This is a genomic window from Methylobacterium sp. J-070, from assembly GCF_022829385.1.
Taxonomy (GTDB): Bacteria; Pseudomonadota; Alphaproteobacteria; order Rhizobiales; family Beijerinckiaceae; genus Methylobacterium.
In genome coordinates this window covers 1-54,826 of record NZ_JAKSXX010000147.1, presented here as the reverse complement: position 1 = coordinate 54,826, position 54,826 = coordinate 1, and the positions used below count along the sequence as shown (strand labels likewise).

The window sequence follows — 54,826 nt, the reverse complement described above, 5'->3', positions numbered from 1 at the left end:
AGGCCACGAGCCGCCACGCCTGCGGCACCGCCAGGATCGCCCCGACGGATTCGGGTTCCAGGATCGACACCCAGCCGACGCCGAGGCCCCGCGCCCGGGCCGCCAGCCAGAGGCACTGCACGGCCCCGACGACCGAGTAGGCCAGGGTCTCCGGCATGCTGGCCCGCCCGAGGCCGAGCCCGGTCTCGGTCGCCCCGTCGCAGAAGGCCGCGAGATGGACCGGGGCCTCCTTCAGGCCGGCGAGCTTGAGGGTCCGGTACTGCGCGGCGCGCTCCGCATCGTAGCCGGCGGCCGCGGCGGCGTTGCAGCGGGCGAAGCTCTCCGCGACGGCGGCCCGCCGTCCGGGATCCGACACGCGCACGAAGCGCCAGGGCCGGCTGTTGCCGACCGAGGGCGCCCGGTGGGCCGCCGCCAGGCAGGCCTGCAGGCTCGCCTCGTCGACCGGGTCGGGCCGGAAGCGGCGCACGTCCCGGCGCCACGCGAACAGCGTGTCGAGGTCCTGCACGAAGGCGTCGTCGAATGCGGGCGGGCCCATGATGCCGCTGGCATACCCGTTTCCGGACCCGGACCGGAAACAGAAAAAAGGCCGCCCGATAAGGGCGGCCTGAAGTCTTGGGTCTCGAAACCTCGGAGTGCCGGTTCCTGGGATCCCGAACGACGGCCGATGGCTGGGGAGCTGGGTATCGGGCGCCGCCCGGACAGAGCCCGGCGAGGTTCAGCGGGTGTTGTGCCATCGCAACGCGGCTCCGAAAAGGCGCGATTGGGGCGGAAGCGTGATTTTTGTCGCTTGGGCGTGTCTCAAGCGCCACGGGGCCCGGCCCGGGCAGCCCTTGCGGTCCGCCGCGGCGAAGCCCATCATCCGGCAAAGCATCGATGCACGGGAGCGGTGATGACCGAACGGACGGGCGCCGGGCCGAGGCCCGACGAGATGGCGGAGCGCGTCATCCCCTTCCCGGCCCGCGCGGACCCTCCGCAGGTCGCCTTCAACCGGGACGAGCTGCGTACGATCTTCAACCTCTATGGCCGACAGGTCGCCGCGGGCGAGTGGCGCGACTACGCCCTCGATTTCCGCCGGGACAAGGCCGTGTTCTCGATCTACCGCCGGGCCTCCGAGATGCCGCTGTACCGGATCGAGAAGGACCCGAGGCTCGCCCGCCGGCAGGGCGCCTACGCGGTGATCGCCGCCAGCGGCCAGATCCTGAAGCGCGGCACCGAGCTGGTCCGCGTGATCGCGGTGCTGGAGCCGGCGCCCCGGATCGTCTGACGGCCGCGCGGACCGTCAGCCCAGGTCCAGGGAGCGGAGGGTCGCGGCGATCCCGGTTCGGAGTTCCGCCGGGAGGGGCCGGATCGGCCGCGGCGGCTCGGCCCGGCACAGGCCGAGTTCCTCGGCCAGCGCGTAGACGACCCGCAGGCTGGAATGGGCCCGGAACAGCGCCCAGAGGGGTTCGAGCGCCGCGTTCAGTGCCCGCGCCCGGGCCGTATCGCCCGCCTCCACGGCCCGGACGATCGCCAGGCAGGCCCGGGGGAACAGGCCCGCCGCCACGCTGTACCACGCCGCGCCGCCGGCGATCAGCGCCTCGGTGACGTTCCAGTCGCCGCTGAAGCCGACGGGAAACGCCGCCGGGACGGCCGCCCGGAGCGCCGCGACGCCGGCCGCCGCGGCGGCGGGCTCCGGCGCCGGGCACTTGGCGGCCACGATCCCGGGCAGGCGGGCGATCCGCCCGATCAATTCGGGCGAGAAGCGGAAATGCGTGGTGGCGGGATTGTCGTAGAGGACCAGCGGCAGGCCCCCCTCCGCCGCCACGGCCTCGAAATGCGCCTCGACCTCGGCGTCGGTGAGCGGCGTGTACGAGACGGGGGCCAGGAGGCCGGCATCGGCCCCGGCGGACCGGGCATCCTGCGCCAGCCGGACCGCATCGTCGGTCCGCAGCGCGCCGACGCCGACCAGGAGGGGAACCCGTCCGCCCAACGTCTCGGCGGCGATCGCCACGGCCCGGCGCCGCTCGGCCCGGCTCAGATACGCGTAGGTCCCCGTGCTGCCGAGCAGGCCGACCGAGTCGACGCCGGCCGCCGCCAGGGGCTCAAGCAGCCGGCGGAGGGCATCGGCGTCGACGCGGCCCTCGGCGTCGCTCGGGGTGATCGGGAAGGCGGAGAGGCCGGAGAGCTTCAGCATGGCGCCAGCGTAGCCCATGCGGCGCGTCCGAACAGGCAAAAAGAAGCCCCGGCGGTCGCCCGCCGGGGCTTCTTGGTGTCGGTCGTGTCAGTCGTCCCGGCCTAGCGGCGGTCGCCGATCAGGCTCAGGAGGAACTGGAACATGTTGATGAAGTCGAGGTAGAGCGTCAGGGCGCCGTTCACCGACATCTTGGCCGCCATCTCGCCGTCGAAGCCGCCGTAGAGATACATCTCCTTCAGCTTCTGCGTGTCGTAGGCCGTGAGGCCCGCGAAGATCAGCACGCCCAGCACCGAGATGGCGAACTGGAGGGCCGACGAGGCGAAGAAGATGTTCACCAGCGACGCCAGGATGATGCCGATCAGGCCCATCATCAGGAACGAGCCCATGCCCGAGAGGCTGCGCCGGGTGGTGTAGCCCCAGAGGCTGAGCGAGCCGAAGGCCGCCGCCGTGATGAAGAACACCTGGACCACGCTGCCCCCGGTGAAGACCAGGAGGAGCGAGGACATCGAGGCGCCCATCACCGCCGCGAAGGCCCAGAACATCGTCCGGGCCGAGGAGGCCGACATCCGGTCCATCCTCATCGAGAAGACGAAGATGAACGCCAGCGGGGCGAGCATCAGCACCCACTTCAGCGGGCTCGTGTAGAGCAGCTGACCGAAGGGGGTCAGGACCGGGCGCGTGCCCTGGTAGGCCGCGACCGACGCCATGTTCAGGCCGAGCGCGACGAGACCGGAGATGCCGAGCCCGACGACCATGTTGTTGTAGACGCCGAGCATGAAGGCCCGCAGGCCCTGGTCGACCTCGACCTGGGTGCCGGCGTAGCCGGAGGGCTGCTGGGCGCCGTACCGGAAGGGAGAGTTCTCGAATGCCATGGGAGTGTCCTTGCGGAGCTCTCTCAGCGTGGTGTTTCGGGCGAGGCCCACGCAGGACCTCTGGCGCCGGACTGGCGCCTCGGTGCGGAATATGTTGCGCTGGCGCCGCCAGCACAAGTCCCCGGCCACGGTTGCCGCGCGGGTTTCGTGGGTCCGAAGGATGTATTTTTGTCCATAAAGTCGGGGATTAAAATGGATTTCCTGCCGCCCGCCGGGCCGTTCCACTGACGGTTGCCCGGATGCGGCCGATTCAGGGGCCCCGGGCAAAGTCTTAACGGCTTCCTTATGCCACGCGCGGACACGCGATCTTCGTCGTTGCCGCCGGAACGACCGGTCCGACCGCGCCCGGACCCGCTCCGCGGCACGCCCGGATCGCGCGGCCCGACGTGACCAAGCCCGATCCCGCGCCGGCGGTCGGGATCCGGGCGGGACCTCCGCTCAGATCTGCCGCAGATACGGCGCCGGCTTCTGCCCCAGGATCCGCCAGGTGCCGGCGAGCCCGATCAGGATCGCCAGCGCCACAGCGGCGGCCGCCGCCGCCAGTGCGCCCGACAGGTCGAGGCGGAAATCGAGGTGCATGACCTTCGCGACGATCACCCAGCCGGCGAGCGATCCGGCCGCGAGGCCGAACAACGCGGTGGCGAGCCCCAGGGCGGCGTACTCGATGGCGTAGGCCGAGAGCAGGCGCGCGCGGCTCGCGCCCAGCACCTTGAGCACGACGGCGTCGTAGAGCCGGGCCCGGTGACCGGCCGCGATGGCGCCGGCCAGCACGAACAGGCTCGCCAGGACCGCCACGGCGCTCGCCCCGCGGATCGCCAGGACCAGCCGGCCGACGAGGTCGCCGATCGCGTCGAGGGCGTCCTTGACCCGCACGGCGCTCACCGACGGGAAGGTCTTGGCGACGTCGCGCAGGATGTGGTTCTCGGCCGCCGCGTCGGTCCCGCCCGGGAGCGTCAGCGTGGCGAGGTCGGAATGCGGCGCCCCCCGGAAGGTGCCGGGCGAGAACACCATCACGAAGTTGATGCCGAGGTTGCGCCATTCCACCCGGCGCAGGTTGAAGATCGTCGCCGTGAGGTCGCGCCCGAGCACGTTGACGGTCACGCTGTCGCCGAGCTTCAGCCCGAGCTGGCGGGCGAGGTCGGCCTCGAAGGAGACCAGGGGCTTGGCGCCCTGCTCGGGGCTCCACCACGCGCCCTCGGTGAGGCTCGAGCCCTCCGGCACCGTGTCGGCGTAGGTGATGCCGCGGTCCCCGTCGAGGACCCAGGCGGCGTCCTCCGGGGGGCGGATCTTGCTCGCCGGCACGCCGTTCAGGGCGACGATCCGGCCGCGCATCATCGGCACGTCCTCGATCTTCCCGTTCGGGGCCGCGCGGGCCAGGAACTCCCGGAAGGCGCCCGCGTCCCGGGCCGGGACGTCGAGGAAGAACAGGTTCGGCGCCCGGGCCGGCAGGGTCGCGCTGATCGTGCGGCGCACGTTGGCGTCGATCAGGCTGAGGGTGACGAGGAGGGTCACCCCGAGACCCAGCGACAGGACGATGGCGGGCGTCAGCGCCCCCGGCCGGTGAAGGTTGGCGAGCGCCATCCGCGGCGCCGGCCAGCGCGGATGCGGGAGCCGGCGGGCGAGGGCCATCAGGCCGAGCGCCACCCCGTGCAGCAGGCCGAAGGCGAGGGCCGCGGCCACGATGAAGATCAGCGCCACCCGCCGGTCGAAGGCGGTCGCCACCGACAGGCCGACCAGGGCCGCGAGGCTGGAGGCCAGCCAGATCCGGTAGCGCCAGCGCGGGCTGACCCGGGCGGGATCGACGGTGTCGCGGAACAGGCCCGAGACCGGCACGTCGTGGGCGCGGCCGAGCGGCGTGATCGCGAACGCGAAGGCGGTGATCAGCCCGTAGGCGGCGGCGAGGGCCAATTCCCCGGGGGCGAGGGTCGGGTTCAGGGGCAGCGGCAGGTCGGCGGAGAACAGCGCGTCGAGGATGAACGGCAGGCTCGCCCCGACGACGAGCCCGATCAGCGTGCCGAGGCCGGCGATCAGCATCACCTGCGTCAGGTACAGGGCGACCACCTGCGAGCCCGGGGCGCCGACGCTCTTGAGCGTCGCGATCGAGGGCCGCTTGCGCTCCACGAAGGCGTGGACGGCGTTGCCGACGCCGACGCCGCCGACGATCAGCGCGGTGAGCCCCACCAGGGTGAGGAACTGCGTGAACCGCTCGATGCTCTTGGCGAAGCGCGGGTCGGCGTTGCTGCGCGAGCGGATCTCCCAGCCGGCCTCCGGGGTCGCGGCGCGGATCCGACCTTGCGCGGCGTCGAGGTCCGTATCCGGCGTCCCGGGGGGCAGGACGATCCGGTAGCTCCAGCGGTTGAGGCTTCCGGGCTGGACGAGGCCGGTGGCGCGCAGGCTCGGTTCCGAGATCATCAGCCGCGGCCCGAAGCCGATGCCGCCGGCGATCTTGTCGGGTTCGGACACCAGGGTGCCGCGGATCGCCACCTGGTGCCCGGCCAGCGAGATGCGGTCGCCGACCTTGACGGCGAGGCGGGTGAGGAGCGCCGGCTCGGCCAGCGCCCCCGGCGTGCCGTCGCGCTCCGCCAGCAGGTCGGCGAGCGGGCCCGGCGGGTCGGTGACGAGCGCCCCGGCGGCCGGGTAGGTGGCGGGATCGACGGCCTTCAGCTCGACGAGGGCCGCATCGCCGCCCGGTGCCGCCGCCATGGCCCGCAGGGACGCGACCACGTCGAGCCGCCCTTCCCGCGCCAGGGCCTGGCGCTCCGCGTCGGTCGCCTCGCGGTTGATCAGGTTGTAGGCGAGGTCGCCCCCGAGGATCCGCCGCCCCTCCCGGCCGAGACCGTCGGAGAGCGAGCGCGAGATCGACGCGACGCCGGCGATCGCCGTGACGCCCAGCGCGATGCAGGCGAGGAACACCCCGAATCCGGAGAGCCCGGCGCGCAGCTCGCGCAACGCCAAGCGCAGGGTGAGCGGGACGCGGCGGGGCGCCGGGTCGGGGCGGGTGATCGTGCCGTGCATGGCGTTAAACCGAACCGAGATGCCGCGCTTTCCCTCCCCCCTCTGCGGGGGAGGGTGGCCCCTGCGTCAGCAGGGGTCGGGAGAGGGGAGCGCGGTTTCCGAATGAGGCGTGAGCTTCAGGAAGGCTACAGCCTCTTCCTGCACCGCCGCTCCCCTCTCCCGATCCCCACCGGGGGCCACCCTCCCCCGCAGAGGGGGGACGGAACGCGCACAGAGCGCCGCGCTTGAATGCCCTCATCACGCCGCCACCGCCTCCTCGATCCGCCCCGAGCGCAGCCGCACGGTGCGGTCGCACAGGCGGGCGAGGCCGTTGTCGTGAGTGACCAGCACCAGCGTGGCGCCGCGGTCGCGCTTCAGCCGGAACAGGAGGTCGACGATCTGGCGGCCGGTGGCCTCGTCGAGGTTGCCGGTGGGCTCGTCGGCCACCAGGATCGCCGGGTCGGGGGCGACCGCCCGGGCGATGGCGACGCGCTGCTGCTCGCCGCCCGAGAGCTGCGCCGGGTAATGGTGCAGCCGGTGCCCGAGGCCGACCGCCTCCAGCTCGGTCCGGGCCCGCTCCTGGGCGCCGGGCCGGTCGGCGAGTTCCAGAGGCAGCGCCACGTTCTCCAGCGCCGTCATGGTCGGCACGAGGTGGAAGGCCTGGAACACGATGCCGATGCGCCGGCCCCGGAACCGGGCGAGGGCGTCCTCGTCGAGGCGGGCGAGTTCGGTGTCCTCGACCACCACCCCGCCGGAATCCGGCCGCTCCAGTCCGGCCATCACCATGAGCAGCGTCGACTTGCCCGAGCCGGACGGGCCGACGAGGCCCACCGCCTCGCCGCGGGCGACGCCGAGGGAGATGCCGCGCAGGACATGGACCCGGGCGGCGCCGCGGCCGAGGCTGAGATCGATGTCGGACAGCGCGATCGCCGGCTCGCGCAGCACCTTGCCGTGGCTCATCGAGCGGCCGATCTGTGGGCGATGACGAGCATGGCGCGCGAGGTCCTGTCTTGGCTACGAGCTTGGCGACGAGCGAGGTCGCACCGTTGGCTGCACGATCCGCGGCCCGGGCTGCGGTTGCACCGCGATATGGGTCCCGCATTGGGGCCGCGCCATGACGAAGCCGGTGTGCGGTGGCGCACGGCCCTGTTTGCCGCAGCGCTCGCCGTTCTGGCCCTCCCCGCGATGACGGCCCCCGTGACAAAGGCGCAGGCCGCCCCGGGCGGCCCGGTCAAGCTCGTCGCCCTCGGCGACAGCCTGACCGCGGGCTATCGCCTGCCCGCCGACGCCGCCTTCCCGACCGTGCTGGAGCGGCTGCTCCGGGCCCGGGGCGACGACGTGTCGGTCGCCAATGCCGGCGTCTCCGGCGACACAGCCACCGGCGGCCTCGACCGGGTCGACTGGTCGGTGCCGGACGGGACCGCCGGGGTGATCCTCGAACTCGGTGCCAACGACATGCTGCGCGGCACCGATCCGGCGGTGACCGAGGGGGCACTCTCGGCGATCATCGAGCGGCTGAAGGCGCGGGGCATCCCGGTCCTGCTCGCCGGCATGCAGGCTCCGCCCAATCTCGGCCCCGACTACAAGGCGCGGTTCGACGCGATCTTTCCCGCGCTCGCCAAGCGCTACGGCCTGACGGTGTACCCGTTCTTCCTGGACGGGATCATCGGCGACCGGGCGCAGCACCTCGACGACGGGATCCACCCGAACCGTCAGGGGGTCGAGACGATCGCGGCCCGCATCCTGCCGACGGTGCAGGGCTTCCTGGACCGGATCCGCCAGGCGCCGGTGCGCTGATGCCGCGCCTGTTCACCGGGCTCGCCGTGCCGCCGGCGATCGCCGACGCGCTGAAGGCCTACCAGGGCGGCCTGCCGGGCGCCCGCTGGATCGAGCCCGGCGACTTCCACGTGACCCTGCGATTCATCGGCGACGTCGAGGCGGCGACGGCCGACGACGTGGTCGAGGCGCTGTCCGAGATGCGGCCGCGCCCTGCCCTGACGGTGACGCTCACCGGCCTCGGCCTCTTCGGCGGCGACAAGCCCCGGGCGCTCTACGCGGCGGTGAGTCCGGAGCCGGGCCTGACCGATCTCCAGGCCGAGCAGGAGCGGCTGGTCCGCCGGGCCGGCGTGGAGCCGGAGCGGCGCAAGTTCACCCCGCACGTGACCCTGGCCCGCCTGCGGCGCGGCGCGACGCCGGAGGCGGCCGCGATGTACCTGTCGCAGGCGCCGGTCTTCGCGCCGCTGACGTTCACAGTGGACCGGGTGACGCTGTTCTCGGCGCGGAACTCCACCGGGGGCGGGCCGTACGTGGCGGAGGCGGCGTTTCCGTTCGCTTAGGTGGCAAGGTCCGTATCTGCCGCGCGCCCTCCCTCCCCCGCAGAGGGGGGGGAGCGCCGCGGGGCCGGTGCGGCCTATCCTCGGATCGACCTACAACCGCCGCAGCGCCACGCTCTCGATCCGGTGGCTCGCGCCCTTGGTGAGGATCAGGCTCGCCCGCTGGCGCGTGGGCAAAATATTCTCGCGCAGGTTCGGCAGGTTGATCGTGGTCCAGAGCCGGTCGGCGGTGTCCAGCGCCTCGGCCTCGGGGATCCCGGCATATTTCCGGAAGTAGGAACGCGGGTCCCGGAACGCGGTCTGGCGCAGCTTCATGAAGCGGGTGACGTACCAGCGGTGCAGATCGTCCTCGTGGCCGTCGAGATAGATCGAGAAGTCGAAGAAGTCGGAGACGAACGGGATCGCGGTCCCGTCCCGGGGCAGGCGGGCGGGCTGGAGCACGTTCAGCCCCTCGACGATCAGGATGTCGGGGCTCTCCACCACCCGCTCCTCCCCGGGCACCCGGTCGTAGACGAGGTGCGAATAGAGCGGCGCGGTCACGCGCTTGTGGCCGGCCTTCACGTCGTGGAGGAAGCGCAGCAGGGCGGCGGTGTCGTAGCTCTCGGGAAAGCCCTTGCGCTCCATCAGGCCGTTGGCGGCGAGGTCGGCGTTCGGCAGCAGGAACCCGTCGGTGGTGACGAGATCGACCTTCGGGGTGTTGGGCCAGCGCGCCAGCAGGGCGGTCAGGATGCGCGCGGTCGTCGACTTGCCCACCGCCACGGAGCCGGCCAGCCCGATAATGTAGGGCGCCTTGGTCTCGCGCTCGGCGAGCAGGAAGCGCTGCGTCGCCTTGAACAGGCCCTGCGTCGCCGCGACGTAGAGCGCCAGGAGGCGCGACAGCGGCAGATAGATCGCCTCCACCTCCTCCACCGAGATCGGGTCGTTGATCGATTGCAGCCGCTCCAGATCCTCCTGCTTGAGGGTGAGCGGCGTGTCGGCGCGGAGCTGCGCCCACTCATCGCGGCTGAAGCGGCGATAGGGCGAGAGCCTGTCCGACGCTTCGAGGATCGCCTCGACCGAGCCCGGCAGCGCGGCCGCGTTCACGCGTGGCGCCTCGCCGCCTTCTCGGCGATCCCGCTCTGTGCGGTCCGGCGCTCCAGCTCGGCCATCACGGCGTCGAGTTCGACCCCGCCGGCCCGGAGCAGCACGACGAGGTGGTAGAGTACGTCCGCGGCCTCGTTCATCAGGCCGGTCTTGTCGCCCTGCACGGCCGCGATGGCCGCCTCCACCGCCTCCTCGCCGAGCTTCTTGGCCGCCTTGGCGGGCCCCTCCGACAGGAGCTTGGCGGTGTAGGAGGTGGCGGGGTCGGTCCCGGCGCGGCTCGCCACGAGGGCTGCGAGGTCGGCGAGCGTGTAGGCGGTCATGAAGCGATCTGCATGTTGGGCTAGCCTCGCCGCAGGGTTGAGGCCGGATTTCGGCAGGAAACTGCGCTACGGCCGGCCCGCGGGCAAGCGGAGCAGGTGAAGGCCGACCGGCTTTGTTCGCCGAAGCCGATCCGAGGACGCCGACCTTTTCCCGGGCGCATGGAGCGCCAGCGGAATGCGACCCGGGATCCAGCGCAAGACATCGCGAAGCGTCCATACGGAGCCGCTTGCGCGGCGCTCTGCGTGCTGGGTCCCGGATCACCTTCCACTGCGTTCCAGGTGTCCGGGAAAGGAACGCGTCTCATCGCCCGCCGAATCGAGCCGCCTCACTCGTTCGGCAGGTGCCGGGCGAGCGCCTCCAGCACCGCCATCCGCACGGCGACGCCCATCTCGACCTGCTCGCGGATCAGCGACTGCGCGCCGTCGGCGATCTCGGAGGAGATCTCGACGCCGCGGTTCATCGGGCCCGGATGCATCACCAGGGCGTCGGGCTTGGCCAGCGCCAGCTTCTCGGCGTCGAGGCCGAAATAGCGGAAATACTCCTTCACCGAGGGCACGAACGAGCCGTTCATGCGCTCGCGCTGGAGCCGCAGCATCATGACGATGTCGCAGCCGACGAGGCCCTTGCGCATGTCCGTGAAGGTCTCGACGCCGAAGCGCGCGATCCCGGCGGGCAGCAGGGTCGAGGGCGCGATCAGGCGGACCCGGGCGCCCATCGCCTGCAGCAGGATGATGTTCGAGCGCGCCACCCGCGAGTGCAGGACGTCCCCGCAGATCGCCACCTGGAGGCCCTCGATCCGGCCCTTGTTGCGGCGGATCGTGAGCGCGTCGAGCAGCGCCTGGGTCGGGTGCTCGTGCGCCCCGTCGCCGGCGTTGATCACCGCGCAATCGACCTTGCGGGCGAGCAGATGCACGGCGCCCGCCGATTCGTGGCGGACCACGATGATGTCGGGCCGCATGGCGTTGAGCGTCGCGGCGGTGTCGATCAGGGTCTCGCCCTTCTTCACCGAGGACGAGGCCACCGACATATTCATCACGTCGGCGCCGAGGCGCTTGCCGGCCAGCTCGAACGACGATTGCGTCCGGGTCGAGGGCTCGAAGAACAGGTTGATCTGGGTGCGGCCGCGCAGGGTCGTGCGCTTCTTCTCCACCTGCCGGGAGATGTCGACGGCGGCATCGGCGGCGTCGAGCAGGACCTCGATGTCGGGCCGGGTGAGGCCCTCGATGCCGAGGAGATGCCGGTGCGGGAAGGCCGGGGGCGCGGGCGTCGTCATGATGAGGCCCGGGTGTAGGTGCGGCGCGCCCGGCGGGCAAGGCCGTGATGATGATACATCGACATCGGAGGGAGACGAGCGACCGGAACCGCCGCCCTCCCTCCCCCCCTCTGCGGGGGAGGGAGGGCGCATGGGGGGGCGTTGCTCTCATACTGCAATGTGTCGATCCGGTCGCCCAGCAAGGCAGGAAGCCGCCTGCGGCGTTTTTTTCCCGTGGATGGTAACCGGCGTGGCCCGCGCCACGTATCCGACCGAACGGCTGGGACTCGGACATGTCCCGGCCCCGCGACGCCTGACCGGGATCCCGATACGTGGCCGCCTCCCCTGCCCTCGAAGCCCCCGAGACCGTCGACCGCCAGGGGCGCCGCTGGTTCTACCGCCACCCGCTGGTGATCCGGCTGGCGCACTGGATCAACGCCGCGGTGCTGCTCGTGCTGCTGATGAGCGGCCTGCAGATCTTCAACGCCCACCCGGCCCTCTACTGGGGGGCGGTCTCGACCTTCGACAATCCGGCGCTCGCCATCACCAGCGAGCAGGGCCCCGGCGGCGCGAACCGCGGCGTGGTGACGGTCGGCGCGCACAGCTTCGACACCACGGGGATCCTGGGCCTGTCGCGCGACAGCGGCGCCGAGGTGGAGCGGGCCTTCCCCTCCTGGGCGACCCTGCCGTCCGACCAGGACCTCGCCACCGGACGGCGCTGGCACTTCCTGTTCGCGTGGCTCCTGGTGATCAACGGCGCGGTCTATCTGGCGTACGGGCTGTTCAGCGGCCAATTGCGCCGCCGCCTGATCCCGGACGGCGACCAGATCCGCGACTTCGGCGGTTCCGTGAAGGAGCACCTGCGCCTGCGCTTCCCCGAGGGCACGGAGGCCAAGCGCTACAACGTCATCCAGAAGCTGACCTACCTCGTCCTGGTCCTGGGCCTCCTGCCCGCGATGGTGCTGGCCGGGCTCGCCATGTCGCCGGGGATGGATGCCGCCTGGCCCTGGCTCACCGATCTGTTCGGCGGCCGGCAATCGGCGCGCAGCGTCCACTTCATCGCCGCCGGCCTGATCGTGCTGTTCGTGGTGGTCCACGTGCTGCTCGTGATCGTCTCCGGGCTCGTCAACAACATGCGCGGCATGATCACCGGCTGGTTCAGCCTCGGCCGTGACCGGGAGACCGCGCGATGATCCTCCAGCGCCGCAAGCTCCTCACCGCCGGCGCCGGCCTGGTGGGCACCGCCCTGCTCGGCGGCTGCGACCGGTTCGCCGGGACCGACACGGGTCAGCGCACCCTCAAGGTCGGGGAGGACGCGAACCTGTACGTCCAGCGCCTGCTGATGTCGCCCGCGACGCTGGCCCGGGAATTCCCGGCCGCGATGATCTCCCCCTGGTTCAAGCCGAACGGCACCATCGACCCGCCGGACCGCGCGTTTCGCGCCCTCGCGGCGAACAGGTTCGCGGATTTCAAGCTGGTGGTCGACGGTCTGGTGCAGACGCCGCTGTCGCTGAGCCTCGCGGACCTGCGCGCCCTGCCCGCGCGCAGCCAGATCACCCGCCACGACTGCGTCGAGGGCTGGAGCTGCATCGGCCAATGGTCCGGCGTGCCGCTGTCCGAGTTGCTGAAGCGGGCCAAGTTGAAGCCGCAGGCGCGCTACGCGGTGTTCCACTGCGCCGACACGCTGGAATATGCCGGCGGCGGCCTCGAAGGCGGCGACGGCGCGTCCCTGTGGCGTCCCGGCCATCCGGGCGCGGTGCGCGATGCCTACGTCCAGCTCGCCGCCGCCGACGATTGGGGCGGCGCGCCGACCAAGAGCGACGCCCCGAAGGACGATTGGGGCCAGGGCGCCCCCGACGCAACGGAGCCCGCCGATGCCCCGGCCAAGGATGGGCGGACGCCGATCCGCTATTACGAGAGCATCGACCTCTACGACGCGGCCAACCCGCAGACGATCCTGGCCTACGACCTCAACGGCAAGCCGCTGCCGGTCTCCAACGGGGCGCCGCTGCGCCTGCGGGTGGAGCGCCAGCTCGGCTACAAGCAGGCCAAGTACGTGATGCGGGTGGAGCTGGTGGAGTCGCTCAAGGGCCTCGGCCAGGGCAGCGGCGGCTACTGGGAGGATCGCGGCTACGAGTGGTACGCCGGGATCTGAGTTCTCATCGGGAACTGCGACGCGCGACTCTCCTTCCCCCCTCTGTGGGGGAGGGTGGCCCCCGAAGGGGGGCGGGAGAGGAGAGCGACGGTGCAGGATTGAACGCCGGCCTGCATGACGGTCGCGCTCTTTTCTGAAGCCGGGTTCCCCTCGCCCGACCCCTGCTGACGCACGCGCTCTCCCTCCCCCGCAGAGGGGGGAGGGAGAGCGCGTGCGATGTCTGGATTGCGAGTGCGTCGACCGGCCGGTGATCCCGAACCCAACGTGCGAATCCGCAAGCACCACCAGGGTCCGCCTGCGCTTGGCAGGATCGTAAATGACCGCCCGCGCGCACCGATCATATAAGCCGTGCGCGGGGCTTACGACGAGGCCCTCGGGCGAGGCTTGCGCGGATCCGCCATTTGACAACCCGCTGCCCGTGACCCACTTGTCCCCGGCGCGCGGCCCCGGCCCGACGGCGGGCTTCAGTCCCACGCGAATCTCGAACAGAATTCGTCCGTCGCGCCAGGCTCCGTCGAGGGGCAGAGGTCTGAATGAAAGTCGTCGTCGTCGAGTCGCCGGCCAAAGCCAAGACGATCAATAAGTATCTCGGCCGCGACTATGAAGTCATCGCCTCCTTCGGGCATATCCGCGACCTGCCGGCCAAGGACGGCTCGGTCGATCCCGAGCAGGATTTCCACATGGTCTGGGAGCTGGCCGACCGGGGCGCCAGCCGCGTCAGCGAGATCGTCAAGGCGGTCAAGGGTGCCGACAAGCTGATCCTGGCGACCGACCCCGACCGCGAGGGCGAGGCGATCTCCTGGCACGTCCTGGAGGCGCTGAACGCCCGCAAGGCGCTCAAGGGCATCCCGGTGGAGCGCGTCACCTTCAACGCCATCACCAAGGCCTCGGTCGAGGCGGCGATGCGCAAGCCGCGCGAGATCGACCAGGCGCTGGTCGACGCCTACCTGGCGCGCCGGGCGCTGGACTACCTCGTGGGCTTCAACCTCTCGCCGGTCCTGTGGCGCAAGCTGCCGGGCGCCCGCTCGGCCGGCCGCGTGCAGTCGGTGGCCCTGCGGCTCGTGGTCGAGCGCGAGATGGAGATCGAGCGGTTCAAGCCGCGCGAGTACTGGACGATCATCGCGACGCTGACCACCGCCGACGGCGCGACCTTCGAGGCCCGCCTCGTCGGCGCCGACGGCAAGCGGATCCAGCGCCTCGACGTCGGTACCGGCGACGACGCAGCCGCGTTCAAGCGCGACCTCGAACTCGCGACCTTCCAGGTGGCGAGCGTGGAGGCGAAGCCCGCCAAGCGCCATCCGCAGCCGCCCTTCACCACCTCGACCCTGCAGCAGGAGGCCTCGCGCAAGCTCGGGATGGCGCCGGCCCAGACCATGCGGGTCGCCCAGCGTCTCTACGAGGGCGTCGATACCGGCGGCGAGACGGTCGGCATCATCACCTACATGCGGACCGACGGCGTCGACATGGCGCCGGAGGCGATCCAGGACGCCCGCCGGGTGATCGGCAAGGAGTTCGGCGACCGCTACGTGCCGGACGTGCCGCGCAAGTACAGCGTCAAGGCCAAGAACGCCCAGGAGGCCCACGAGGCGGTGCGGCCGACCGACATGGGCCGCCTGCCCAAGATGGTCGCGCGTTACCTGGAGCCGGAGCAGGCCAAGCTCTACGACCTGATCTGGACCCGCACCATGGCGAGCCAGATGGAATCGGCCGAGCTGGAGCGCACCACCGTGGAGGTCACCGCGCGGGTCGGCCCCCGCCAGATCGACCTGCGCGCCACCGGCCAGGTGGTGAAGTTCGACGGCTTCCTGGCCCTCTACCAGGAGGGCAAGGACGACGAGGAGGACGAGGAGAGCCGCCGCCTGCCGCCCATGAAGGCCGGCGACCCGCTGACCCGCGAGCGCATCGCCTCGACCCAGCATTTCACCGAGCCGCCGCCGCGCTACTCCGAGGCGAGCCTCGTGAAGCGCATGGAGGAACTCGGCATCGGCCGGCCCTCGACCTACGCGGCGGTCCTCCAGACCCTGCGGGATCGCGAGTACGTCAAGATCGAGAAGAAGCGGCTGCAGCCGGAGGACAAGGGGCGCCTCGTCACGGGCTTCCTGGAGAGCTTCTTCCGGCGCTACGTCGAGTACGACTTCACCGCCGACCTGGAGGAGCAGCTCGACCGGGTCTCCAACGCCGAGATCGACTGGCGGGCGGTGCTGCGCGACTTCTGGCGCGATTTCTCGGCCGCCATCGGCGAGACCAAGGAGCTGCGCGTCACCGACGTGCTGGAGGCGCTCAATGGCCTCCTCGGCCCGCACATCTTCCCCGACAAGGGCGACGGCTCGAACCCGCGCACCTGCCCGACCTGCGGCGCCGGCCAGCTCTCGCTGAAGCTCGGCAAGTTCGGCGCCTTCATCGGCTGCTCGAACTACCCGGAGTGCAAGTACACCCGCCAGCTCTCGGCCTCGGGGGTGGACGGCGACGGCGACGGTTCGTCGGCCGAGGGCGGGCAGCCGGGCGTCCGGGTGCTGGGCAACGATCCCGCCACCGGCCTGCCGGTGACGATCCGCGACGGCCGCTTCGGGCCCTTCGTCCAGCTCGGCGAGGCCTCGACCGAGAAGGGCGCCGAGAAGCCGAAGCGCTCCTCCCTGCCGAAGGGCCTCTCGCCCTCCGAAGTCGGCCTGGACAAGGCGCTGGCCCTGCTGGCCCTGCCCCGGGAGGTGGCGCGCCATCCCGAGACCGGCGAGCCGATCCTGGCCAGTCTCGGCCGCTTCGGCCCCTACGTGCAGCACGGGAAGACCTACGCCAATCTCGGCAAGGACGACGACGTGCTGGAGATCGGGGCCAACCGCGCCATCGACCTGATCGTCGCCAAGGAGCAGGGGGGCGGGCGCGGCCGTCCGGCCGCCGATCCGGGCCGGCCGCTCGGCAAAGATGCGGCGAGCGGGCGCGACCTCGTGGTCAAGGCCGGCAAGTACGGCCCCTACGTCAGCGACGGCGAGGTCAACGCCACCCTGCCGAAGACGATGAGCGCCGACGCGCTCACGCTGGACGAGGCGATCGCCCTGGTGAACGCCAAGCGCGCCTCGGGCGGCGGCAAGCCGGTCAAGCGGGGTGGGACGCGCAAGACCGGCGCCAAGACCGGTGCCAAGACCTCGGCACGGGCAGCGACCGGCGACAAGCCGGCGGCCAAGAAGACCGCCGCGAAGAAGCCGGCCGCCAAGAAGGCGCCGGTGAAGAAGTCGCGTACGGGCTGAGGGACGCGCAGGAGCGGAGGGGCGTGGATGATCCGAACCGCGGCCCTCACCTGACGTGACCGTCAGCGGGCCGCGAGGGCGGGCGCCACGGATTGCAAGGGCTTCCTAACGCCTCCTGCGAGGCTGCCGCTCCGCTCAGGCACCTCAGAATGAGGGTGTGACTTGGAGATTGTGCCGGCCCCGCGACGGCGTGCGCAACCCGTCGTTGCGAAGATAGGACGCGCTGAGCAGATCCTGTCTGGCTCAGACCAGGTAGGTGATGGTCGCCGCCACTGCGGTCGCGAAGGTCGCCAGCGCGATCGTCGTGGCGTTCACCAGGGCGCGGGTCTGGGGGAGGCCGACCGCCTCGTCCTCGAACCCGAAGGCGGCGCCGGCGGCGTGCTCGAACCGGATCAGGGTGAGGCGGCGCGCCTCGATTGCGGCGTCACTCATCGACTGCAACTCCCCGGACAGCGGCTCCGTGACCACGGTCAAGTCACATCTCCCTCGATAACGTCCATCCGCCCGCGCCGTTCCGGTGGAGAACTGCCGAGATTGGACGGACAGCCCGCGGGAAAGCTTTAACCCTTTGTTGTGCAACGTCGTGATGACGGACGGCGCGGCCGTCCCGGACGGCGGCTCCGCGCCGGCCCTCGCTCGCGGCGGCGCAACATGCGATGATGTGGCCCCATCGCCCGCAGGCGAAGGGCTTTGATGTTTCTGTTTTGTTCCGCTACCATGCGGGGATGAAGGCGCATGCTCCGAAATCCCAGACCCGTCCTCTCCAGAACCGTCTGCGCGAGCCGGAGCCGAGCGACGCCCCCCGCGCGCGGAGGCCGCGCGTGAGCGATCCGGCGCGCGACCTGTTCGGGCCGGGTAGCAAGGGGCCCGCCGCCCGGCCGCCCGAGGCGCGGCGGCGCTTGGCCGCCTCGACCTCCGTGCCGACCCTCGCGGCGGCCGAGCCCGAGGCCGGCTACACCGCGTCCGACATCGAGGTGCTGGAGGGTCTGGAGCCGGTCCGGCGCCGGCCCGGCATGTATATCGGCGGCACCGACGAGCGGGCGCTGCACCACCTCTTCGCCGAGGTGATCGACAATTCCATGGACGAGGCGGTGGCCGGCCACGCCAGCTTCATCGAGGTGGAGCTGGAGGAATCCGGCTCCCTGGTGATCACCGACAACGGCCGCGGCATCCCGGTGGACCCGCATCCGAAATTCCCAGGCAAGTCGGCGCTCGAGGTCATCATGACCACGCTGCACGCCGGAGGTAAGTTCGACTCGAAGGTCTACGAGACCTCCGGCGGCCTGCACGGCGTCGGCATCTCGGTGGTGAACGCGCTCTCCGACGTGCTGGAGGTCGAGGTCGCCCGCAACCAGACCCTCTATCGCCAGACGTTCTCGCGCGGTCACGCGCAGGGGGCGCTGGAGCTGGTCGGGCGGGTGCAGAACCGGCGCGGGACGCGGGTGCGCTTCCACCCCGATGCCGAGATCTTCGGCTCGCTGAAGTTCGACCCGCGCCGCCTGTTCAAGATGGCGCGCTCGAAGGCCTACCTGTTCGGCGGCGTCGAGATCCGCTGGCGCTGCGCCCCCGCCCTCCTCGAGGGGCTGGAGGGCGTGCCGGCCGAGGCCGTGCACCGCTTCCCCGACGGGTTGCGCGACTACCTCGCCCGGGACATCGACGGCAAGGAGCTGGTCACCGAGGCGATGTTCACCGGCAAGATCACCAAGCCGGGCTCCCACGGGTCGCTGGAATGGGCGGTGGCCTGGATGGTCGCCGACGACGGGGTCTCGCATTCCTACTGCAACACGATCCCGACGCCGGAGGGCGGCACCCACGAGGCCGGCCTGCGCGTCGCCCTGCTGCGGGGCCTGCGCGAGCATGCCGAGCGGGTGAACCAGGCCAAGCGCATGACGGCGGTGACCACCGACGACGTCATGGCCACCTGCGCGTCGATGCTGTCGGTGTTCATCCGCGAGCCCGAGTTCCAGGGCCAGACCAAGGACAAGCTCGCCACCGTGGAGGCGCAGCGCATCGTCGAGACGGCGGTGCGGGACGCCTTCGACCACTGGCTCGCCGCCTCCCCGGCGCAGGCCAACAAGCTGCTCGACTGGGTGATCGACCGGGCCGAGGAGCGCCTGCGCCGCCGCCAGGAGAAGGAGGTCGCCCGCAAGAGCGCGACCCGGAAGCTGCGCCTGCCCGGCAAGCTCGCCGATTGCTCGGCGGCCGGCACCGCGGGCTCGGAGATCTTCATCGTCGAGGGCGACTCGGCCGGCGGCTCGGCCAAGCAGGCCCGCGACCGGGCGACCCAGGCGATCCTCCCCTTGCGCGGCAAGATCCTCAACGTCGCCTCGGCGTCGCGCGACAAGCTCGGCGCCAACCAGCTGATCTCGGACCTGACGCTGGCGCTCGGCTGCGGCACCGGCGCGGCCTTCCGCGAGACGGACTTGCGCTACGACAAGGTGATCATCATGACGGACGCCGACGTCGACGGCGCCCACATCGCCTCGCTGCTGATCACCTTCTTCTACCGGCAGATGCCGAAGCTGATCGACCGCGGCCACCTCTACCTGGCGATCCCGCCGCTCTACCGGCTGCAGCAGGGCTCGAAGGTGGCCTATGCCCGGGACGATGCCGACCGGGAGCGCATCACCAAGACGGTGTTCAAGGGCGGCAAGGTCGAGATCGGGCGGTTCAAGGGCCTGGGCGAGATGATGCCGGCCCAGCTCAAGGAGACCACCATGGACCCGAAGAAGCGCACGCTCCTGCGCGTCGCGGTCCTGGACGAGGCCCGGGAGTCCACCGGCGACACGGTCGAGCGCCTGATGGGCAACAAGCCCGAGGCCCGCTTCGCCTTCATCAGCGAGCGCGCGGCCTTCGCCGAGGGGGCGGACCTGGATATCTGAGGGCGGTCGCGGTCCCCGGGACGGCGGTCAGCGCCCGGGGATCGCCTTCGCCGGGTCGAAGGGCTGAGCCGCCGCCACCGTGTCCCGGCTCAGGGTGAGGATCGCCGAGAAGCGGCTCCCCCCCGGCCGCAGGACCAGCGCGCCGGGATCCACCGCGATGCGCTTGCTGCCCAGTCCGAGAAATCCGCCGACATCGATCACCACCGCCTTGAACGTCCCGCCGTCGGTGATCAGGAGATCGTCGATCTTGCCGACGCTCTCGCCGGCGGCGTTGCGCACCTCCACGCCGATCATCGTCGTGGCGAGGAACGCGGCCGGCTTGAGCCCCTGACGCTTGGCGGCATCCTCGGCGCTCGCGGCCTCCATCATCCGGCCGGCGCTGCTGCCGTCCGTCGCGGTGCCCGGTCCGGTTCCGGGCAGCACCGTGTTGTTGCCGATCACGGTGGCGTCCTGCGCGCCGACTGGCGTGCCGGAGAGGCCGAAGACCGCCAGCGCGAGAGGGAGGATTGGGCTGCGCACGGCTGATCGCTCCGGAGCGCCCGCTCGCGATGCGGCGCCGCCGGGCCAATCGTCTGATGCCGGCCCGGTTCCGGACCCGCATGTCGCACCCGCGCCGGCCGTGGTCCGGACACGCGAACGAGCCCGGACACGCGAAAGGGCCCGACCATGCGGCCGGGCCCTTCCCATGCATGGAGCCGGCGGTGCCGGCTCCGATGTCCGGTCTCAGTACGAGCCGAACTTGTAGTTGACGCCGGCGCGGACGACCGCGAACTCGGTGTTGGCGGCGGCGCCGTTCAGGTAGGCGGTGCCGTTCGGGGCCAGGATCGTCGGGTAGAACACGCCGCTGGCGGCGTTCTTCTGACGGTCGAGGTTCACGTACAGGCCTTCGACCTTCAGCGTCACGGCCGAGGACTTGAAGAAGTTCAGGAACGAGTCGGTGGGCAGGGCGTACTCGATGCCGCCGCCGACGGCGTAGCCGGTGCGGAAGCTGTCGCGGAAGCGGTTGCCGGCGAAGTTCTGGTCGTCCTGGCCCGAGCCGTAGGCGAAGCCGCCGGTGCCGTACACGAGGGTGCGGTCGAAGGCGTAGCCGAGGCGGCCGCGCACGGTGCCGAAGTAGTCGAGGCCGTTGCCGCTGGTGGCCACGTAGGCGCGCGGCGGCGAGAAGGCGTAGCCCGGGGCGCCGACGCCCGTGTAGTTCTGCGTGCCGTTGGCGCGGCGGGCGAAGTCGACGTACTGCGCGTCAGCCTCGAAACCGACCACGAAGCCCGAGCCCGGCGTGAACTGATAGTTATAGCCGATCTGGGCGCCGCCGGTGAAACCGTCGTTGTTGTTGCGGTTGTTGACGCTGATGACGGCGTTGGTATCGGGCGAGTTGACCACCGAGCCGTACGGCAGGGCGTAGTTGGTGGTGTTGCGGCTGTTGGCATCGAAGCCGTAGCCGGCGTTCACACCGAAGTAGAAGCCGGTCCAGGTGAAGACGGGAACCGGCGTGAACACTGGCGGCGGAGCGGCGCGGCGGGGAAGATCGGCCGCGGATGCTGTGACGGTCATGCCCGCAAGAACGGTCGACGCAAGGAGAAGCTTCTTCATGATTCCAAAGGTCCTGGTTAGCTTGAGCCGGCAGCCTTCTAGGCGCTCTCGATCGGCGGGTCTGTCGCTTTCCTGCAACAAGCACCGTCAGACTAGCGGTTTCCCGTCAACGAAAGATGAAGACTAATGAGACGTATCCCCGAGCTCCCGGCACAATCGGCGCGGGGCAATCCGAGTCTATGGCCGAGAAACCGGGAAGACTAGCCGGAGGGCAAGGCCACGATGCTGTGGCGGCCGCCGGTGAGACCCGGGAGATCATCCCGCGCACCGCGGAGGTGCCGCGCGGGTGGTCGTTATATTCTGGCACAACTGAGGGTGGGGCATTCGCGCCGCCGTAAGGTGGCGGTTAACCCTGTTCCCCGAAGGTCCGGCGTCGAGGGCCGGCTTGTGGCTCGGCCGAGAGACCTGCCATGCACAGAGGCGACGACCGGGGCGTCAGGCCCTTCGGCAGGCGCCGGCCCCCGGACGGCCAGGCCGGACCGCATGCCGCTGCCGCGAGCCCGGACCGGGCCGCCCCCGCCCGGGTGGCGGGGCCCCTCCCCTGGGCGCTGCGGATGGCGGGGTTCGTCGGGCTCCTGGCCGTGATCGCCGCCCTCCAGCTCGCGCGGTTGAGCCAGCCCGACGAGGGCGCCGTCCGGCTGGCCCTCGACGCGCCGCGGGCGCCGGTCGATCCCGAAACGACCGGTGCGATCGCCGCCGACGCCGCCCGGGCCGCGCGTCTGAACCCCTGCCTGGTCCCCGCGGCCGACGCCGTGAGGCCCTGACCGGCCGCGATCGCCTGTGCGCGATGGCGCGCCGATGGGCATTGTGAGATTGACAAGCCGCGCCAAGCCCCTAACTGACAGGGACCATGCGCCCTGCGGCCCCGGGAGATTCCCGCGCGAGCCTTCCCCAGCCGTTGCCGCGACGGTGTCCATCGCGCCGGCTCGGCGCGCAACGGTTCCTGAACGCAGATGCCTTTTACCGACCTGGGACTGAGCGAAAAAGTCCTGAACGCCGTCGAGACGGCGGGTTACACCGAACCGACGCCGATCCAGGCCGAGGCCATTCCCCATGTCCTGGCACGCCGCGACGTCCTCGGCATCGCCCAGACCGGCACCGGCAAGACCGCGGCGTTCACGCTGCCGATGCTGACGCTCCTGGAGAATGGCCGGGCCCGCGCCCGGATGCCGCGGACGCTGATCCTCGAGCCGACCCGCGAGCTGGCGGCCCAGGTGGTCGAGAACTTCGACCGCTACGGCACCAACCACAAGCTCAACGTCGCGCTGATCATCGGCGGCGTCTCCTTCGCCGAGCAGGACGCCAAGCTCATGCGCGGCACCGACGTGCTGATCGCCACGCCGGGCCGCCTCCTCGACCATTTCGAGCGCGGCAAGCTGCTGCTCACCGGGGTCGAGCTGCTGGTGATCGACGAGGCCGACCGCATGCTCGACATGGGGTTCATTCCCGATATCGAGCGCATCGTGAAGATGGTGCCGTTCACCCGGCAGACCCTGTTCTTCTCCGCCACCATGCCGCCGGAGATCGAGCGGCTGGCGGACATGTTCCTGCACAACCCGCAGCGGGTCGAGGTGGCCCGGCCCGCCTCCACCGCCGCGACGATCACGCAGCGCCTCGTCGCCACCGGCGCCGAGGGGCAGGCCAAGCGCGAGCGCCTGCGCGACCTGATCCGCGGCGAGGCCGCGCTGAAGAACGGGATCATCTTCTGCAACCGCAAGCGCGACGTCGCCCTGCTGCAGAAGTCGCTGGTCAGCCACGGCTTCGACGCGGCGGCCCTCCACGGCGACATGGATCAGCGCGCGCGCACGACCGCCCTGGACGCCTTCCGCAACGGCGAGACCGCGCTCCTCGTCGCCAGCGACGTCGCGGCCCGCGGCCTCGACATCCCGGCGGTCAGCCACGTCTTCAACTTCGACGTGCCGCATCATCCGGAAGACTACGTCCACCGGATCGGCCGCACCGGCCGCGCCGGCCGGTCGGGCACGGCCTACACGCTGGCCTCCTCCGAGGATTCCCGATCCATCGGCGCGATCGAGTCGCTCATCGGGCAGCCGATCCCCTGGTTCGACGGCGACCTGTCGACGGTGGCCGCGTCCTCGGCCGAGACCGGCACCCGGCATCGCGGCCGCTCCGGCGACACCCGCCGCGGCGCGCGTCCGGCCAGGGCGTCGGGCAAGCCCGCGGACCGGGCCCCGGACCGTCCGGCCGCGGACAGCGCAACGGCCGAGACCGGGGCCGCAGAGATGCGGGCCACCGGCGAGGCGGCGGGCCGCTCCCGGTCGCGCGGCGGGCGCAGTGGTGCCGCGACCCCGCGGACCGAGGCACGTCCGGCGCCGCGCAACGAGGGGCGGTCGGGGCCGCGCCCCGAGGGCGGCCGCGAGGAACGCGGGCGCCGGCCCGAGCCGGACGGCGACACGCCCGTCGGCCTCGGCTCGCACGTTCCGGCCTTCCTGCTTCGTCCAGTTTCGGCAAAGAAAGAGAAGTAACAGGCGTCTCTACGGCTTAACTGTCCGGCTACTTCCCTGCCCTAGATTGATTTCCGGGCCGCGGCGTTTCGAAGCGTCGGCGACTTGAGGCGGCGGGACAGGGATGAGCCACGAGATTCCTTCGGATCGTGATCGCAGCTTCGCCCTGGCGAAGCGCACCCACGACCTGATCCGCGATTACGGTCCCTGCGCGACGCCGCGCGCCTACGCCGTCTGGTACGCCTACGCGTCGGGGGAATCCCCGCTGCTCGGCGACGCGGTGAAGCGCCTGACCACGCAGAACGGCCGCCTGACCGAGCTGGATATCGACGACCTGCACGAGACCTATCTGGACGGGCGGCGGCTGGCGAATGCCGCCGACGATGTCGGCCGGATGATCCTGACCGAGATCGCGGCGGTGACCGAGATCCTCGACCTGTCCCTCGGCTCCACCGCCCAGTACGGCGAATCCCTGCGCGGGCTCGCCCTCGACCTCGCGCAGGGTCCCCCGAGCCGGGCGCGGCTGGGCGAGATCCTGTCGACGCTGGTCTCCACCACCCGCGAGGTGGCGGTGAACAACCGGGTCCTGGAAGCGCGGATGCGCGACACCCGCGGCGAGATCGAGACCCTGCGCGAGACCCTCGAGGCGACCCGGCTCGAGAGCCTCACCGACACCCTGACCGGCCTGTCGAACCGCAAGCAGTTCGAGGAGACCCTGAAGGCGACGGTCGAGGCGGCGCGTCTGCGTCCGAGCCCGATGAGCCTGATCATCCTCGACATCGACTTCTTCAAGCGCTTCAACGACCTGTACGGCCACCTGACGGGCGATCAGGTCCTGCGGCTCGTGGCAATCGTCATGCGCGAGAGCGCGGGCAAGCAGGCCCAGCTCGCCCGGTTCGGCGGCGAGGAATTCGGCATCGTGCTGCCCGGGGTGGACCGCGCCGGGGCCCGGCAGCTGGCCGAGACCGTCCGGGCCAGCGTGATGGGGCGCGAGCTGATCAAGCGCTCCACCGGCGAGTCGCTCGGCAAGATCACGGTCTCGCTGGGCGTGGCGGTGCTGCGCCAGGGCGACACGCCGGCCTCGCTGATGGAGCGGGCCGACCTGTGCATGTTCGCCGCCAAGCGCGCGGGCCGCAACCGCGCCGTGGACGACGCGGCCGAGTCCCTGTCGCAGGTGGCCTGAGCGGCGTCGGGATCAGGCCCGGGCCGGCATCCGGTCCTCGGAGACCGGCGTGATCGCCACCGACTCGCCGCAGCCGCAGGCCGAGGTCTGGTTCGGGTTGTTGAACACGAACTGGGACGCCAGCTTGTTGGTGGTGAAGTCCATCTCGGTGCCGAGCAGGAACAGCACCGCCTTTGGATCGACGAACACCCGCACGCCGCGATCCTCGACCACGTCCTCGCCGGGTTTGGCGCCTTCCGCGTATTCCATCGTGTACGACATGCCCGCGCAGCCGCCGTTGCGGACGCCGACCCGCAGGCCGGCGATCGGCCGGTCGGCATCCGCCATGATCGCCTTGATCCGGTCGGCGGCCCGATCGGTCAGCGAGAGAACCTTGAACCCAGTCGACATCGTCACCCTCCCGCCCAACCGGGTTCAAGGCCCGGGGACGCGCATTCTGACAGACACAAGATAAGCATCCGTCGGCGGCGGGTCCACCGCGCCCGGGTCACACCGGCCGGTCATTCCGCGCGTCAGGCCGCCTCGCCGACGAGCCGGGCGAAACTCGCCAGGTCGACGTTGCCGCCGCTGATCACCACGCCGACGCGCTTGTCCCGGACATCCACGAGCCCGTTGAGCACCGCCGCCGCCGCGAGGCAGCCGGTCGGCTCGACCACGATCTTCATCCGGCTGGCGAAGAACCGCATGGTCTCCACGAGCTGGGCGTCCGTGACCGTGACGATGTCGGCGACGTGCCGGCGGATGAGCGCGAAGGTGAGGTCGCCGAGGGCGGTCGATTGCGCCCCGTCGGCGAGGGTGCGGGGCACCGGGATCGTCACGATCCGGCCCTCGCGGAACGAGCGCTGCCCGTCGTTGCCGGCCTCCGGCTCGACGCCGATCACCCGGCAGCCCGGCGACAGCTCGGCCGCGGCGAGGGCGCAGCCGGCGAGCTGTCCGCCGCCGCCCAGGCAGGCGACCAGCACGTCGAGCGGCCCCGCCGTCTCGATCAGCTCCTGAGCCAGCGTGCCCTGCCCGGCGATGACGTCGGGATGATTGAACGGCGGGATCAGCGTCAGGCCCCGCGGCCCCGCGATCTCCCGGCCGAGGGCCTCCCGGTCCTGGGTGTAGCGATCGTACAGGACCACCTCGGCGCCGTAGCCCCGGGTGCCCTCGATCTTCGCCGCGGGGGCGTCCGCCGGCATGATGATCGTGGCGGCGGTGCCGAGGAGCCGGCTCGCCAGGGCGATGGCCTGGGCATGGTTGCCCGACGAGAAGGTGATCACCCCGCGGGCGCGCTCCGCTTCGGACAAAGCGCTGATCGCGTTGTAGGCCCCGCGGAACTTGAAGGCGCCGGCCCGCTGCAGGTTCTCGGCCTTGAAGAATAGCCGCGCGCCGGTCATCGCGTCCGCGGTGCGCGAGGTCAGGACCGGTGTGCGGTGCGCCACCCCGGCGATGCGCTCCGCGGCGCATGCCACGTCGGCGAAGGTGGGAAGGCCGCCGGCCGCTGCGTCGTGTTCGCCCTGCATCGAATCCCGTCCCGCTCGCGCTCCGTGTCGCGGCGATTCATACGGGCGATCGGCCGCGCGCGCATCCCGGTCCGCTGCACGGCCGCAAGCGGAGCCATTCGCCGGCTCAATGCTTATCCCTGCGGGAACAATCTTGGCAGCAGGGCTGGGGGGCGGCTTCGGCATGCGGATGGGATCGGATCTTTTTCGGCGCGCGGGACCGGCCGGGGGCGGCGCGTCGTGAGCGCCTGGATCCGCGAGCGTCCCCTGGGGGACGGCGCCACCGAAGTCACGTTCCGCGGCCGCGGGTTGGCCCTGCGCTCCGGCGCGCGGCTGATCCTCTTGGTGTGCCCGCTCTGCTCGCAGCGGAATGCCAAGCGGGGGGCCGAGCGGGGGATCTGTGAATGGTGCGCGTATGTGCCGGCGCTGGAGGAGGCGGAGCCGGTGGAGGTGGGGCGCGGATAAGTCCTATTGTCGTCGAGCCCGAGACTTGGCGTCGACGACCACAGGACCCAGGTCCGCCTACGTATGGATCACCTTCCCATACGCATCCAGCACGCTCTCGTGCATCATCTCGCTGAGCGTCGGGTGCGGAAACACCGTGTGCATCAGCTCCTCCTCGGTGCTCTCCAGGTTCATCGCCACCACGTAGCCCTGGATCAGCTCGGTCACCTCGGCGCCGACCATGTGGGCGCCGAGCAGCTGGCCGGTCTTGGCGTCGAACACGGTCTTGATCAGCCCGTCCGGCTCGCCGAGCGCGATCGCCTTGCCGTTGCCCGCGAAGGGGAAGCGGCCGACCTTCACGGAAAACCCCTGCTCCTTGGCCTTGGCCTCGGTCAGCCCGACGCTGGCGATCTGCGGCTGGCAGTAGGTGCAGCCCGGGATCTTGGCCTTGTCCATCGGGTGGGTGTGCAGGCCCTTGATCGTCTCGATGCAGATGACGCCCTCGTGCTCGGCCTTGTGGGCGAGCATCGGCGGGCCCGCGACGTCGCCGATGGCGTAAAGGCCGGGCACGTTGGTGCGGCCGAGCCCGTCCGTCACCACGATCCCGCGGTCGATCTTAACCCCGAGCTTTTCCAGGCCGATCCCCTCGATGTTGCCGACCACGCCCACCGCCGAGATCAGCTTCTCCGCCGTGATGGTCTGTGACTTTCCGTCGCCGCCCTCGATGGTCGCCGTGACCGAGTCGGCACCCTTCTCGACCTTGGTCACCTTGGCGCCCGTGAGGATCTTGATGCCCTGCTTCTCGAAGCGCTTGCGGGCGAGGCCTGCGATCTCGGCATCCTCCACCGGCAGGATCTGCGGCAGCAGCTCGACCACGGTCACCTCGGCGCCCATGGTCCGGTAGAACGAGGCGAACTCGATGCCGATGGCGCCCGAGCCCATCACCAGCAGGCTCTTGGGCATCGTCTCGGGGACCATGGCCTCGTAGTAGGTCCAGATCAGCTTCTTGTCGGGCTCGATGCCGGGGATCGCCCGGGGCCGGGCGCCGGTCGCCACGATGATGTGCTTGGCGCTGTAGGTGCCGGCGCCCTTGGCGCCCTTCGGCGGCTCGGCGCGCTTGGTCTCCGTGACGGTGACCTGGCCGGGCTGGTTGCCCTTGGCGACGCTGTCGACCGCGGCCTCGCCCCAGATCACGTCGACCTTGTTCTTCTTGAGCAGCATGCCGACGCCGCCGTTGAGCCGGCCCGAGACCCCGCGCGAGCGCTTCACGATCGCGGCCGTGTCGAACCCGACCTTCTCGGCGGTCAGGCCGTAATCGCCGGCGTGCTGGAAGTAGTGGTAGATCTCGGCCGAGCGGAGCAGGGCCTTGGTGGGGATGCAGCCCCAGTTCAGGCAGATGCCGCCCAGGTGCTCGCGGTCGACCACCGCGGTCTTGAAGCCGAGCTGCGCCGCCCGGATCGCCGTGACGTAGCCGCCGGGCCCGGCGCCGATAATGAGGACGTCGTAGGTGTCGGACATCGTGTCTCAGCTCTCCGCTGTGTGGCGCGCGCCCGCACCGTCGTTGACGCGGCGATCAGGACGAGGTCTCCAGCGCGCCTAGCCGCTGCTCCATGGCCTTGATCGTCTTCTTGATCGTCTGGAGATCCGCCTTCGCCTGCGTGCCGAGGCCGGTCTCGTAGGCGACGTAGATCTCCAGTTCTTCGAGCTTCTCGGTATGACCCGTCAGGGTCGTCCTGATCGCTGCGACATCGCGCTTCACCTCGGCGATGTCGCTCTGCATCCGTTGAAGGACCGGCAGAACCAGATCGGTAACTTCGGACACGCGACTCTCCTTTGATCGCTCAGGCGATCATAGCAGAGTCGCCCCTCACACCAGCATGCCCATCGGGTTCTCGATCAGCCCCTTGAAGGCCGAGACCAGCTCCGCGCCGAGCGCCCCGTCGAGCACCCGGTGGTCGCACGACAGGGTGGCGGTCATCACCTGGACCACCGCCGGTGCCCCGTCCTTCACGACGACGCGCTTCTCGCCCGCGCCCACCGCCAGGATGCTCGATTGCGGCGGGTTGATCACCGCCGTGAAGTGCTTGATCCCGAACATGCCGAGGTTCGACACCGAGGTGACGCCGCCCTGGTATTCCTCCGGCTTCAGCTTCTTCGCCCGGGCGCGCGCCGCGAAATCCTTCATCTCGTTGGAGATGGTCGAGAGCGTCTTCTCGTTCGCCCTGCGGATCACCGGGGTGAACAGCCCGCCGTCGATCGCCACCGCGACCCCGACCTCGGCGTTCTTGAAGCGCAGGATCCGGTCCTCGGCCCAGACCGCGTTGGCGGCCGGGACCCGGGTAAGCGCGAGGCCCATCGCCTTGATGACGAAGTCGTTCACCGAGAGCTTGAAGGCCGGCTTGCCGTCCTTGTCCTTGCCGGCGGCGCCGTTCAGCGTCTCGCGCAGCTTCATCAGGGCGTCGAGCTCGCAATCCACCGTGAGGTAGAAGTGCGGGGCCACCTGCATCGCCTCGGTGAGGCGCTTGGCGATGGTCTTGCGCATGCCGTCGAGGGGCACTTCCTCGTAGGAATCCTTGGCGAAGAAGCCCCGGACCTGATCGACCGTGAGGCCGGCCGGCGCGCCGGCCGCGGGGGCGGCCTTCGGGGCGGCCGCCTTCGGCGCCTCGGCGGCGGCCTGCGGCGCGGGCGCCCTGGTGGCGCCGGAGGCCTTCGCGGCCTGGACGTCGCGGGCGATGATGCGGCCGTGCGGCCCGCTGCCCTGGACGGCGCCGAGCTCGACGCCCTCCTGCTTGGCGATTCGCCGGGCGAGCGGCGAGGCGAAGACCCGTCCGCCGGATCCGGCCGCGCCCGCCTGCGGGGCGCCGCTCGGCTGCGCGCCCTCCGGCGCGGCGTTGACCCGCTCGTACGACATGTGGCCGCCGCCGGGCGTGGTGTTCTGGTCGGCCGCCGAGGCGTCGGCCTTGGGCTCAGGCTTGGATTCGGCCGCCCCGTTGGAGGCCGCCTTCGGCGCGCCGCCGGCCTGGACGCTCGACGGGTCCTCGCCCTCGCCCGCGATGATGGCGATCAGGTCGTTGACCGGCACGTCCGCGGTGCCCTCGGGGACGAGGATCTTGGCGAGGACGCCCTCGTCGATGGCCTCGACCTCCATGGTGGCCTTGTCGGTCTCGATCTCGGCCAGCACGTCGCCGGACTTGATCGGATCGCCCTCCTTCTTCAGCCACTTGGCGAGGTTGCCCTTCTCCATGGTGGGCGAGAGCGCGGGCATCAGCACGTTGATCGGCATGGCATCAGGTCTCGGGCAAGGCCGGGGCGGCCGGATCGTCGAAGGGGAACAGGTCGTCGAGGGGAAACGGGACGGCGTCGAAGGGCGGCAGCGCCACGGTCTCGCCGCGCTGGATCGTGGCGAGGAGGACCCAGCGCCCGTCCGCGAGGGCGAAACCTTCGAGCACGCCCGCGGCCGGATCGAGCAGCCAGAGGTGACCGATCAAGGCTTCCGCGTAGATGCGGCGCTTCGGACCCCGGTCGAGGCGGGTGGTGGAGGGCGAGAGGATCTCGCAGACCCAGTCCGGCGGGGTCGTGATGAAGGCGTCCTCGGGTTCGGTCGGCATCCGCGCGCGGCGCCAACCCGCGAGATCCGGCACGACCACGTCGGGGCCGAGATGAAGCTCCGGTTCGATCATGAAGATCCAGCCTCCGGGACCGCCACGCCCATAGCGGAACGGGGTGCCCAGCACGGAGGATAGGTCGGACGCCGCCATCGCGTGCCGGGGCCGCGGCCGCGGATGCGTCTCCAGCACTCCGTCGATGATCTCGGCGACGAGATGCTCCGGGACCGCTTCCAGATCCGCGTAGGTCGCCTGCCGGACGGCCGCCTCAGCCATGGTCGGACACCATCGCTAGTTGAGGCCGCCGGGGTCGAGCCCCTCGGCCTCCCATCCGGCGCGGATGCGCTCCACCGCCTCCTCCTCCGACATGTCGGTCTCCAGCGCGTAGGCGCGGGCGGCCTGCCGGGCGAGGTCGGCCAGGAGCCGGCCCCAGGTCGCCGGATCGTCGAAGGAGCGGCGGAGCGCGACGCTCACGGCGCCGTCCACCACCGCGGCGCGCAGCACCTCGACGCCGCCCTGTTCCTGGGCGTCGGGCGGGATGGCGAGTTCGGCGAAATCGTTGCTCATGGCGCGCCGGCTGTTCCTTGGCCCCTGCCGGGGCGGCGACGGGATGGCGTGTCCCGCCCGCGGCCCGTCACTTGTAGCAGACGCTCTTGGCGGCCTCGACGACCTCCGCCACCGTGGGGAGGGCGAGCTTCTCGAGGTTGGCCGCGTAGGGCATCGGCACGTCCTTGCCGGTGATGCGCAGGACCGGGGCGTCGAGGTAGTCGAAGGCGTCGACCATCAGGCGGGCCACGATCTCGGCGCCGATGCCGGATTGCGGGAACCCCTCCTCCACGGTGATGCAGCGGCCGGTCTTCTTCACCGACCGGACCACCGTCTCGGAATCCATCGGGCGGATCGTGCGCAGGTCGATGACCTCCGCCTCGATCCCCTGCTCGGCCAGCGCCTGGGCGGCCTTGAGCGCGTAGGTCATGCCGATCGCGAAGGACACGATGGTCACGTCGCTGCCGGTGCGGTGGACCTTCGCCTTGCCGATCGGCAGCACGAAGTCGTCGAGCTGCGGCACCGGGAAGGACTGGCCGTAGAGGATTTCGTTCTCGAGAAAGATCACCGGGTTCGGGTCGCGGATCGCGGCCTTGAGCAGGCCCTTGGCGTCCGAGGCCGTGTAGGGGGCGATCACCTTGAGGCCGGGCACGTTGGAGTACCAGGCGGCGTAGTCGTGGCTGTGCTGGGCGCCGACCCGGGCGGCCGCGCCGTTGGGGCCGCGGAACACGATCGGGCAGCCGAGCTGGCCGCCGGACATGTACAGGGTCTTGGCCGCGGAGTTGATGATGTGGTCGATCGCCTGCATGGCGAAGTTGAAGGTCATGAACTCCACGATCGGCTTCAGCCCGGCGAGCGCCGCGCCGACGCCGATGCCGGCGAAGCCGTGCTCGGTGATCGGGGTGTCGACCACCCGCTTGGCGCCGAATTCCTGCAGCAGGTTCTGGGTGATCTTGTAGGCGCCCTGGTACTCGGCGACCTCCTCGCCCATGACGAAGACGTCGCCGTCGCGGCGCATCTCCTCGGCCATGGCGTCGCGCAGGGCCTCGCGCACCGTGGTGGTCACCATCGGCGTGTCGGCCGGGAACTCCGCCATCACCGGCTCGTCGGCCTTGCTGGTGATGACGGCCGGCGCCGCGGGCGCCTTCGGCGCGTCGTCGCCGGATTTCGCGGCGGGCGCGGCCTTGTCGGCCAGGCCCTCGGCCTGCATGTCGGGGGTCGGGGCCGGATGGCCGCCGGTCCCGTTGGGTTTCGCGCCGCCGCCCGCCTGGACGCTCGACGGATCCTCGCCCTCGCCGGCGATGATGGCGATCGGCGTGTTGACCGCCACGCCCTCGGTGCCCTCCGCGATCAGGATCTTGGCGAGGACGCCCTCGTCGATGGCCTCGACCTCCATGGTGGCCTTGTCGGTCTCGATCTCGGCCAGCACGTCGCCGGACTTGATCGGATCGCCTTCCTTCTTCAGCCACTTGGCGAGCTTGCCCTCCTCCATGGTGGGCGAGAGGGCGGGCATCAGGATGTCGGTCGCCATGCTCAGCTCTGCGGTCGTCTTTTCGTGAAGGGGGCGGCCAGCGGTCGCGTCCGCACGCTCAGGCGTGCGCGTCCAGCAGGATGTCGGTCCAGAGCTCGGCGGGATCCGGCTCGGGATCGTTGGTGGCGAACTCGGCCGAGGCGTTCACGGTCTCGCGGACCTTCGCGTCCGTCGCCTTGAGATCCGCCTCCGGCACCCCGTGCAGCTCGAGCAGGCGCTTGCGCACCATCTCGATCGGGTCGTGCTCGTCGCGCATCTTCGAGACCTCGTCCTTCGTCCGGTACTTGGCGGGATCGGACATCGAGTGGCCGCGATAGCGGTAGGTCTGCATCTCCAGGATGTAGGGGCCCTGGCCGCTGCGGGCGTGCTCGATCGCCCGCGAAGCGGCCTCGCGCACGGTGCGCACGTCCATGCCGTCGACCTGCTCGCCGGGGATGCCGAAGGAGAGGCCGCGCTTCGAGAAGTCCGTCTGCGCCGAGGCCCGGGCCACGGAGGTGCCCATGGCGTAGCGGTTGTTCTCGATCACGTAGACGACCGGCAGCTTCCAGAGCGCGGCCATGTTGAAGCTCTCGTAGACCTGGCCCTGGTTGGCGGCGCCGTCGCCCATGTAGGTCAGGCTGACCTTGCCGTTCTCCCGGTAATGGTCGGCGAAGGCGAGGCCGGTGCCGAGCGAGACCTGCGCGCCGACGATGCCGTGGCCGCCGAAGAACTGCTTCTCGCGGGAGAACATGTGCATCGAGCCGCCCTTGCCGCGGCTGTAGCCGCCGCGGCGGCCGGTCAGCTCGGCCATGACGCCCTTCGGGTCCATGCCGCAGGCCAGCATGTGGCCGTGGTCGCGGTAGCCGGTGATGACCTGGTCGCCGTCGACCGAGGCCATCTGCATGCCGATCACCACGGCCTCCTGGCCGATATAGAGGTGGCAGAAGCCGCCGATCAGGCCCATGCCGTAGAGCTGGCCGGCCTTCTCCTCGAAGCGCCGGATCAGCAGCATCTCGTGGTAGGCGTGGAGGTCCTCCTCCCGGGTGAATTGCGGCATGTTCGGCGCAGGCTTGTGCGCCTCGGCGGCCTGCGGGCTCTCCGCCGGCGATTGCGAGGACGAAGCGTCCTTGGCAGGCCCCTTGCCAGGATCCTTGGCGGCGTCCATCGGCGCACTCCCCGTGATTCCACGCGACTTCGTCGGGGTGTAGGACAGCGTCGGATGGAAAGCGAGGGCCGCCGCTCTGACAGGCGGGCGCTCTTGTCAGAGGATCTTCGCGGCGCAGGCCTTGCGGGACTGGGGAATACTGCGCCCCGCCGGTCAGGGCGTGATGATGACCACGTCGTTGGCGTGGACGCGGCCGAGGACGATCCGCGCGCGCTCCTCCAGCAGGTCGCGGTCGATCTGATCGCTCTTGAGCAGGGCGACGCGGTGCTCCCAGGTGGCGCGCTCCGCCTTCACGGCGGCGAGTTCCTGGTTGAGGCCGTAGGCGCGGATCTTCAGCGCCTTCTTGGCTTCGAGGCCGCGGTTGCCGCTCTCGGCCTGCCACACGAAGTAGCCGACGACGAGGGCCGACAGGGTCCAGAGACCCAGCGGCAAAACGACCATTCTGACCCGGCGGCGCACGACCATGGCGCGAGCCTCGCGCGGAAAGGTTAACGGAGCTATGCACAATCCTCGGGTAACGGTCTCCGCGGGCCGTGACCGCTCCGGGGCTGATCGAGGCGGCGGACCAGAGCAGATGGACATGACGGAGCTCGCGCGCTGGATCGCCGGGCACGCCACCGCGACGGACGACCACGACACCCTGCTGGCGCGGTTCTGCGAGGGGCTGGCCGGCGCGGGCGTGCCCCTGTGGCGGGTCAGCGTCATGACCCCGGCCATCGATCCGACGATGCGCGGCGTCAGCTTGAGCTGGCACGCCGGCGAGGGACTCTCCTTCGTGGCCAATCCCCACGGGGCCGAGCAGGAATCCGGCTGGCGCCTCAGCCCGATCTACGCGCTCTTAGAGCGGAACGAGACCTTCGGGCGCTGGCGCCTCGACGCGCCGGGATCGGAGCCGGACTTCCCGATCCTGCGGGACCTGCGGGCCGAGGGCGGTTCCGACTACGCGGTCCACATCGTCGGCTTCGCGCCGGGCACCGCCCTGCGCGGCGTCGCGATCTCGTTCTGCAGCCGCGCCCCCGCGGGCTTCGCCGACGCGCATCTCGCGGCGATCGCCGAGATCCTGCCGTTCCTGACCCTGGCGGTGGCCAAGATCGGTCTGACCAACACCCTGCGCGAGGTCTCGGCCACCTATCTCGGCCGCTCCACCGCCGAGCGGGTCCTCGACGGGCAGATCCTGCGCGGCGAGGGGCGGGCCGTCCCGGCCGCGATCCTGCTCACGGACCTGCGCGGCTTCACGGCCCTGTCCGACCGGGCCGATTCAGCCGACATGGTCACGTGGCTCAACGAGCATTTCGACGCGCTCGGCGACCCGGTGGCGCGGCACGGCGGCGAGATCCTGAAGTTCCTCGGGGATGGGTTCCTGGCGATCTTCCCGGTTGCGGATGCCGGGGCCCTGCCCTGCCCGGTCTGCGGCAGCGCCCTCGACGCCGCCGCGGAGGCGCTCGCGGCCAACGTCGCCCTCAATGCGCGCCGCCGCGCGGCGGGGCTGCCGGAACTCGCCGCGGACTGCGTCGTCCATTTCGGCACGGTGGTGTACGGCAATGTCGGGACCGGGCGGCGCCTCGATTTCACGATCATCGGCCGGGCGGTGAACGAGGCGAGCCGGATCGAGAGCCAGTGCGAGGCGCTGGGCCACGCGCTCCTGGTGTCGGATTCCTTCGCCGAGCGCTGCGCCCGGACCCTGGAGCCGGTGGGGGTCGTGGAACTGCGCGGCCTGGCGCGGCCGATGCGGATCTGGACGCTGCCGCCGGGGTGAACGCCCCGGCCGGCGGCCGGGATCCCCCGCCCCGCCTAGCGCGCGGTGCGGAACACCTGAAGGTCGAGGTCGCGCACCTTCTTGCGCAGCGTGTTCCGGTTGACCCCGAGGAGTTCGGCGGCGCGGATCTGGTTGCCGCGGGTGGCGGCGAGAGCCGCGCCGATCAGCGGACCCTCGATCTCCCGCAGGATCCGGTGATACAGGCCGGGGGGCGGGAGCGTGTCCCGGTAGCCCGAGAAGTAGTCCGAGAGGTGGCGCTCCACCGCGCTGGACAGGCTCTCCGAGTCGCCCCCGGCCTTGCGGGCCGCGCCGTTGCCCGTGCCGGAGGCCGGGGTGGCGAGGGGCAGCGTATCGAGCTCGGCCTCGATCACCGGGCCGGTGATGGTCTCCTGCGGGTAGAGGGCGGCGAGCCGCCGGACGAGGTTCTCCAGCTCGCGGACGTTGCCGGGCCAGCGGTAGCGCTTGAGCCGCTCCATGGCGTCGCCGTCGAGCGATTTCCGCGTGAGCCCCTCGCGCTCGACCAGCACGAAGAAGTGGCGCACCAGGTCGGGCACGTCCTCGGAGCGCTCCCGCAGCGCCGGCAGCCGCAGCGGCACGACGTTCAGTCGGAAGAACAGATCCTCGCGGAAGATGCCCTGCTGGATCGAGACCCGCAGGTCCTTGTTGGTGGCGGCGATGATGCGGACGTTGGTGCGGATCGGGACGCGGCCGCCCACGGTGGTGTACTCGCCCTGCTGGAGCACTCGCAGCAGCCTCGTCTGCGCCTCCATGGGCATGTCGCCGATCTCGTCGAGGAACAGCGTGCCGCCCTCGGCCTGCTCGAACCGGCCGGCCGAGCGCTGGAGGGCGCCCGTGAAGGCGCCCTTCTCGTGGCCGAACAGCTCGGACTCGATCAGGTCCCGCGGGATCGCCGCCATGTTGACCGGCACGAACGGGCCGGTGCGGCGGCGGCCGTAATCGTGCAGCGCCCGCGCCACCAGCTCCTTGCCGGTCCCGGATTCGCCGGTGATCATCACGGTGAGGTCGGTGGGCATCAGCCGGGCGAGTGCCCGATAGATCTCCTGCATGGCGGGCGAGCGCCCGACCAGCGGGATGTCTTCGTTCTCCGGCGGGCCGCCGGGCGCGGGCGCCCCGCGGGGACGCGAGAGCGCGCGGCCCACGATGGCGATCAGCTCCTTCAGGTCGAAGGGTTTCGGCAGGTACTCGTAGGCGCCCCGCTCGGAGGCGCGGATCGCCGTCATGAAGGTGTTCTGCGCGCTCATCACGATGATCGGCAGCTCCGGCCGCACCCGCTTGATGCGCGGCAGGAGGTCGAACACGTTCTCGTCGGGCATCACCACGTCGGTGATGACCAGATCGCCCTCCCCCTGCGCGACCCAGCGCCAGAGGGTCGCGCAATTGCCCGTCGAGCGGACCTCGTAGCCCGCCCGCGACAGCGCTTGGTTCAGCACGGTGCGGATGGCGGCGTCGTCGTCGGCGACGATGATGTGGCCGTTCGGCATGACTCTCTACTCAGACCTCCGACGGGGGCCGGACTCGGTGGCGGACTTCACGGATCGACCGCCGATTCGCGTCCGTCGCGGGCGCTCGACATCGGCAGAAGGATACGGAACGTCGTGCGGCGGGGGGCGGGATCGCACTCGACGATCCCTCCGTGATCGCCGACGATCTTGGCGACCAATGCAAGACCGAGGCCGGACCCCTGCGCCTTGGTGGTGACGAACGGGTCGAACAGGTCCTGCAGCAGGTCCGCCGAGATGCCGGGGCCGTTGTCGCGGATCGCGACCTCGATCGGCAGGCTGACCCGCTCGCGGGAGCCCGGGACCTGCAGGCGCAGGCCGGTCCGGAAGGCGGTCGACAGGGTGATCTCGCCCTCGACCGCGTCCGGGCCGATCGCCTCGGCGGCGTTCTTCACGAGGTTCAGGATCACCTGGATCAGCTGGTCGCGGCTGCCGAGCACCGGCGGCAGGGACGGGTCGTAGGTCTCGACGAAGCGGATGTGCCGGGCGAAGCCCGACTGCGCCGAGCGCTTCACCTGATCGAGCACCCCGTGGACGTTGACGGCGCCGCGCTCGGCCGGGCGCTCGTCGCCGAACAGCTCCATGCGCTCGACGATGCGCACGATCCGGTCGGATTCGTCGCAGATCAGGCGGGTGAGCAGCCGGTCCTCCTCGGCGCCGGTGCTCTCCAGGAGCTGCGCGGCGCCGCGGATTCCGGCGAGCGGGTTCTTGATCTCGTGGGCCAGCATGGCGCCGAGCGCCACCATGGAGCGGGCGGCGCCGCGATGGGTCAGCTGCCGGTTCATCTTGTCGGCGATGGTGCGCTCCTGCAACATCATCACCACGGCGTCGCCGTCGTCGCCGAGCGGGGTCGCGAAGACGTCGACGCTGCGCTCCAGACCGAGGCGCGGCTGGGTCAGCTCGACCCGGTACTCGCTGACGCTGGCGCGGCGGCGGCGCACCTCGGCGACCAGCGCGATGATCGGCGAGGCGAACGGGATGATGTCGCGCAGGCGCCGGCGCTGCATCAGGCGGGCGGAATAGTCGAAGAACGCCTCCGCGGCATGGTTGCAGTGGAGGATGCGCTCGTCGCCGCCGATCGTCAGGACCGGCAGCGGCAGGGCGTTGAGCACGGCCTCGGCGGCCGTGTCGCGCCGGCTGCCCGGCTCCGGGGGGACGGGTTCGTCGCTCACGCGGCCTCCCGGACCGTGGCCGCCGGGCCCGCGAAGGCGCGGTCCAGCAGGGCCAGCGCGGTCTCCGGATCGGTGGTCGTCAGGAGCGCCGCCCGCTCGGCGGGGTCCAGCGCCCCGCCGGTCTCGGCATAGGCGGCGAGGTGCTTGCGCGCATGGCGCACGCCCATGTCGCGGCCGTAGAGCGACAGGAGGCCGGCGTAGTGCTCCGCCGCCAGGGCGGCCTGCGCGGCCCGCGGTGGGTCCGCCGCCGGTCGGCCGGCGAGCGATGCGGCGATCTGTCCGACCCGCCAGGGGCGGCCGGTGGCGGCACGCCCGATCATGACGCCGGCGGCCCCCGACGCCGCCAGGCAGGCCCGCGCGCCGGCGAGGTCGGATACGTCGCCGTTGGCGATCACCGGGATCGACACCGCCGCCACGACGGCGCGGATCGCCGCCCAATCGGCGTCGCCCTTGTAGAATTGCTGCCGGGTCCGCCCGTGGACCGTGACGGCGTTGAGCCCGAGCCCCTCGGCGCGGGCGGCGAGGTCGGCGGCGTTGCGGCTCGCGTCGTCCCAGCCCAGGCGCATCTTGACCGTCACCGGCACGGTGACGGCCCCGCGCACGGCGGCGAGCAGGCGCGTCGCGTGGTCGAGGTCGCGCATCAGCGCCGAGCCCGAGGCGATCCCCGTCACGATCTTGGCCGGGCAGCCCATGTTCACGTCGATCACGTGGGCGCCCCCGGCCTCCGCGAGGCGGGCCGCCTCCGCCATCGGCCCGGCCTCGCAGCCGGCGAGCTGGACCACGTGGAGGTCGATGCCTGCGCCCTCCGCGCGCAGGGTCGCCTCGCCGGAACCCCGGGCGAACTCCCGCGCCGCCACCATCTCGGACACCACCGCGTCCGCGCCGCAGCGGCGGGCGATCCGGCGCATGTGCAGGTCGGTGACGCCCGACAGCGGTGCCAGCAGGCAGAGCGGCGCGGGTGGTACCGATCCCTCGGCCATCCGTCCCCGGCGCAGCGCGCTCAAATAATGATCAGTCGTCATTCTGCACAACAATGAGGCATGGCCGGTCCGCTGGCAAGCGGGGCCGCGCGTTGATTTCGGCCCCTCCCCCGCTTAAACGACGGGCACCCTCAACGGCAGGGTCCGGGCGGCACCGCTGGCCTGCGCGCCCGCCGCCCCGCTCCTCCGGACGCCACGAGTTCCTTGCCCATGTCCGCCACCGGCACGCCAGCCACCGGACCCGCCCCCGCGGGATCCGGCGTCGCCGCCGTGGTCGTGGCGGCCGGCCGTGGGATCCGCATCGGCGGCGGCACGCCCAAGCAGTACCGCCGCGTCGGCGGACAGGCGGTCCTGACCCGCACCCTGGCGGCCCTGGCGGCGGACGGCGCGATCGCGCGGATCCAGCCGGTGATCGCCGCCGACGCGGCGGATTTCTTTCGCGATTGCCTGGACGAGCTCGCCCCCGTGATCCGGGAGAAGATCGCCGCACCCGTGACCGGCGGGGCCACGCGCCAGCTCTCCGTGCGCGCCGGGCTCGAGGCCCTCGCGGCCGGCGCGGCCCCCGAGATCGTGCTGGTCCACGACGCCGCCCGTCCCTACGTGGATGCGGCGCTCATCGCCCGGGCGGTCGCGGCCGGACGGGACCACGGCGCGGCGGTCCCCGGCGTGCCCGTGACCGACACGGTCAAGCGCGTGGTCGACATCGCGCCGGGCATCGGCCGGGTGCACGAGACCCCGCCCCGGGAACATCTGCGCGCGGTCCAGACGCCCCAGGCCTTCGCCTTCGCCCCCCTGCTCGGCGCCCACCGGGACGCGGCCGCGCAGGGCCTCGACGGATTCACCGACGACGGCGCGCTGGCCGAATGGGCCGGCCTGCCGGTGGTGGTGTTCGCGGGCGATGTCGCCAACCGCAAGATCACCCAGGCTGCCGACCTGATCGAGGCCGACCGCGCCTTCGCGGCCGATCCAACCGAACCGCCAGCGCCGGGAGCCCGCGCCATGACCACCTACGTGACCCGCCTCGGCACCGGCTTCGACGTGCACGCCTTCACCACCGGCGACCATGTCTGGCTCGGCGGCGTGAGGATCCCGGCCGACCGGGGCGTGCTCGCCCATTCCGACGGCGACGTGGCGCTGCACGCGCTCACCGACGCCCTGCTGGGCGCCATCGCGGACGGCGATATCGGCACCCATTTTCCGCCCTCCGACGAGCGCTGGCGCGGGGCCTCGTCCGATCAGTTCCTGGCCCACGCCTGCGGGCTGGTGCGCGCCCGGGGCGGCCGCATCGACCATCTCGACATCACCGTGCTCGCCGAGGCGCCGCGGATCGGGAAGCACCGCGAGGAGATCCGCGCGCGCATCGCCGCCATCGCGGGCGTGCCGCTCGGCGCGGTCTCCATCAAGGCCACGACCACCGAGAAGCTCGGCTTCGTCGGCCGGGCGGAAGGGCTCGCCGCCCAGGCCGCCGCGACGGTGCGGCTGCCCGAAGAGGACGGCCCGGTGCTCGACGCCGAGGCCGAGACCGCGATGCGGCAGGGCTGAGGCGGCTCCGACGCCCGCCCGCCCCCGCGGAGGCGACGATGGTCTCGCATCGGGCCCTGCACGGCGCAGCGCGCCCTCCTTTCCACCAGGGGGCGGGGGACGCCGCTCCGCCGGCTCTCCCTCTCGGGCAGAAAGCCTCACGCCGTCCGCAGCAGCAGCGCGATCGCCGCGACGCCGAGGACGGCCAGGGTCAGTATGATCCCGCCGCCCCGGCAGGCGAACTGGCGCGGGGAGTTCGGCGGCGCGAACATGCCGATCGGGTGCAGGATCCGGCCGACCAGCAGGGCCACCAGCAGCCCCTGCACCAGCCCGTGGCCGCCGCCGCCGGCCTCCAGCAGGCCGATCAGGATCAGCGCCAGCGGCACGTATTCCGAAAAGTTCGCGTGCGAACGGATCCGCTTGAGCACCGCGTCGTCGCCGCCGTCGCCGAACAGCACGTTGTCGGAGACCCGGCTCCCGATCACCCATCCCGACAGGCCCAGGTAGACGAGGGCGAGCAGCCCGGCGAAGAAGGCCGTGGTCGCGGGGAAGATCATGGACGCGGTGTCTCCAGTCGCGGGCGGTCCATCCTTGAGTGGAGACCGGCCCTGGTTCACACCACGAGATAGGGCGCGCCCGCCCGATGGGAGCCTGTCCGCCATGATCGACGACACGGAGCTTCTGGGGCGCGCCGAGGCGCTGGTGGCGGCCTACGCGGCGGCGGGGCGCACGATCGCCACCGCCGAATCCTGCACGGGCGGCCTCGTCGCCGGCCTGCTCACCGCGGTGCCGGGCTCCTCGGCGGCGGTGGAGCGCGGCTTCGTCACCTACTCGAACGAGGCCAAGGCCGAGGCCATCGGCGTGCCGATGGACCTGATCCGCCGACACGGCGCCGTCAGCGAGCCGGTGGCGCGGGCCATGGCCGCGGGGGCGCTCGCCGCCTCCCGGGCCTCCGTGGCGGTGGCGATCACCGGCATCGCCGGCCCGGGCGGCGGCAGCCCGGACAAGCCGGTCGGGCTCGTGCATTTCGGGCTCGCCCTGCGGGACGGCGGCGTGCGCCACCGGGAGCGGCGCTACGGCGATCTCGGGCGCGCGGGGATCCGCCGCGCCGCCGTCGCGGACGCGCTCGGTCTTCTGGAGGAGGCCGCCGGCGACTGAGGGCGGCGCGGGAGGGACGGTCCATGGACACGCTGACGACCCGCCTGTGCATCGTCGGCGGCGGTCCCGCCGGGATGATGGCCGGCCTGCTCTTCGCCCGCGCCGGGATCGAGACGGTCGTTCTCGAGAAGCACGCGGATTTCCTGCGCGACTTCCGCGGCGACACGATCCACCCCTCCACCCTCGACCTGATGGACGAGCTGGGCTTCACCGAGCGCTTCCGCGCCCTGCCCCAGCGGCGGGTCGAGCGCTTCTCGGGCGTCGTCGCCGGGCGCAGCTACCACGTCGCCGATTTCAGCCGGCTGCCGACCCGGAACCGCTTCCTGTCCTTCATGCCGCAATGGGATTTTCTGGATTTTCTGGCCGGTGAGGCCGGGCGCTGTCCGAGCTTCCGGCTGATCCGCCGGACCGACGCGCAGAGCCTGATCGCCGCGGATGGGCGGGTCGCGGGGGTGCGGGCCGAGGGGCCGGACGGACCCATCGAGATCCGGTCCGACCTCGTGCTCTGCGCCGACGGGCGCCATTCGCGGATGCGCGCGCAGGCCGGCTTCACCCCCCGGGCGTTCGGCGCGCCGATCGACGTGCTGTGGTTCCGCCTGCCGCGCCGGGACGGCGACCCGGAGGCGGCGGCCGGGCGCTTCGGGCCGGGGCGGATCCTGATCACCCTCGACCGGGGCGATGCCTGGCAATGCGCCTACGTGGTGCCGAAGGGGGGCGACGCGGCGCTGCGGGCGAAGGGGCTGCCGGCCTTCCGGGCGGCGGTGGCCGAGATCGCGCCGTTCCTGGCCGATCGCACGGACGCGATCGCGGACTGGGACTCGGTGAAGCTCCTGACCGTCACGGTCGACCGTCTGGAGAAATGGCATCGCCCGGGGCTGCTCTGCATCGGCGACGCCGCGCATGCCATGTCCCCGGTGGGCGGGGTGGGCATCAACCTCGCGATCCAGGATGCGGTGGCGGCGGCCAACCTCCTGGCCGAGCCCCTGCGGGCGGATCGCCTCACCGAGGCCGACCTCGCCCGGGTCCAGGCCCGGCGGATGTTCCCGGTGCGGGCCACCCAGGCCCTCCAGCGGGCGATCCAGTCCCGGGTGATCGCCGCCTCGCTCATGGCCGACGCGCCGTTCCGGGCGCCGCTCCTCCTGCGGATCCTCGACGCGCTGCCGCCGCTCCAGAGCCTGCCCGCACGGCTGATCGGGATGGGCGTGCGGCCGGAGCATATCCGCCTGCCGGCCCGGACCTGATCGGGCGCGAGCGTGTTTTCGATCTGATACGGATCACGAAGCGCGACGCGCGCTCCTCCCCTCGTGGGGAGGCGTTGGAGGGTGTGGGTGGTGCAGAAGGCACCGCCGAGCCATATCCGGCGCCACCCCCTGCCCCCTCCCCGCAAAGGGGACGGGATTCGCGCCCGGACCGTTCAGCGCGTGATCGCCTTCAAACCGACGACGCTCTCAGGTCGCGCCCCGGAAATCCGCCGGCCGGAGGGGCTGCGGCGGCCTGCGTGAGCGCGCGGACTGCGCGGTTACAGCAGGTGCCAATCGGCCAGGCGCCCGTTCACGAACACCAGTTCCAGGCTGTTGCCGGCGCCCCGGGCCTTCGCCGACGAGGCCGCGGAGGCGGCGGCGATGTTCTCGACATCGTTCACGGCGCCGCCGGCACGATAGAGGGCGTCGCCCGCCCGCGAACCCAACGGGGTCAGGGACGCGATCGCGCCGAGCGTCTTGCCGACCCCGGCCGACACCGCCTCGGGCCGGAGGTAGGTCAGGACGCTCCGATCCCCCGACGCGGACGCGACGTTGTCCCGGCTCGCCGGGGGGCCGTACAGCGCGAGGACATCCTCGACGGTGGTGCGCCTGACCTTGAGATGGGCGTGGATGAACGACGGGCTGAACCGGTCCTCGGCCAGGACGGGCGCGCCGGCCGCGGCGGGCGCCGCGCCCGCTGCCGTGCCGGTGCTGTTGCAGGCCGTCAGGCCGGTCAGGGCGGCTATAGTCAGAGGAATGGCGAGCAACGCCTCCCGATAGATCATGATCAGACCCTGCAGCACGAAATAACGCAACGGAATCGACTGGATCCCGGAACGTCCTGCTGGCATGGGTCCCGGATGCTGTAAAGCTTATCGCCGCGGCGATGGGGTTCTGGACGCCATCGGAATATGTATGATACCTACTAAATTAAAACTATATTATCGAAATCATCGATCTCAGAGGACTGTATTTCTCGAAGGGAGTCGATTGCATTGCAATATTGAATGCGCAACCGCCGCGGATTCGCTGAGCCGTCAAGTCGGTCATCCGACCTATGCGGTGATCGCCCCGCGGAGGCGGCGCGACCGCTCAGGCGGCGCCGTACATCCGGTCCGCCCGGCCCTCGAAGGCGTCGGTGAACTTGCGGAAGGCCCGGTCGAACATCGTGCCCATCAGGAGCCCCAGGGTGCGGCTCTTGAACTCGTAGGTGATGAAGAAGTCGACGGCGCAGCCGCCGTTCGGCGCGTCCTTGAACAGCCAGCGGTTCTCCAGGTGCCGGAACGGCCCGTCGATATACTCGGCCACGATCTTGAGGTTCTGCGGATCGAGGCTGACCCGGGTGGTGAAGCGTTCGCGGATCGCCTTGTAGCCGACACCCATCTCGGCGATCAGCACCTCGCCGCCCTCCGCCATCTCCTGGCTGCGGATTTCCTGGCGGCGGATCACCCGCAGGGACTCGCACAGCGGCAGGAATTCGGGGTAGCGCTCCACATCGGCCACGAGGTCGTACATCTGCTGCGGCGAGTGCCGCACCGTGCGGGTGACCCGGAAAGACGGCATCGGTGTCGGGCTTTCTCAGGCCGGGAGCGCGGGCGACAATTTTGCCAGACGCGCCGCTTGGAGTCGCGAAAAGTCCTCGCCCGCATGGTGCGACGAACGCGTCAGGGGCGTCGCGGAGACCAGCAGGAAGCCCTTCGCATAGGCGGTGGTCTCGAAGGTCTTGAACTCGTCGGGGGGCACGAAGCGTACGACCGCGTGGTGCTTCTTCGACGGCTGCAGGTACTGGCCGATCGTGAGGAAATCCACGTCGGCCGAGCGCAGGTCGTCCATGAGCTGGAGCACCTCGTTCCGCTCCTCGCCGAGGCCGACCATGATGCCCGACTTGGTGAAGATCGTCGGATCGAGTTCCTTCACCCGCTGGAGCAGGCGCACCGAGTGGAAGTAGCGGGCGCCGGGCCGCACCGTCAGGTATTTGGCCGGCACCGTCTCCAGGTTGTGGTTGAACACGTCGGGCTTGGCCGCGACCACGACCTCGAGCGCCCCGTCCTTGCGCAGGAAATCGGGGGTGAGGATCTCCACCGTCGTGCCGGGGCTCGCCCGCCGGATCGCCGCGATGGTCCGGGCGAAGTGCCGGGCGCCGCCGTCCGCGAGGTCGTCCCGGTCGACCGAGGTGATCACCACGTGGTGCAGGCCGAGCTTGGCCACCGAGTCGCCGATCTTCTCGGGCTCGCCGGTGTCGAGGGCGTCGGGCAGGCCGGTGCGCACGTTGCAGAAGGCACAGGCCCGCGTGCAGGTGTCGCCCATGATCATGAAGGTGGCGTGCCGCTTCTCCCAGCACTCGCCGATATTGGGACAGCCTGCCTCCTCGCAGACCGTGACCAGCCCGTGCTCGCGCACGATCTTCTGGGTCTCGGTCCAGGCCTTGGAGCCCGGCGCCTTCACGCGGATCCAGTCCGGCTTCTTGGCCTGGACGGGCTGATCCGGGCGGTGCGCCTTTTCCGGGTGGCGCACGCGCAGGGCCGCCCGCGGATCGTTCTTCAGAATGTCGAGGACGACGGCCATGCCACACCGCGGGGAGGCGCCCGGGGGCGCGGTCGGTCAGTGGGACTGACTTAAGGCGCCCGGCCCCGCACCGCAAACCGCCGCGACGCCGGGACGCCCCGCGGCGGTTGAGGATGCGGGGTTTCCGTCAGATCCCGAGGCTCCGCACGAACAGCCCGGCCAGCGCCGCCCCGACCACAGGGCCCGCCACCGGGATCAGCGCGTAGCCCCAGTCGGACGAGCCCTTGCCGGCGATCGGCAGCACCGCGTGGGCGATGCGCGGCCCGAGGTCGCGGGCGGGGTTGATGGCGTAGCCGGTGGTGCCGCCGAGCGACAGGCCGATGCCCCAGACCAGCATGCCGACCATGTAGGGGGCCACGCCCCGGGGGATGGCCCCGCTCGCCCCCAGCGTGTTGGTCACGAGGGCCGAGATGGTCAGGATCAGCACGAAGGTCGCGATGATCTCGGAGATCCAGTTGGATTTCGCGTCCCGGATCGCCGGCCCGGTGCAGAAGCAGGCGAGCTTGAGATCCCGCTCCGGCGTCACCGCCCAGTGCGGCAGGTAGTGGAGCCAGACGATCACCGCGCCCACGAAGGCGCCGAGCATCTGGGCCGGGATGTAGACCGCGAGCTTGCCGACGTCCCCGGAGCTGACCGCCCCCGCCACCGTCACGGCGGGGTTCAGATGGGCGTCGGGGCTTCCGGTGGCGGTCGCGACGAAGATGCCGGCCAGGACCGCGAAGGCCCAGCCGGCGGTGATGGCGATCCAGCCGGCGTTCTCGCCCTTCGATTTCTTGAGCAGGGCCCCGGCGACCACCCCGTCGCCCAGGATGATCAACGTCATGGTGCCCAGGAATTCGCCCAGGAATGGTGATGTCATGGTCCTGTCTCCCCCGTTCGCTGCTTTTTGTGAGAGTCCAAAGCTTGTGCGAGCGTGTGATCGCCGGAGGCGGTCACAGATTGTCGGCGGGGTCCGATCCCCCTCATCCTGAGGTGCCGGAGCGCGGCGGCGGCCCCCGGACGGCGCGCGACCCCTGGATGGCTCCTTCGAGGCGGCGTCCCTGCGCCTCCGGATGCGGTCACGGCTGGACCTGATCCGATCGAGACCGGCTCAGGCGTGCGGGCCTGACGGGCCGCCCCTCAATCCTCTTCGGTCTTCCAGTCGAAGGAGCGCTGCACCGCCCGGCTCCAGGCGGCGGCGATCCGCTCCCGCTGGCCGGCATCCATCTTCGGCGTCCAGCGCTTGTCGACGCCCCAGTTGCGCTTGAGGTCGTCCAGGCCCTTCCAGTAGCCGACCGCGAGGCCGGCCGCGTAGGCGGCGCCGAGCGCCGTGGTCTCGGCCACCTTCGGGCGCACCACCGGCACGTCGAGCATGTCGGCCTGGAACTGCATCAGCGTGTTGTTGGCGACCATGCCGCCATCCGCCCGCAGCTCCTTCACGGGGATCCCGGAATCCTTGGCCATCGCATCCAGCACCTCGTGGGTCTGGAAGGCGGTCGCCTCCAGCACCGAGCGGGCGATATGGCCGCGGTTGACGTAGCGGGTCAGCCCGATGATCAGGCCGCGCGCCCCCTCGTTCCAGTGCGGCGCGTAGAGGCCCGAGAACGCCGGCACGAAGTAGACGCCGCCATTGTCCTCGACCGTGGTGGCGAGCGTCTCGACCTCGGCGGAATCCTTGATCATGTGCAGGTTGTCGCGCAGCCACTGCACCAGGGCGCCGGTGATCGCGATGGAGCCCTCCAGCGCGTAGGCGGGCTTCTGGCCGTCGAGGCGATAGGCGAGCGTCGTGACCAGGCCGGCCTTCGACGGGACCGGCTCCTCGCCGGTATTCATCAGCGCGAAGCAGCCGGTGCCGTAGGTGTTCTTGGCCTCGCCCGGCGCGAAGCAGGTCTGGCCGAACAGGGCCGCCTGCTGGTCGCCCAGGATGCCGGCGATCGGCACGCCCGCGAACGGGGCCTTGGTCTCGCCGTAGACCGCGCTCGACGAGACGATCCTCGGCAGCATCGCCTTCGGGATGCCGAAGGTCTCCAGCATGCCGTCGTCCCAGTCCAGGGTCTTCAGCGACATGAGCTGCGTGCGGCTGGCGTTGGTCACGTCCGTGACGTGGAGGCCGCCCTCGGCACCGCCGGTCAGGTTCCAGACGAGCCACGTGTCGATGTTGCCGAACAGCACGTCGCCGGCCTCGGCCTTCTCCCGGGCGCCGGGCACGTTATCGAGGAGCCAGCGCAGCTTGAGCCCCGAGAAATAGCTCGCCAGCGGCAGGCCGGTGAGGTCGCGGAACCGGTCGCGACCGCCGTCGCGGGCGAACTCCGCCACCAGCCGGTCGTTGCGGGTATCCTGCCAGACCAGGGCGTTGTGCAGCGGCTTGCCGGTGCGCCGGTCCCAGATCAGCGTGGTCTCGCGCTGGTTGGTGATGCCCACGGCCGCGAGGTCTGTGGGCTGGAGGCCGCCTTTCTCCAGCGCCTCGCGCATCACGCCCTGCGTCTTGGCCCAGATCTCGGCGGCGTCGTGCTCGACATGGCCGGGGGCCGGGTAGATCTGCGCGTGCTCGGCCTGGGCCAGCGCGATCACGCTGCCCTCGCGGTCGAACACGATGAAGCGGCTGCTGGTGGTGCCCTGATCGATGGCCCCGACGTAACGGCTCATCGTTCCCTCCCCTGTGATGCCGACCGGTCTGCCGCCGGATCGGGTCCGAAATCCTCAGGCCGCCTCGGCCCTGCGGTCGAGATAGGCGGCCAAGCGGGCAGCGCTCTCCGGTCCGGTGCGCAGGCCGAGCTTCGAGCGCCGCCACAGGATATCCTCGGCGGTCACCGCCCATTCCTCGGTCCGCAGGTAATCGACCTCGGCCGCCGAGAGCCCGCCGTCGAAGGCCTCGCCGAGATCGGCCAGGGACTGCGCGGTCCCCACGATGTCGCGTGCCCGGACGCCGTAGGCGCGGGCGAGGCGTCGCGCGGTCTCCTCCGGCAGGAACGGCTTCTCGGCCCGCAGCTTGGCCAGGAACTGGTCGAAGTCGGCGTCCTTCATGGCGCCGCCCGGCAGGACCGCGTCCCCGGTCCAGCCGCCCTCGAGGCCGGGGAAGTACGGCTTCAGCTTCTCGAGGGCGTGCTCGGCCAGGCGCCGGTAGGTGGTGATCTTGCCGCCGAACACCGACAGCACGGCCGCGCGGCCGCCCTGGTCCTCCACGTCGAGCACGTAGTCGCGGGTCACCGCCGAGGCGTTCTCCGCCGCGTCGTCGTAGAGCGGGCGCACGCCCGAGTAGCTCCAGACGACGTCGGCCGGGGTGATGGTCGTGTCGAACGAGCGGTTGATGCATCCGCAGAGGTAGTCGGTCTCCTCCGGCGAGATCGAGACCGGCCCCGGCGCGCCGTCATAGGGCACGTCCGTGGTGCCGATAAGCGTGAAGTCGCGCTCGTAGGGGATCGCGAAGACGATGCGCTTGTCGGGCTGCTGCAGGATGTAGGCCTGGTCGCCGTCGAACAGGCGCTTCACCACGATGTGGCTGCCCTTGATCAGGCGCACCGCCGCGCGGCTGTTGATGCCCAGCGTTCCGCCGAGCGTCGCGCTGACCCAGGGGCCGGCGGCGTTGACCACCGCCTTCGCCCGGACCGTCCGCTCGGCCCCGCCGCGCTCGTCGCGCAGGGTCGCGATCCAGTGCGCCGCGTCCCCCTCGCCCGCGCGCCGGGCCGAGACGACGCCGGTGCGGGTCAGGACCGCGGCGCCGCGCTCGCGGGCATCCATGGCGTTGAGCACCACCAGGCGGCTGTCCTCCACCCAGCAGTCGGAATAGACGAAGCCCCGGGTCAGCCGCTTCTGCAGCGGCGCGCCGTAGGGCGAGCTGCGCAGGTCCACCGCCTTCGAGCCCGGCAGCGTCCGCAGCCGCGCGAGATGATCGTACAGGAACAGGCCGAGCCGCAGCATCCAGGCCGGGCGCAGGCCCTCGTCGTGGGGCAGGACGAAGCGCAGGGGCCAGATTACGTGGGGCGCGAGCCGCAGCAGCCGCTCGCGCTCGGCCAAGGCTTCGCGCACCAGGCGGAATTCGTAATATTCGAGGTAGCGCAGGCCGCCGTGGATCAGCTTCGTCGACGACGAGGAGGTGAACTCGGCCAGGTCCCCGCGCTCGGCCAGCAGGACCGACAGGCCGCGGCCCGCGGCATCCCGGGCGATGCCTGTGCCGTTGATGCCGCCGCCGATGATCAGCAGATCGTAGGCATCGGCCGGCTCACGCTGGCGCGTCGCTGCCGCCATGGTTCCTCCAATCCCGCCCTCGCGGCGGGTTGGCACTATATTGAGCCGACCGCGGATTTTCGCAAGCGAAAAAATTCGGTTCGTTACGGTTCGCCGTCGGCGACCGCGAGGGCGACGCCCTGCCGCTCCAGCAGCGCGACGATGTCGGGGGACGGCACGCGGTCGGTGAAGAACGTGTCGATCTGGTCCAGCCGCCCGACCTGGACCATCGGCCGGCGGGTGAACTTGGTGTGGTCGGCCACCAGGAAAGTCTTGCGGGCATGCGCCAGGATGGTCTGCGTCGCGCGGACCTCCTCGTAGTCGTAGTCGAGGAGCGCCCCGTCGCCGTCGATGCCGCTGATGCCGATCACCGCCACGTCGACCCGGAACTGGCTGAGCGTGTCGCAGGTGAGCTGCCCCAGCACCGCCCCGTCGCGGTTGCGGACGGTGCCCCCGGCCACGACGATGCGGAACTCCGTCGCCGCCGCCAGCGAGAGCGCGACGTTGAGGTTGTTGGTGATGATGCTGAGGTCGTCGTGCCGGGTCAGCTCGCGGGCGACCGCCTCGGGCGTCGTGCCGATGTTGATGAAGACCGAGCAATGGGACGGGATCCGGCTGGCGGCGAGCCGGCCGATCCGCGTCTTCTCCGGCAGCAGGGTCACCCGCCGGTCGGCGTAGTCGATGTTCTCCACGCTGGAGGGCAGGCCGCCGCCGCCGCGGTAACGCTCCAGCCGCCCCTCGGCGCTCAACTCGTTAAGGTCGCGCCTGATCGTCTGGACGGTGACACCGAACTGCGCCGCCAGGGCCTCGATCGTCACGAAGCCCCGCTGGCGCACCGAGGCCACGATCGCGCTGCGCCGCCCTTCGACACCGGTCGCCTCAATCCTGTCTTCGGACCGCGGGTCAAGCGGACGTGACATCGATACCCCTCGCGTTTCCCCAGGTCGGGTGCCGTTATTGGTCGCCACTGGATGTTCGTTTGCGAACATTCGTCGTAGCGGCTGTGCCTGCGGGAGACTGGACCGCGCGTCCCGGCCCCGCAAGGAGCCCCCCACGTGCACTATGCTTCCATGCCCCCGGCGTCGTCCCGCCCCGGATGGGCATAAAAAAGGCCTGCCGCGGATGGCGGCAGGCCGAACCGACCGGGGACGGCGCCGACGCGGCGCCCCCCGCGGGCGATCACATGTGGTGGCGCATCCGGCGGTGATGCTTCATCATCCGCTTGTGCTTCATGCGCTTGCGCATCATCGGGCGGGAGGCCGGTCCGGCGCCCTGCTCCATGGCGGCCGCCTCGCCGGCGCGCTCCATGCCGCCGCGCGGGCCACCGGCCTGGGAGCCAGAGGAGTTGTAGGGTGAGTTACCCTGGGCGTAGGCGGAGCCCGCGAGCAGCGTCAGCGACGCGGCGGCCAACAGAAGTTTCCTCATCATCGATCCCTGGCTAGAGCGGCGCAGGCGAAGCTCCGCACCGCGTCAGGGGCGGGGCCGCTACGTCGGAAAATAAGCGGCTCAAGCGAGACTTGGTTCCGCGGGACCGGTCGGTTGCATCGCCCGATTGCCGGGAGCGTAAACACGGCCTATCTCGCGCTGTGTCTCGGTGCGGCCGCTCTCGGCCCGGCCGCGGCCCGGCATCATGGGGAGCGGGGGGCGGTGCCCAGCAGCGGTTCGGCCTATCTCCTCCTCGACGTGGCCGGCACGCCCTGCGCCCTGCCGCGCGCCGCCGTCGCCGAGATCCTGCCGCTGCCGGACCTGCACAGCCCGCCGGCCGCCGGAGGCTGGCTCATCGGATTCCTCAATCTCGGCGGCGCCCCGATTCCCGTGATCGACCTTGCGGGCCTGCTCGGCCTGCGCCCGGCGGGCGCGGCGCCCGGCCTCTACGCACATCTCGTCCTCACCCGCGCCGACGCGCTGGCCTATCTGGTCGACCGGGCCGCCGACCTCGTGACGGTGCCCGAGGCCGCGATCCGGCCGGCGGAGGCGGCAGGAACCCTCAACGGCTGCGTCGCGGCCGAACTCGTCCTCGGCGACCGGCTGGTCCACGCGCTGGCGCCGGAGCGACTCCTGACCGCCCAGGAGACGGCGCGGGTCTCGGCCCTGGCGCGGGCCGCCGCCGCGCGGCTCGCCGCGCTGCCGCAGCCCGTTTGAGGGCGCGATGTCGCGCCCCCGCAGCTCTCGTCCCGATCCGGGCGCCGACCCCGACTACCCCGCCCTGAAGGCGCGGATCATCGCGCGGACCGGCCACCACTACTACATCGACAAGGACGAGTTGCTGATCGAGCGGCTTCACCGCCGGCTCCGGGCGTCCGCCCGGCCCGACTGCGCGGCCTATGCGGCGCTCCTGTCGGATGGAGCGGCGGGCGAGGCGGAGTGGGCCCGGCTCGAGGCCGAGATCACCGTCGGCGAGACGTTCTTCTTCCGCTACGCCGAGCAGTTCGAGGCGCTGCGCACCACGATCCTGCCGTCGCTGATCGCCGCCCGGGCCTCCGAGCGCACCCTGCGGATCTGGAGCGCCGGCTGCTCGACGGGGGCGGAGCCCTACTCCCTGGCGATCCTGGTGCGCGAACTCCTCGGGGACGCCCTGGCCGACTGGCGGGTCACCATCCTCGGGACCGACATCAGCACCGAGGCGCTCGCCACCGCGCGCGGCGCCGAGTACGGCCGCTGGGCCCTGCGCACGATGCCGCCGGAGGACCGGCTGCGCTACTTCACCCGCTTGCCCTCCGCCCCCGGCACGAAGCGGGAGGGCGGCTACGCCCTGCGGCCCGAATTCCGCGGGCTGGTCCGGTTCGAGCGCGGCAATCTCCTGGCCCTCGCCGAGCTCGGTCCGCCGGGCGAGGGCTACGACCTGATCCTGTGCCGCAACGTGCTGATCTACTTCGATGCCCGGACGGTCTCCGCGGTGGTGCACGGCCTCAGCCGCCGGCTGAAGGCGGACGGCTGGCTGCTGCTGGGCCACGCCGAGCCGAGCCCCGCCTTCGCGCACTTCGTCGACGCGGTCAGCCTGCCCGGGACCGTGGCCTACCGCCGGCCCTCGGAGGTGCCGCCGCCATCCCCGGCCCCGCCGGACCAGGAGGGTCGGACCGGCCCGGACGAGGCCGGCTCTCCGCCCGGGCGTGTCCGCGGGACCGGCGCGCCGGATACCGCACCCGCCCGCCCTCGCGCCTCCGCCGGCGAGGGTGACCGCCCCGACGTCGGAGATCGGGTGCGGGCGGCGACCGGTCCCGCAGGAGGGGGCCCGGAGCACGGCTCCGCCCCGCCAGCGGGGAAGGGGCGCGACGCGGATCCGGCCGTTCCGTCCCGCCCGCGGAACGGCGGCGATCCCGCAGCGCGGGCGGGAGACGCCCCCGGGCCCGGCATCGAATCCGGCCGCCCCGGCGAAGACGAGGCCGAGGACGTCGCGCGGATCCGCGCTCTGGCGGATGCCGGCGAGACCGGCGCGGCGTGGCGCGCACTGCGCGCCGCCCTGGAGCGCGACCCGACCGACCCGATCCTGCGTTTCTACGAGGGGATGCTGGCCCGCAGCCTGGGGCGTGACGCGGAGGCCGAGCGGGCGCTGCGGGCGGCGCTCTACCTCGATCGGCGCTTCGTCCTGGCCCACTACCATCTCGGCCTGCTGCTCATCGCCCGGGGCCGTCCGGACGCGGCCGCGCGCGCCCTCGACAACGCGGTCGCCCTCAGCCAAGCCCTCGCGGCCGACACGGTCCTGCCCGAGGGCGACGGGGCCTCCGCCGGCGAGATCGCGGCCGGCGCCGCCGCGGCCCGCGCCGGCCTCGGCCGCGCCATCCGCAGCAGGAGTTCGTGATGGAGCCACGGCCGAGCGCCCAGCCGAGCGCGCAGGAGGGTCGCCCGCCGGCCCGACCGGAACGGGATCTGCGCGCCGAGCGCGCCGCCGCCCTCGCCCGGCGCGCCGCCGCCGGGGCGCGGTCCGATGCCGGCGTCGATCATCTCGTCTGCGTCTGCGGCGACGAGCGCTACGGGCTGCCGATGGCCGCGGTCGCGCAGGTTCTGCCGATGCGGCCCTGCACGCCGGTTCCGGGGGCGGTGCCGGCGCTCATCGGGCTCGTTGCCCTGTCGGGCCGGATCGTCGGCGTGCTCGGCCTCGCCCGGGCGCTCGGCCGGCCGGACGCCGCCCCCGATGCCCTCGAACGGGCGGGTCATCTGGTGGTGCTGCGCGGCGCGCACGGCGCCGCGCCGCCCTCGGCCCAGCCCGCCGCCGCCGCGCAGCTCCCGTCGCGGCCCGTCGCCTTCGCGGTCGACCGCGTTCTGGGGATCGCCCGCGTCGCCGACCCGGCCGCGGCACCGCCGGGCGCGGCGGATCGCGGTGGATTGGGCAACGAGTCCGCTTCGGGCTATGCCCCCGGTTCGGGGGGCAACGGACGGCCCGACTTCGTCGTCATCGACCTGCCCCGCCTCCTCCGCCGCACCCTTCCCTGATCCCACCGCCCTCAACCGGAGCCAGCCCCGACCGTGACGTTTTCGATCGGACGACGCATTCTCCTCGGCTTCCTCGCCGTCACGGTGGTGATCGTGGCCCTCGGGCTGTATGCGCTGGCCCAGATCGGGGCGGTGCGCGACACCGCCGACGCGATCGTCCGGCGCGACATGGCGGTGCTGCGCCAGCTCGACGAACTCGGCAACGAGGCCCGGGATCTCGGGCTCCTGCGCCGCAATGCCGTGATCGCCATGCTCACGCAGGCCCTGCCCCAGGCCCGGCCGGCGCGCGCCGACGACAATCCGGCGGCGTGGCGCCAGACCGCCGCCCAGGTCGACAGCCGCCTCGCGACGATCGCGCAGCTCGCCGGCGAGTACCGGACCACGGCGCGCTCCGCCGAGCGGGTCGCCTCCTGGGATCAGATCGCCGCGGCGGCCGGCGAGGTCCAGAACGCCTTCCGCGACGTCAGGACCCTGAGCGAGGCCCAGTTCGCCGCCATCGCCAAGCAGGACGTGGCCGCCGTCGAGGCCCGCAACGACGAGATCACCCGGCTGCAGGGGCCGTTCCTGGGCGGGATCAAGAACCTCAGGACGCTGCTCGACGGCGGCATGGTGCTGGGTCAGCGCGCCGCGCAGGACGTCTACGAGCGCTCCCGCCTGTCGATCTACCTGACGCTCGCGGCCGCGGTGCTGCTCGCGAGCCTCGTCACGTGGCTGATCAGCCGCGCGGGGGTGCGCCCCCTCGCGACGGTCATGCGCCACGTCGAGCGCGCCGGCGATGGCGACCTGTCGGGGCAGCTGTAGGCGCGCCGGCCGGACGAGGTCGGGCGTCTGGCCGGGACGCTGAACGCGATGCTCTCGGGCCTGCCCGACCTGCCGCGGACCAACCGGACCGCCACCCTCGACCTGAACGTGCCTGCGTCCGGGATCCGGGCCTCGGCGCAGGCGCACGGGGCCTCGGTCGAGCCGCAGTGCGCCGCCGG

The 54,826-nt window shown here is 71.5% G+C and carries 52 protein-coding genes (1 of these 52 cut by a window edge); 19 read left to right on the top strand and 33 right to left on the bottom strand.

Translation table 11 applies throughout. The features are described from left to right. Positions 1 to 535: the 5' portion of a 5,6-dimethylbenzimidazole synthase gene (gene bluB / locus MKL01_RS14790; RefSeq protein WP_243905969.1), read on the bottom strand. It extends 104 nt beyond the left edge of the window; the window shows 535 of its 639 coding nt (coding positions 1–535); the start codon lies at positions 533 to 535; the stop codon falls past the left edge of the window. A gap of 354 nt (positions 536 to 889) precedes the next feature. Here bluB and MKL01_RS14785 point away from each other — a divergent pair, with 354 nt between their 5' ends. Further along, positions 890 to 1,264 (top strand): DUF2794 domain-containing protein, encoded by a 375-nt coding sequence (locus MKL01_RS14785; RefSeq protein WP_243905968.1) that lies wholly within the window; start codon positions 890 to 892, stop codon positions 1,262 to 1,264. Between the two features lie 15 nt (positions 1,265 to 1,279). Here MKL01_RS14785 and MKL01_RS14780 read toward each other — a convergent pair whose 3' ends face one another. The 4 genes from MKL01_RS14780 to MKL01_RS14765 form a co-directional block, all read right to left on the bottom strand. Further along, entirely contained in the window at positions 1,280 to 2,173 is an 894-nt protein-coding gene (locus MKL01_RS14780) for a dihydrodipicolinate synthase family protein (protein ID WP_243906025.1), read from the bottom strand. Positions 2,174 to 2,274: 101 nt separating this feature from the next. Continuing rightward, positions 2,275 to 3,045, bottom strand: coding sequence for a Bax inhibitor-1/YccA family protein (locus MKL01_RS14775; protein ID WP_243905967.1), 771 nt, complete (start codon positions 3,043 to 3,045; stop codon positions 2,275 to 2,277). Positions 3,046 to 3,483: 438 nt separating this feature from the next. After that, entirely contained in the window at positions 3,484 to 6,060 is a 2,577-nt protein-coding gene (locus MKL01_RS14770) for an ABC transporter permease (protein WP_243905966.1), read from the bottom strand. A 237-nt stretch (positions 6,061 to 6,297) separates the two neighbouring features. Further along, positions 6,298 to 6,999: an ABC transporter ATP-binding protein gene (locus MKL01_RS14765; RefSeq protein WP_243905965.1), complete on the bottom strand. Its 702-nt coding sequence runs from the start codon at positions 6,997 to 6,999 to the stop codon at positions 6,298 to 6,300. Positions 7,000 to 7,224: 225 nt separating this feature from the next. On the opposite strand from MKL01_RS14765, the gene MKL01_RS14760 reads away from it, so the two are divergent. Continuing rightward, positions 7,225 to 7,836, top strand: coding sequence for an arylesterase (locus MKL01_RS14760; protein ID WP_243906024.1), 612 nt, complete (start codon positions 7,225 to 7,227; stop codon positions 7,834 to 7,836). Beyond that, positions 7,836 to 8,375 (top strand): RNA 2',3'-cyclic phosphodiesterase, encoded by a 540-nt coding sequence (gene thpR / locus MKL01_RS14755; protein ID WP_243905964.1) that lies wholly within the window; start codon positions 7,836 to 7,838, stop codon positions 8,373 to 8,375. The genes MKL01_RS14760 and thpR overlap by 1 nt, the downstream gene beginning before the upstream one ends. 90 nt (positions 8,376 to 8,465) lie before the next feature. Here thpR and coaA read toward each other — a convergent pair whose 3' ends face one another. From coaA to MKL01_RS14740, 3 genes are all read right to left on the bottom strand, one after another. Further along, a complete protein-coding gene (gene coaA, locus MKL01_RS14750) occupies positions 8,466 to 9,455 on the bottom strand; it encodes a type I pantothenate kinase (RefSeq protein ID WP_243905963.1) in 990 nt (329 codons plus the stop codon). After that, on the bottom strand, positions 9,452 to 9,775 hold the full coding sequence (locus MKL01_RS14745; protein WP_243905962.1) for a phosphoribosyl-ATP diphosphatase: 324 nt from the start codon (positions 9,773 to 9,775) through the stop codon (positions 9,452 to 9,454). Before MKL01_RS14745 ends, coaA begins: the two co-directional genes overlap by 4 nt. Before the next feature lie 326 nt (positions 9,776 to 10,101). Continuing rightward, positions 10,102 to 11,049, bottom strand: a complete 948-nt coding sequence (locus tag MKL01_RS14740; RefSeq protein ID WP_243905961.1) for an aspartate carbamoyltransferase catalytic subunit — start codon at positions 11,047 to 11,049, stop codon at positions 10,102 to 10,104. A 311-nt stretch (positions 11,050 to 11,360) separates the two neighbouring features. Here MKL01_RS14740 and MKL01_RS14735 point away from each other — a divergent pair, with 311 nt between their 5' ends. The 3 genes from MKL01_RS14735 to topA all read left to right on the top strand — a co-directional run bounded on the left by MKL01_RS14735 (position 11,361) and on the right by topA (position 16,425). Next, positions 11,361 to 12,221, top strand: a complete 861-nt coding sequence (locus MKL01_RS14735; protein ID WP_243905960.1) for a cytochrome b/b6 domain-containing protein — start codon at positions 11,361 to 11,363, stop codon at positions 12,219 to 12,221. Next, positions 12,218 to 13,183 carry a molybdopterin-dependent oxidoreductase gene (locus tag MKL01_RS14730; protein ID WP_243905959.1) on the top strand — a complete coding sequence of 322 codons (966 nt, stop codon included), beginning with the start codon at positions 12,218 to 12,220 and terminating at the stop codon, positions 13,181 to 13,183. The genes MKL01_RS14735 and MKL01_RS14730 overlap by 4 nt, the downstream gene beginning before the upstream one ends. Positions 13,184 to 13,716: 533 nt before the next feature. Continuing rightward, complete coding sequence (topA, locus tag MKL01_RS14725) at positions 13,717 to 16,425, top strand: type I DNA topoisomerase (protein WP_243905958.1); 2,709 nt, start codon at positions 13,717 to 13,719, stop codon at positions 16,423 to 16,425. Between the two features lie 243 nt (positions 16,426 to 16,668). On the opposite strand, the gene MKL01_RS14720 is transcribed toward topA, so the two are convergent. Next, the gene (locus MKL01_RS14720; RefSeq protein ID WP_243905957.1) at positions 16,669 to 16,857 is read right to left on the bottom strand and encodes a hypothetical protein; all 189 of its coding nucleotides are present in this window, start codon (positions 16,855 to 16,857) and stop codon (positions 16,669 to 16,671) included. Positions 16,858 to 17,246: 389 nt separating this feature from the next. Between MKL01_RS14720 and parE the strand changes: the two genes are divergently transcribed. After that, the gene (parE, locus tag MKL01_RS14715; protein WP_243905956.1) at positions 17,247 to 19,307 is read left to right on the top strand and encodes a DNA topoisomerase IV subunit B; all 2,061 of its coding nucleotides are present in this window, start codon (positions 17,247 to 17,249) and stop codon (positions 19,305 to 19,307) included. A 27-nt stretch (positions 19,308 to 19,334) separates the two neighbouring features. Here parE and MKL01_RS14710 read toward each other — a convergent pair whose 3' ends face one another. Together MKL01_RS14710 and MKL01_RS14705 are read right to left on the bottom strand one after the other, a co-directional pair. Next, positions 19,335 to 19,826, bottom strand: coding sequence for a PRC-barrel domain-containing protein (locus MKL01_RS14710; RefSeq protein WP_243905955.1), 492 nt, complete (start codon positions 19,824 to 19,826; stop codon positions 19,335 to 19,337). Positions 19,827 to 20,030: 204 nt separating this feature from the next. Beyond that, the gene (locus MKL01_RS14705; protein WP_243905954.1) at positions 20,031 to 20,897 is read right to left on the bottom strand and encodes an outer membrane protein; all 867 of its coding nucleotides are present in this window, start codon (positions 20,895 to 20,897) and stop codon (positions 20,031 to 20,033) included. A 410-nt stretch (positions 20,898 to 21,307) separates the two neighbouring features. On the opposite strand from MKL01_RS14705, the gene MKL01_RS14700 reads away from it, so the two are divergent. The 3 genes from MKL01_RS14700 (at position 21,308) to MKL01_RS14690 (ending at position 24,545) form a co-directional block, all read left to right on the top strand. Further along, the gene (locus MKL01_RS14700) at positions 21,308 to 21,661 is read left to right on the top strand and encodes a hypothetical protein (RefSeq protein WP_243905953.1); all 354 of its coding nucleotides are present in this window, start codon (positions 21,308 to 21,310) and stop codon (positions 21,659 to 21,661) included. A gap of 189 nt (positions 21,662 to 21,850) precedes the next feature. Then, a complete protein-coding gene (locus tag MKL01_RS14695; RefSeq protein WP_243905952.1) occupies positions 21,851 to 23,383 on the top strand; it encodes a DEAD/DEAH box helicase in 1,533 nt (510 codons plus the stop codon). Positions 23,384 to 23,486: 103 nt separating this feature from the next. Then, a complete protein-coding gene (locus tag MKL01_RS14690; RefSeq protein ID WP_243905951.1) occupies positions 23,487 to 24,545 on the top strand; it encodes a GGDEF domain-containing protein in 1,059 nt (352 codons plus the stop codon). A gap of 12 nt (positions 24,546 to 24,557) precedes the next feature. Here MKL01_RS14690 and MKL01_RS14685 read toward each other — a convergent pair whose 3' ends face one another. Both MKL01_RS14685 and MKL01_RS14680 read right to left on the bottom strand, forming a co-directional pair. Beyond that, the gene (locus MKL01_RS14685) at positions 24,558 to 24,935 is read right to left on the bottom strand and encodes a HesB/IscA family protein (protein WP_243905950.1); all 378 of its coding nucleotides are present in this window, start codon (positions 24,933 to 24,935) and stop codon (positions 24,558 to 24,560) included. A gap of 122 nt (positions 24,936 to 25,057) precedes the next feature. Continuing rightward, positions 25,058 to 26,050, bottom strand: a complete 993-nt coding sequence (locus MKL01_RS14680; RefSeq protein WP_243905949.1) for a threo-3-hydroxy-L-aspartate ammonia-lyase — start codon at positions 26,048 to 26,050, stop codon at positions 25,058 to 25,060. A gap of 219 nt (positions 26,051 to 26,269) precedes the next feature. Between MKL01_RS14680 and MKL01_RS14675 the strand changes: the two genes are divergently transcribed. Then, the gene (locus tag MKL01_RS14675; RefSeq protein WP_243905948.1) at positions 26,270 to 26,494 is read left to right on the top strand and encodes a hypothetical protein; all 225 of its coding nucleotides are present in this window, start codon (positions 26,270 to 26,272) and stop codon (positions 26,492 to 26,494) included. A gap of 57 nt (positions 26,495 to 26,551) precedes the next feature. On the opposite strand, the gene lpdA is transcribed toward MKL01_RS14675, so the two are convergent. The 8 genes from lpdA to MKL01_RS14635 all read right to left on the bottom strand — a co-directional run bounded on the left by lpdA (position 26,552) and on the right by MKL01_RS14635 (position 33,764). Further along, entirely contained in the window at positions 26,552 to 27,991 is a 1,440-nt protein-coding gene (lpdA, locus tag MKL01_RS14670) for a dihydrolipoyl dehydrogenase (protein ID WP_243905947.1), read from the bottom strand. 55 nt (positions 27,992 to 28,046) lie between these two features. Continuing rightward, on the bottom strand, positions 28,047 to 28,295 hold the full coding sequence (locus MKL01_RS14665) for a hypothetical protein (protein ID WP_243905946.1): 249 nt from the start codon (positions 28,293 to 28,295) through the stop codon (positions 28,047 to 28,049). Positions 28,296 to 28,340: 45 nt separating this feature from the next. Next, a complete protein-coding gene (locus MKL01_RS14660) occupies positions 28,341 to 29,756 on the bottom strand; it encodes a pyruvate dehydrogenase complex dihydrolipoamide acetyltransferase (RefSeq protein ID WP_243905945.1) in 1,416 nt (471 codons plus the stop codon). A gap of 4 nt (positions 29,757 to 29,760) precedes the next feature. Further along, positions 29,761 to 30,354, bottom strand: coding sequence for a Uma2 family endonuclease (locus MKL01_RS14655; RefSeq protein WP_243905944.1), 594 nt, complete (start codon positions 30,352 to 30,354; stop codon positions 29,761 to 29,763). A gap of 15 nt (positions 30,355 to 30,369) precedes the next feature. After that, a complete protein-coding gene (locus MKL01_RS14650) occupies positions 30,370 to 30,645 on the bottom strand; it encodes a DUF5076 domain-containing protein (protein WP_243905943.1) in 276 nt (91 codons plus the stop codon). A gap of 67 nt (positions 30,646 to 30,712) precedes the next feature. Next, a complete protein-coding gene (locus tag MKL01_RS14645) occupies positions 30,713 to 32,155 on the bottom strand; it encodes a pyruvate dehydrogenase complex E1 component subunit beta (protein WP_243905942.1) in 1,443 nt (480 codons plus the stop codon). A gap of 58 nt (positions 32,156 to 32,213) precedes the next feature. Next, complete coding sequence (gene pdhA, locus MKL01_RS14640; RefSeq protein ID WP_409566258.1) at positions 32,214 to 33,299, bottom strand: pyruvate dehydrogenase (acetyl-transferring) E1 component subunit alpha; 1,086 nt, start codon at positions 33,297 to 33,299, stop codon at positions 32,214 to 32,216. A 153-nt stretch (positions 33,300 to 33,452) separates the two neighbouring features. Then, positions 33,453 to 33,764: an FtsB family cell division protein gene (locus MKL01_RS14635; RefSeq protein ID WP_243905941.1), complete on the bottom strand. Its 312-nt coding sequence runs from the start codon at positions 33,762 to 33,764 to the stop codon at positions 33,453 to 33,455. 109 nt (positions 33,765 to 33,873) lie between these two features. Between MKL01_RS14635 and MKL01_RS14630 the strand changes: the two genes are divergently transcribed. Then, positions 33,874 to 35,055 (top strand): adenylate/guanylate cyclase domain-containing protein, encoded by a 1,182-nt coding sequence (locus MKL01_RS14630; RefSeq protein WP_243905940.1) that lies wholly within the window; start codon positions 33,874 to 33,876, stop codon positions 35,053 to 35,055. Between the two features lie 35 nt (positions 35,056 to 35,090). On the opposite strand, the gene ntrC is transcribed toward MKL01_RS14630, so the two are convergent. Genes ntrC through MKL01_RS14615 form a run of 3 tightly spaced genes read right to left on the bottom strand, consistent with a single transcriptional unit; the run spans position 35,091 to position 38,769 of the window. Continuing rightward, on the bottom strand, positions 35,091 to 36,557 hold the full coding sequence (gene ntrC, locus MKL01_RS14625; RefSeq protein WP_243905939.1) for a nitrogen regulation protein NR(I): 1,467 nt from the start codon (positions 36,555 to 36,557) through the stop codon (positions 35,091 to 35,093). Between the two features lie 47 nt (positions 36,558 to 36,604). Continuing rightward, the gene (locus MKL01_RS14620) at positions 36,605 to 37,747 is read right to left on the bottom strand and encodes a two-component system sensor histidine kinase NtrB (protein WP_243905938.1); all 1,143 of its coding nucleotides are present in this window, start codon (positions 37,745 to 37,747) and stop codon (positions 36,605 to 36,607) included. Further along, positions 37,744 to 38,769, bottom strand: coding sequence for a tRNA dihydrouridine synthase (locus MKL01_RS14615; RefSeq protein WP_243905937.1), 1,026 nt, complete (start codon positions 38,767 to 38,769; stop codon positions 37,744 to 37,746). Before MKL01_RS14615 ends, MKL01_RS14620 begins: the two co-directional genes overlap by 4 nt. Positions 38,770 to 38,937: 168 nt before the next feature. Between MKL01_RS14615 and MKL01_RS14610 the strand changes: the two genes are divergently transcribed. Next, a complete protein-coding gene (locus MKL01_RS14610; protein WP_243905936.1) occupies positions 38,938 to 40,269 on the top strand; it encodes a bifunctional 2-C-methyl-D-erythritol 4-phosphate cytidylyltransferase/2-C-methyl-D-erythritol 2,4-cyclodiphosphate synthase in 1,332 nt (443 codons plus the stop codon). Between the two features lie 137 nt (positions 40,270 to 40,406). On the opposite strand, the gene MKL01_RS14605 is transcribed toward MKL01_RS14610, so the two are convergent. Further along, positions 40,407 to 40,805 (bottom strand): MAPEG family protein, encoded by a 399-nt coding sequence (locus MKL01_RS14605; protein ID WP_243905935.1) that lies wholly within the window; start codon positions 40,803 to 40,805, stop codon positions 40,407 to 40,409. A 103-nt stretch (positions 40,806 to 40,908) separates the two neighbouring features. On the opposite strand from MKL01_RS14605, the gene MKL01_RS14600 reads away from it, so the two are divergent. Together MKL01_RS14600 and MKL01_RS14595 are read left to right on the top strand one after the other, a co-directional pair. Next, positions 40,909 to 41,406 carry a CinA family protein gene (locus MKL01_RS14600; RefSeq protein ID WP_243905934.1) on the top strand — a complete coding sequence of 166 codons (498 nt, stop codon included), beginning with the start codon at positions 40,909 to 40,911 and terminating at the stop codon, positions 41,404 to 41,406. Between the two features lie 23 nt (positions 41,407 to 41,429). Beyond that, on the top strand, positions 41,430 to 42,647 hold the full coding sequence (locus tag MKL01_RS14595) for an FAD-dependent oxidoreductase (RefSeq protein WP_243905933.1): 1,218 nt from the start codon (positions 41,430 to 41,432) through the stop codon (positions 42,645 to 42,647). A gap of 278 nt (positions 42,648 to 42,925) precedes the next feature. On the opposite strand, the gene MKL01_RS14590 is transcribed toward MKL01_RS14595, so the two are convergent. The 8 genes from MKL01_RS14590 to MKL01_RS14555 form a co-directional block, all read right to left on the bottom strand. Next, a complete protein-coding gene (locus MKL01_RS14590) occupies positions 42,926 to 43,498 on the bottom strand; it encodes a hypothetical protein (protein ID WP_243905932.1) in 573 nt (190 codons plus the stop codon). 241 nt (positions 43,499 to 43,739) lie between these two features. Beyond that, the gene (locus MKL01_RS14585) at positions 43,740 to 44,210 is read right to left on the bottom strand and encodes a type II toxin-antitoxin system RatA family toxin (RefSeq protein WP_243905931.1); all 471 of its coding nucleotides are present in this window, start codon (positions 44,208 to 44,210) and stop codon (positions 43,740 to 43,742) included. Between the two features lie 15 nt (positions 44,211 to 44,225). Next, the gene (lipA, locus tag MKL01_RS14580) at positions 44,226 to 45,212 is read right to left on the bottom strand and encodes a lipoyl synthase (protein WP_243905930.1); all 987 of its coding nucleotides are present in this window, start codon (positions 45,210 to 45,212) and stop codon (positions 44,226 to 44,228) included. A 127-nt stretch (positions 45,213 to 45,339) separates the two neighbouring features. Further along, positions 45,340 to 46,071: an MIP/aquaporin family protein gene (locus tag MKL01_RS14575; protein WP_243905929.1), complete on the bottom strand. Its 732-nt coding sequence runs from the start codon at positions 46,069 to 46,071 to the stop codon at positions 45,340 to 45,342. A 260-nt stretch (positions 46,072 to 46,331) separates the two neighbouring features. Then, positions 46,332 to 47,837 (bottom strand): glycerol kinase GlpK, encoded by a 1,506-nt coding sequence (gene glpK, locus MKL01_RS14570; RefSeq protein ID WP_243905928.1) that lies wholly within the window; start codon positions 47,835 to 47,837, stop codon positions 46,332 to 46,334. A gap of 54 nt (positions 47,838 to 47,891) precedes the next feature. After that, a complete protein-coding gene (gene glpD, locus MKL01_RS14565) occupies positions 47,892 to 49,436 on the bottom strand; it encodes a glycerol-3-phosphate dehydrogenase (protein ID WP_243905927.1) in 1,545 nt (514 codons plus the stop codon). Positions 49,437 to 49,519: 83 nt separating this feature from the next. Continuing rightward, the gene (locus tag MKL01_RS14560) at positions 49,520 to 50,335 is read right to left on the bottom strand and encodes a DeoR/GlpR family DNA-binding transcription regulator (RefSeq protein WP_243905926.1); all 816 of its coding nucleotides are present in this window, start codon (positions 50,333 to 50,335) and stop codon (positions 49,520 to 49,522) included. Positions 50,336 to 50,594: 259 nt separating this feature from the next. Next, entirely contained in the window at positions 50,595 to 50,840 is a 246-nt protein-coding gene (locus tag MKL01_RS14555; protein ID WP_243905925.1) for a hypothetical protein, read from the bottom strand. Positions 50,841 to 51,062: 222 nt separating this feature from the next. Between MKL01_RS14555 and MKL01_RS14550 the strand changes: the two genes are divergently transcribed. Genes MKL01_RS14550 through MKL01_RS14535 form a run of 4 tightly spaced genes read left to right on the top strand, consistent with a single transcriptional unit; the run spans position 51,063 to position 54,647 of the window. Then, the gene (locus MKL01_RS14550) at positions 51,063 to 51,557 is read left to right on the top strand and encodes a chemotaxis protein CheW (protein ID WP_243905924.1); all 495 of its coding nucleotides are present in this window, start codon (positions 51,063 to 51,065) and stop codon (positions 51,555 to 51,557) included. Positions 51,558 to 51,564: 7 nt separating this feature from the next. After that, entirely contained in the window at positions 51,565 to 53,214 is a 1,650-nt protein-coding gene (locus MKL01_RS14545; RefSeq protein ID WP_243905923.1) for a CheR family methyltransferase, read from the top strand. Beyond that, positions 53,214 to 53,846 carry a chemotaxis protein CheW gene (locus MKL01_RS14540; protein ID WP_243905922.1) on the top strand — a complete coding sequence of 211 codons (633 nt, stop codon included), beginning with the start codon at positions 53,214 to 53,216 and terminating at the stop codon, positions 53,844 to 53,846. The genes MKL01_RS14545 and MKL01_RS14540 overlap by 1 nt, the downstream gene beginning before the upstream one ends. A 33-nt stretch (positions 53,847 to 53,879) precedes the next feature. Further along, positions 53,880 to 54,647 (top strand): hypothetical protein, encoded by a 768-nt coding sequence (locus MKL01_RS14535; protein ID WP_243905921.1) that lies wholly within the window; start codon positions 53,880 to 53,882, stop codon positions 54,645 to 54,647. Positions 54,648 to 54,826: the final 179 nt, after the last annotated feature.

What these genes read in the sequence shown, in the direction of transcription:
- MKL01_RS14765 (WP_243905965.1), bottom strand. Translation starts at nt 6,999, where the DNA reads ATGAGCCACGGCAAGGTGCTGCGCGAGCCGGCGATCGCGCTGTCCGAC.
- MKL01_RS14590 (WP_243905932.1), bottom strand. Translation starts at nt 43,498, where the DNA reads ATGCCAGCAGGACGTTCCGGGATCCAGTCGATTCCGTTGCGTTATTTC.
- MKL01_RS14650 (WP_243905943.1), bottom strand. Translation starts at nt 30,645, where the DNA reads ATGAGCAACGATTTCGCCGAACTCGCCATCCCGCCCGACGCCCAGGAA.
- MKL01_RS14705 (WP_243905954.1), bottom strand. Translation starts at nt 20,897, where the DNA reads ATGAAGAAGCTTCTCCTTGCGTCGACCGTTCTTGCGGGCATGACCGTC.
- MKL01_RS14645 (WP_243905942.1), bottom strand. Translation starts at nt 32,155, where the DNA reads ATGGCGACCGACATCCTGATGCCCGCCCTCTCGCCCACCATGGAGGAG.
- MKL01_RS14585 (WP_243905931.1), bottom strand. Translation starts at nt 44,210, where the DNA reads ATGCCGTCTTTCCGGGTCACCCGCACGGTGCGGCACTCGCCGCAGCAG.
- MKL01_RS14745 (WP_243905962.1), bottom strand. Translation starts at nt 9,775, where the DNA reads ATGACCGCCTACACGCTCGCCGACCTCGCAGCCCTCGTGGCGAGCCGC.
- MKL01_RS14770 (WP_243905966.1), bottom strand. Translation starts at nt 6,060, where the DNA reads ATGCACGGCACGATCACCCGCCCCGACCCGGCGCCCCGCCGCGTCCCG.
- lipA (WP_243905930.1), bottom strand. Translation starts at nt 45,212, where the DNA reads ATGGCCGTCGTCCTCGACATTCTGAAGAACGATCCGCGGGCGGCCCTG.
- MKL01_RS14695 (WP_243905952.1), top strand. Translation starts at nt 21,851, where the DNA reads ATGCCTTTTACCGACCTGGGACTGAGCGAAAAAGTCCTGAACGCCGTC.
- ntrC (WP_243905939.1), bottom strand. Translation starts at nt 36,557, where the DNA reads ATGCCGAACGGCCACATCATCGTCGCCGACGACGACGCCGCCATCCGC.
- pdhA (WP_409566258.1), bottom strand. Translation starts at nt 33,299, where the DNA reads ATGGACGCCGCCAAGGATCCTGGCAAGGGGCCTGCCAAGGACGCTTCG.
- MKL01_RS14780 (WP_243906025.1), bottom strand. Translation starts at nt 2,173, where the DNA reads ATGCTGAAGCTCTCCGGCCTCTCCGCCTTCCCGATCACCCCGAGCGAC.
- MKL01_RS14635 (WP_243905941.1), bottom strand. Translation starts at nt 33,764, where the DNA reads ATGGTCGTGCGCCGCCGGGTCAGAATGGTCGTTTTGCCGCTGGGTCTC.
- MKL01_RS14610 (WP_243905936.1), top strand. Translation starts at nt 38,938, where the DNA reads ATGTCCGCCACCGGCACGCCAGCCACCGGACCCGCCCCCGCGGGATCC.
- glpK (WP_243905928.1), bottom strand. Translation starts at nt 47,837, where the DNA reads ATGAGCCGTTACGTCGGGGCCATCGATCAGGGCACCACCAGCAGCCGC.
- MKL01_RS14740 (WP_243905961.1), bottom strand. Translation starts at nt 11,049, where the DNA reads ATGACGACGCCCGCGCCCCCGGCCTTCCCGCACCGGCATCTCCTCGGC.
- MKL01_RS14680 (WP_243905949.1), bottom strand. Translation starts at nt 26,050, where the DNA reads ATGCAGGGCGAACACGACGCAGCGGCCGGCGGCCTTCCCACCTTCGCC.
- MKL01_RS14615 (WP_243905937.1), bottom strand. Translation starts at nt 38,769, where the DNA reads ATGACGACTGATCATTATTTGAGCGCGCTGCGCCGGGGACGGATGGCC.
- MKL01_RS14700 (WP_243905953.1), top strand. Translation starts at nt 21,308, where the DNA reads ATGCACAGAGGCGACGACCGGGGCGTCAGGCCCTTCGGCAGGCGCCGG.
- MKL01_RS14575 (WP_243905929.1), bottom strand. Translation starts at nt 46,071, where the DNA reads ATGACATCACCATTCCTGGGCGAATTCCTGGGCACCATGACGTTGATC.
- glpD (WP_243905927.1), bottom strand. Translation starts at nt 49,436, where the DNA reads ATGGCGGCAGCGACGCGCCAGCGTGAGCCGGCCGATGCCTACGATCTG.
- MKL01_RS14660 (WP_243905945.1), bottom strand. Translation starts at nt 29,756, where the DNA reads ATGCCGATCAACGTGCTGATGCCCGCGCTCTCGCCCACCATGGAGAAG.
- MKL01_RS14785 (WP_243905968.1), top strand. Translation starts at nt 890, where the DNA reads ATGACCGAACGGACGGGCGCCGGGCCGAGGCCCGACGAGATGGCGGAG.
- MKL01_RS14685 (WP_243905950.1), bottom strand. Translation starts at nt 24,935, where the DNA reads ATGTCGACTGGGTTCAAGGTTCTCTCGCTGACCGATCGGGCCGCCGAC.
- MKL01_RS14690 (WP_243905951.1), top strand. Translation starts at nt 23,487, where the DNA reads ATGAGCCACGAGATTCCTTCGGATCGTGATCGCAGCTTCGCCCTGGCG.
- MKL01_RS14595 (WP_243905933.1), top strand. Translation starts at nt 41,430, where the DNA reads ATGGACACGCTGACGACCCGCCTGTGCATCGTCGGCGGCGGTCCCGCC.
- MKL01_RS14600 (WP_243905934.1), top strand. Translation starts at nt 40,909, where the DNA reads ATGATCGACGACACGGAGCTTCTGGGGCGCGCCGAGGCGCTGGTGGCG.
- MKL01_RS14630 (WP_243905940.1), top strand. Translation starts at nt 33,874, where the DNA reads ATGGACATGACGGAGCTCGCGCGCTGGATCGCCGGGCACGCCACCGCG.
- MKL01_RS14545 (WP_243905923.1), top strand. Translation starts at nt 51,565, where the DNA reads ATGTCGCGCCCCCGCAGCTCTCGTCCCGATCCGGGCGCCGACCCCGAC.
- MKL01_RS14730 (WP_243905959.1), top strand. Translation starts at nt 12,218, where the DNA reads ATGATCCTCCAGCGCCGCAAGCTCCTCACCGCCGGCGCCGGCCTGGTG.
- MKL01_RS14760 (WP_243906024.1), top strand. Translation starts at nt 7,225, where the DNA reads ATGACGGCCCCCGTGACAAAGGCGCAGGCCGCCCCGGGCGGCCCGGTC.
- MKL01_RS14540 (WP_243905922.1), top strand. Translation starts at nt 53,214, where the DNA reads ATGGAGCCACGGCCGAGCGCCCAGCCGAGCGCGCAGGAGGGTCGCCCG.
- MKL01_RS14775 (WP_243905967.1), bottom strand. Translation starts at nt 3,045, where the DNA reads ATGGCATTCGAGAACTCTCCCTTCCGGTACGGCGCCCAGCAGCCCTCC.
- MKL01_RS14655 (WP_243905944.1), bottom strand. Translation starts at nt 30,354, where the DNA reads ATGGCTGAGGCGGCCGTCCGGCAGGCGACCTACGCGGATCTGGAAGCG.
- thpR (WP_243905964.1), top strand. Translation starts at nt 7,836, where the DNA reads ATGCCGCGCCTGTTCACCGGGCTCGCCGTGCCGCCGGCGATCGCCGAC.
- topA (WP_243905958.1), top strand. Translation starts at nt 13,717, where the DNA reads ATGAAAGTCGTCGTCGTCGAGTCGCCGGCCAAAGCCAAGACGATCAAT.
- MKL01_RS14720 (WP_243905957.1), bottom strand. Translation starts at nt 16,857, where the DNA reads ATGAGTGACGCCGCAATCGAGGCGCGCCGCCTCACCCTGATCCGGTTC.
- MKL01_RS14605 (WP_243905935.1), bottom strand. Translation starts at nt 40,805, where the DNA reads ATGATCTTCCCCGCGACCACGGCCTTCTTCGCCGGGCTGCTCGCCCTC.
- MKL01_RS14560 (WP_243905926.1), bottom strand. Translation starts at nt 50,335, where the DNA reads ATGTCACGTCCGCTTGACCCGCGGTCCGAAGACAGGATTGAGGCGACC.
- lpdA (WP_243905947.1), bottom strand. Translation starts at nt 27,991, where the DNA reads ATGTCCGACACCTACGACGTCCTCATTATCGGCGCCGGGCCCGGCGGC.
- MKL01_RS14555 (WP_243905925.1), bottom strand. Translation starts at nt 50,840, where the DNA reads ATGAGGAAACTTCTGTTGGCCGCCGCGTCGCTGACGCTGCTCGCGGGC.